At 37.9% G+C, this 44,886-nt stretch carries 41 protein-coding genes (1 of these 41 cut by a window edge); 21 read left to right on the top strand and 20 right to left on the bottom strand.

The window, feature by feature from the left end:
* Positions 1 to 268: 268 nt before the first annotated feature.
* On the bottom strand, positions 269 to 3,115 hold the full coding sequence (locus H5118_RS15700; protein WP_182749404.1) for a TonB-dependent receptor domain-containing protein: 2,847 nt from the start codon (positions 3,113 to 3,115) through the stop codon (positions 269 to 271).
* A gap of 615 nt (positions 3,116 to 3,730) precedes the next feature.
* On the opposite strand from H5118_RS15700, the gene H5118_RS15695 reads away from it, so the two are divergent.
* Together H5118_RS15695 and H5118_RS15690 are read left to right on the top strand one after the other, a co-directional pair.
* On the top strand, positions 3,731 to 4,120 hold the full coding sequence (locus tag H5118_RS15695; protein WP_007580869.1) for a cytochrome b562: 390 nt from the start codon (positions 3,731 to 3,733) through the stop codon (positions 4,118 to 4,120).
* Positions 4,121 to 4,203: 83 nt separating this feature from the next.
* A complete protein-coding gene (locus tag H5118_RS15690) occupies positions 4,204 to 4,590 on the top strand; it encodes an OsmC family protein (protein WP_002958670.1) in 387 nt (128 codons plus the stop codon).
* 63 nt (positions 4,591 to 4,653) lie between these two features.
* On the opposite strand, the gene ykgO is transcribed toward H5118_RS15690, so the two are convergent.
* Together ykgO and H5118_RS15680 are read right to left on the bottom strand one after the other, a co-directional pair.
* Complete coding sequence (ykgO, locus tag H5118_RS15685; RefSeq protein WP_002958669.1) at positions 4,654 to 4,788, bottom strand: type B 50S ribosomal protein L36; 135 nt, start codon at positions 4,786 to 4,788, stop codon at positions 4,654 to 4,656.
* Positions 4,785 to 5,051 (bottom strand): type B 50S ribosomal protein L31, encoded by a 267-nt coding sequence (locus tag H5118_RS15680; protein WP_182712301.1) that lies wholly within the window; start codon positions 5,049 to 5,051, stop codon positions 4,785 to 4,787. The genes ykgO and H5118_RS15680 overlap by 4 nt, the downstream gene beginning before the upstream one ends.
* A 241-nt stretch (positions 5,052 to 5,292) precedes the next feature.
* Between H5118_RS15680 and H5118_RS15675 the strand changes: the two genes are divergently transcribed.
* Positions 5,293 to 5,562 carry a hypothetical protein gene (locus H5118_RS15675; RefSeq protein ID WP_154902888.1) on the top strand — a complete coding sequence of 90 codons (270 nt, stop codon included), beginning with the start codon at positions 5,293 to 5,295 and terminating at the stop codon, positions 5,560 to 5,562.
* A gap of 323 nt (positions 5,563 to 5,885) precedes the next feature.
* Positions 5,886 to 6,848 (top strand): sensor domain-containing diguanylate cyclase, encoded by a 963-nt coding sequence (locus H5118_RS15670; RefSeq protein ID WP_182749402.1) that lies wholly within the window; start codon positions 5,886 to 5,888, stop codon positions 6,846 to 6,848.
* A 74-nt stretch (positions 6,849 to 6,922) separates the two neighbouring features.
* Here the strand turns inward: H5118_RS15670 and H5118_RS15665 are convergent, their stop codons facing one another.
* A complete protein-coding gene (locus H5118_RS15665) occupies positions 6,923 to 7,963 on the bottom strand; it encodes a metal-dependent hydrolase (protein ID WP_182749401.1) in 1,041 nt (346 codons plus the stop codon).
* 107 nt (positions 7,964 to 8,070) lie between these two features.
* Positions 8,071 to 8,958 carry a LysR family transcriptional regulator gene (locus tag H5118_RS15660; RefSeq protein WP_182749399.1) on the bottom strand — a complete coding sequence of 296 codons (888 nt, stop codon included), beginning with the start codon at positions 8,956 to 8,958 and terminating at the stop codon, positions 8,071 to 8,073.
* Positions 8,959 to 9,074: 116 nt separating this feature from the next.
* On the opposite strand from H5118_RS15660, the gene H5118_RS15655 reads away from it, so the two are divergent.
* From H5118_RS15655 to H5118_RS15625, 7 genes are all read left to right on the top strand, one after another.
* Positions 9,075 to 10,247 carry an MFS transporter gene (locus tag H5118_RS15655; protein WP_182749410.1) on the top strand — a complete coding sequence of 391 codons (1,173 nt, stop codon included), beginning with the start codon at positions 9,075 to 9,077 and terminating at the stop codon, positions 10,245 to 10,247.
* 418 nt (positions 10,248 to 10,665) lie between these two features.
* Positions 10,666 to 11,481, top strand: coding sequence for a 2,5-didehydrogluconate reductase DkgB (gene dkgB, locus H5118_RS15650; RefSeq protein ID WP_154902884.1), 816 nt, complete (start codon positions 10,666 to 10,668; stop codon positions 11,479 to 11,481).
* A gap of 78 nt (positions 11,482 to 11,559) precedes the next feature.
* Positions 11,560 to 11,847 carry a putative quinol monooxygenase gene (locus tag H5118_RS15645; RefSeq protein ID WP_002958660.1) on the top strand — a complete coding sequence of 96 codons (288 nt, stop codon included), beginning with the start codon at positions 11,560 to 11,562 and terminating at the stop codon, positions 11,845 to 11,847.
* 456 nt (positions 11,848 to 12,303) lie between these two features.
* Complete coding sequence (locus H5118_RS15640; RefSeq protein WP_182692514.1) at positions 12,304 to 12,525, top strand: hypothetical protein; 222 nt, start codon at positions 12,304 to 12,306, stop codon at positions 12,523 to 12,525.
* A 94-nt stretch (positions 12,526 to 12,619) separates the two neighbouring features.
* Positions 12,620 to 12,964 (top strand): hypothetical protein, encoded by a 345-nt coding sequence (locus H5118_RS15635; RefSeq protein WP_182692515.1) that lies wholly within the window; start codon positions 12,620 to 12,622, stop codon positions 12,962 to 12,964.
* Between the two features lie 294 nt (positions 12,965 to 13,258).
* Entirely contained in the window at positions 13,259 to 13,663 is a 405-nt protein-coding gene (locus H5118_RS15630; protein WP_182749398.1) for a hypothetical protein, read from the top strand.
* A 138-nt stretch (positions 13,664 to 13,801) separates the two neighbouring features.
* Positions 13,802 to 14,566, top strand: a complete 765-nt coding sequence (locus H5118_RS15625) for a 2-keto-4-pentenoate hydratase (protein WP_182749396.1) — start codon at positions 13,802 to 13,804, stop codon at positions 14,564 to 14,566.
* Positions 14,567 to 14,574: 8 nt separating this feature from the next.
* Here H5118_RS15625 and H5118_RS15620 read toward each other — a convergent pair whose 3' ends face one another.
* Positions 14,575 to 15,228 carry a DUF6058 family natural product biosynthesis protein gene (locus H5118_RS15620; protein WP_182749408.1) on the bottom strand — a complete coding sequence of 218 codons (654 nt, stop codon included), beginning with the start codon at positions 15,226 to 15,228 and terminating at the stop codon, positions 14,575 to 14,577.
* Between the two features lie 171 nt (positions 15,229 to 15,399).
* Here H5118_RS15620 and dapA point away from each other — a divergent pair, with 171 nt between their 5' ends.
* Both dapA and H5118_RS15610 read left to right on the top strand, forming a co-directional pair.
* Complete coding sequence (gene dapA, locus H5118_RS15615) at positions 15,400 to 16,317, top strand: 4-hydroxy-tetrahydrodipicolinate synthase (protein ID WP_182749394.1); 918 nt, start codon at positions 15,400 to 15,402, stop codon at positions 16,315 to 16,317.
* 129 nt (positions 16,318 to 16,446) lie between these two features.
* Complete coding sequence (locus tag H5118_RS15610) at positions 16,447 to 17,751, top strand: DEAD/DEAH box helicase (protein WP_002958629.1); 1,305 nt, start codon at positions 16,447 to 16,449, stop codon at positions 17,749 to 17,751.
* Positions 17,752 to 17,782: 31 nt separating this feature from the next.
* Here H5118_RS15610 and H5118_RS15605 read toward each other — a convergent pair whose 3' ends face one another.
* Complete coding sequence (locus H5118_RS15605) at positions 17,783 to 19,282, bottom strand: amidase family protein (RefSeq protein WP_182749392.1); 1,500 nt, start codon at positions 19,280 to 19,282, stop codon at positions 17,783 to 17,785.
* A gap of 95 nt (positions 19,283 to 19,377) precedes the next feature.
* Positions 19,378 to 20,985, bottom strand: coding sequence for an NAD(P)/FAD-dependent oxidoreductase (locus H5118_RS15600; RefSeq protein ID WP_182749390.1), 1,608 nt, complete (start codon positions 20,983 to 20,985; stop codon positions 19,378 to 19,380).
* Positions 20,986 to 21,179: 194 nt separating this feature from the next.
* Between H5118_RS15600 and fdxA the strand changes: the two genes are divergently transcribed.
* The 3 genes from fdxA (at position 21,180) to H5118_RS15585 (ending at position 26,207) form a co-directional block, all read left to right on the top strand.
* On the top strand, positions 21,180 to 21,503 hold the full coding sequence (gene fdxA, locus H5118_RS15595; RefSeq protein WP_002958626.1) for a ferredoxin FdxA: 324 nt from the start codon (positions 21,180 to 21,182) through the stop codon (positions 21,501 to 21,503).
* Between the two features lie 137 nt (positions 21,504 to 21,640).
* Entirely contained in the window at positions 21,641 to 23,884 is a 2,244-nt protein-coding gene (locus H5118_RS15590; RefSeq protein ID WP_182749389.1) for a carbohydrate binding family 9 domain-containing protein, read from the top strand.
* Between the two features lie 568 nt (positions 23,885 to 24,452).
* The gene (locus tag H5118_RS15585; protein ID WP_370626122.1) at positions 24,453 to 26,207 is read left to right on the top strand and encodes a putative bifunctional diguanylate cyclase/phosphodiesterase; all 1,755 of its coding nucleotides are present in this window, start codon (positions 24,453 to 24,455) and stop codon (positions 26,205 to 26,207) included.
* 83 nt (positions 26,208 to 26,290) lie between these two features.
* On the opposite strand, the gene H5118_RS15580 is transcribed toward H5118_RS15585, so the two are convergent.
* The 7 genes from H5118_RS15580 to H5118_RS15550 all read right to left on the bottom strand — a co-directional run bounded on the left by H5118_RS15580 (position 26,291) and on the right by H5118_RS15550 (position 33,069).
* A complete protein-coding gene (locus tag H5118_RS15580) occupies positions 26,291 to 26,992 on the bottom strand; it encodes a TorF family putative porin (RefSeq protein ID WP_024603578.1) in 702 nt (233 codons plus the stop codon).
* Between the two features lie 9 nt (positions 26,993 to 27,001).
* Complete coding sequence (locus H5118_RS15575; RefSeq protein ID WP_165724036.1) at positions 27,002 to 28,219, bottom strand: BCCT family transporter; 1,218 nt, start codon at positions 28,217 to 28,219, stop codon at positions 27,002 to 27,004.
* A gap of 158 nt (positions 28,220 to 28,377) precedes the next feature.
* Positions 28,378 to 30,045, bottom strand: a complete 1,668-nt coding sequence (gene betA / locus H5118_RS15570) for a choline dehydrogenase (RefSeq protein ID WP_182749387.1) — start codon at positions 30,043 to 30,045, stop codon at positions 28,378 to 28,380.
* Positions 30,046 to 30,056: 11 nt separating this feature from the next.
* The gene (gene betB / locus H5118_RS15565) at positions 30,057 to 31,520 is read right to left on the bottom strand and encodes a betaine-aldehyde dehydrogenase (protein WP_182749385.1); all 1,464 of its coding nucleotides are present in this window, start codon (positions 31,518 to 31,520) and stop codon (positions 30,057 to 30,059) included.
* Between the two features lies 1 nt (position 31,521).
* Positions 31,522 to 32,097, bottom strand: coding sequence for a transcriptional regulator BetI (gene betI, locus H5118_RS15560; RefSeq protein WP_024603276.1), 576 nt, complete (start codon positions 32,095 to 32,097; stop codon positions 31,522 to 31,524).
* A gap of 409 nt (positions 32,098 to 32,506) precedes the next feature.
* Entirely contained in the window at positions 32,507 to 32,812 is a 306-nt protein-coding gene (locus H5118_RS15555) for a hypothetical protein (RefSeq protein ID WP_002958617.1), read from the bottom strand.
* Positions 32,812 to 33,069: a DUF3081 domain-containing protein gene (locus H5118_RS15550; protein WP_008169639.1), complete on the bottom strand. Its 258-nt coding sequence runs from the start codon at positions 33,067 to 33,069 to the stop codon at positions 32,812 to 32,814. The genes H5118_RS15555 and H5118_RS15550 overlap by 1 nt, the downstream gene beginning before the upstream one ends.
* Before the next feature lie 146 nt (positions 33,070 to 33,215).
* Here H5118_RS15550 and H5118_RS15545 point away from each other — a divergent pair, with 146 nt between their 5' ends.
* On the top strand, positions 33,216 to 34,496 hold the full coding sequence (locus tag H5118_RS15545; protein ID WP_002958615.1) for a flavohemoglobin expression-modulating QEGLA motif protein: 1,281 nt from the start codon (positions 33,216 to 33,218) through the stop codon (positions 34,494 to 34,496).
* A 71-nt stretch (positions 34,497 to 34,567) separates the two neighbouring features.
* Here the strand turns inward: H5118_RS15545 and H5118_RS15540 are convergent, their stop codons facing one another.
* Genes H5118_RS15540 through H5118_RS15525 form a run of 4 tightly spaced genes read right to left on the bottom strand, consistent with a single transcriptional unit; the run spans position 34,568 to position 39,172 of the window.
* Complete coding sequence (locus H5118_RS15540; protein ID WP_182693143.1) at positions 34,568 to 35,371, bottom strand: DUF1338 domain-containing protein; 804 nt, start codon at positions 35,369 to 35,371, stop codon at positions 34,568 to 34,570.
* A gap of 36 nt (positions 35,372 to 35,407) precedes the next feature.
* Complete coding sequence (astD, locus tag H5118_RS15535; RefSeq protein WP_182749383.1) at positions 35,408 to 36,874, bottom strand: succinylglutamate-semialdehyde dehydrogenase; 1,467 nt, start codon at positions 36,872 to 36,874, stop codon at positions 35,408 to 35,410.
* 7 nt (positions 36,875 to 36,881) lie between these two features.
* Positions 36,882 to 37,916 (bottom strand): arginine N-succinyltransferase, encoded by a 1,035-nt coding sequence (astA, locus tag H5118_RS15530; protein WP_182749381.1) that lies wholly within the window; start codon positions 37,914 to 37,916, stop codon positions 36,882 to 36,884.
* 50 nt (positions 37,917 to 37,966) lie between these two features.
* Positions 37,967 to 39,172, bottom strand: a complete 1,206-nt coding sequence (locus tag H5118_RS15525; protein WP_182749379.1) for an aspartate aminotransferase family protein — start codon at positions 39,170 to 39,172, stop codon at positions 37,967 to 37,969.
* Between the two features lie 194 nt (positions 39,173 to 39,366).
* Here H5118_RS15525 and H5118_RS15520 point away from each other — a divergent pair, with 194 nt between their 5' ends.
* Together H5118_RS15520 and H5118_RS15515 are read left to right on the top strand one after the other, a co-directional pair.
* Positions 39,367 to 39,795 carry an Lrp/AsnC family transcriptional regulator gene (locus tag H5118_RS15520; protein ID WP_002958609.1) on the top strand — a complete coding sequence of 143 codons (429 nt, stop codon included), beginning with the start codon at positions 39,367 to 39,369 and terminating at the stop codon, positions 39,793 to 39,795.
* Between the two features lie 517 nt (positions 39,796 to 40,312).
* Positions 40,313 to 41,479: a cellulose-binding family II protein gene (locus H5118_RS15515; RefSeq protein WP_165724042.1), complete on the top strand. Its 1,167-nt coding sequence runs from the start codon at positions 40,313 to 40,315 to the stop codon at positions 41,477 to 41,479.
* Positions 41,480 to 41,538: 59 nt separating this feature from the next.
* On the opposite strand, the gene H5118_RS15510 is transcribed toward H5118_RS15515, so the two are convergent.
* Entirely contained in the window at positions 41,539 to 42,471 is a 933-nt protein-coding gene (locus H5118_RS15510) for a hypothetical protein (RefSeq protein WP_024595451.1), read from the bottom strand.
* Between the two features lie 386 nt (positions 42,472 to 42,857).
* On the opposite strand from H5118_RS15510, the gene H5118_RS15505 reads away from it, so the two are divergent.
* Both H5118_RS15505 and malQ read left to right on the top strand, forming a co-directional pair.
* A complete protein-coding gene (locus H5118_RS15505; protein ID WP_024595450.1) occupies positions 42,858 to 43,160 on the top strand; it encodes an isoamylase early set domain-containing protein in 303 nt (100 codons plus the stop codon).
* A 9-nt stretch (positions 43,161 to 43,169) separates the two neighbouring features.
* Positions 43,170 to 44,886, top strand: partial view of a 4-alpha-glucanotransferase gene (gene malQ / locus H5118_RS15500; RefSeq protein WP_182749377.1) — the 5' portion only. 278 nt of this gene lie beyond the right edge of the window; 1,717 of the gene's 1,995 nt are visible here — the first part of the coding sequence; its start codon is at positions 43,170 to 43,172; its stop codon lies beyond the right edge, outside the window.

The following is a 44,886-nucleotide window of genomic DNA, read 5'->3' as shown; positions in this document are numbered from 1 at the left end:
GTACTTATGGCAAACTGATGTCTCAGGCATAGCAGTTGTGACTTATGTGGGTTGTGGTGATTTACATAAGATCATAAATTGCTGTGCCTGTCACGTTTTGGGGATTCGTCAGCCCTTCGGGCAGCACATGTTTGGTATTTATGCTGCGTTATCGCCTATTTATGGGGAATAACCACACTACATAGGCTCTGCCTTGCCTAAAAACCAAACATACTGCTGCAAATTCACCCACCAATGATCAACACGCCCTAATAAGTTATTTTATTAATTATAAGCTGTAGCTTAAGTTAATGTAGCCAAAGCGGCCAATGTTGTCGTAACTTGCGCTGCCCGCGCTTGTACCACGTGAACCGTACGGAAGTTTACGATTAAATACGTTATCAACACCTACTTTAACGCCTAAACCGCTATCGAAGTTGTAACCAACAGTCATATCGGTAATAAAGTATTTACCGTAAGACATTTGATTACTTGGGTTCGGGTTATTTTCAAGCTCAACATTTGTATATAAATCTACTTCACTTAAAAAGCGTGTTTCAACTGTTGAGAAAAAGTTATCCATAACATAACTTACAGATAAGTTAGTTTGCCACTTAGCTTCACCTGTAGTACCTGCGTATTCAATGTAGTTACTAGGGTCGTCTTGGAACGGGTAATCTTTACGTTCAATTAAGTAAGTACCAATTAAGCGGGTTTTAAAGCTACCTTCAAGCGCGTCAAAGTCGTAACCTAGTTCAAAATCTATCCCTGATGCTTTTTGGCCGGCAACATTTAATACAGAGTTTTGTATTAAAGTAATTTCACCATTAGCATTACGTGTAATTAAGTTACAGTACTGATTGTTTATACCTGTTGCGCTATCAACACAGCGATCAAGAATGTCTTGCGCGTCGATTGTGTCAATCGCATCTTCAAGTTCAATTTCCCAGTAATCAATAGTAAGCAGCGCGTTTTCTAGAAACTCTGGTTGGTAAACAATGCCTACAGTTGTACTTGTTGACTCTTCACCTTTTACATCACGGTTACCGCTAGTTAAACCATCTAATGAGGCTGCATCGTAACCTGAGTTAAAGTCACTCGCTACACCTAATGCGGCACAGTTTGCAGTACGTGTTGCACCGTTTGATAAGTCACCTAGGTTGTCGGCGCGACACGGGTCGTCTACATTGTAGAAAGTTTGACTTGCTGCCCCAAATACTTCACTAATGTTTGGCGCACGAAGTGCTGCAGATTGAGTTACACGTACACGTAGCTCATCATTTACAGTCCAATCAAGGCCAAGTTTCCAGCTAGTTGCTTCGCCAATCGTACTGTAGTCAGCATGACGTACTGCAGTATCAAACACTAAATCTTGAATAAGCGGTAAGTCAGTTAAAATTGGCATCGTCGCTTCAAAAAATACTTCGCGTACGTTGAACGAGCCTTTATCTTCGCCCAGTGCGTTAAAGAAAGTACCTTCTGCGTTATCTGGCTCTTTAGTTTCGCTTTCTTCTTTACGGTACTCGGCACCAAATGCAATACCTACATAACCTGCTGGTAATTCAAAAATAGCGCCATTAGCAAGTGAGCCAGAAACAACTGTTTGCTTAATTGTTGAAGTACCAATTGATACCGTATTTATGTAATCAATAGCTTGTTGAGATGGTGCGCCAAAACCCATAATATTTACAGGTACACATCCGTCAGCTTGCGCAGCAGCGCTACGACATACTACGTTGCCATTTGTATCTTCAACGGCATCAAGTGCATTAAAGTAGTTGGCTAAAATCATGTTAGCGCCGTTTTCACGCTCTAGATCTGTTTGGCCGTATACAACTGACGTATCTAATTCCCAATCTTCTAAAACAGTCCCTTTTAAGCCGGTAACAAAACGCGTTGTTTCACGCGTATTGTTTTCAATGCGGCGGCCAAGGTCACTCATCATGCGGTTAACCATGATTGAATCAACACCTTCCTCTTGCATACGTGCTTTGATGGCTGGGTCTAGGTAAGGGTTATCAATGTTAATGCTGTTGTCGCTGTCAAAAAAGAAAAACGCAGGTTGACCTATGCTTTCGCCTTGGCTGTTTACGTATTTTGCATCAAAGTAGACGTTTAAATCGTCGGTCACATCGTAGTTAACTTTAAAGTTTACGTTGTAACGTTCAAACTCAGGTTGTATTTCTTCAAATTGGCCTAAGTTAAAAAAGTCACATTCTGCACATGAATATGGATCTGCGTTATTGCCTATGTATAAATCACGTGCGCTGCTATCAGGGTTAAAGCTATTAATATACTTAGTTGGATCTTCAAGTGCATAAACACCTGAATCATTGATGGCGTAATAACCCGCATTAGGTGTTAAAATATCATCAGGAAAGTCAGCACTATTTTTGTTTTCATCCGTTTGGGCTTGGTTAGGTAAGCTGCTAAAAGATGTGCTAGTCCAAGGGTGGTCAAGTGCATTTAATGAATCTTGGCCAGAGTACTCAATAGCAAAAGCTGCATTACCACGGCCGTTATCAAAATTAGAGCCATACGAGAACGTCGCTTTTTCGTTGTTGTAGCTGTTTAAATCGGCAAAACCTCGGGTAACACTAAAATCCATACCTTCAATGTTGTCTTTTAGTATAAAATTTACAACACCTGTTACCGCGTCAGCTCCATATACAGCGGATGCACCACCAGTGATAATTTCTACACGCTCAACCCATACACTTGGAATAGTATTGGTATCTACAGCTTGAGAACCTGCAGAGCTTGATACATGACGCTTACCATTTACAAGTACCAAAGTACGGTCTGTACCCATGTTACGTAAATCAAGAATATTTAAACCAGCAGTACCAATAAAACGGCCTGAGTTAGCCATAGAATATGTATTGCCAAGTGCTGGTAAATTGTTTAGCGCTTCACCAATGTTTACAGCGCCAGTATTAATTAGCTGCTCGCCGCTTATAACTGTTACTGGTGCAGGTGCAATAGCACCTTCACGTAAAATACGTGAACCCGTTACTTCAACACGTTCAATTTTTGTTGCTTGCTCATCTTGTGCAAGCACAGAATTACTTGCTGTTGCAGCAGCAGTAATTAATGCACATTTAATGCTAGTAGAAAGTAAGTTATGACGTTTCATTTGATTCCCAGAGAACATTTTATAGTAATTAAATACAATGTAGTTTTTAGCCAAATACAGTGTGTATTTGGGTAAATCCCTATAACTTTTTTTATGAGGGCGGCGATTATTGCATGCTGATTATTTTATTAAAAGGAACTAACTCACTGTAAAATAAGCAACTTGAAATAACCTTAAGAACTTTTGTTGTGTTTTTCGGTATTAATTGAGGAGGTTCTTTTAAAGATTAATCTAGGGGTTTTTACATTTGGTTTTTCTTATGTGTCTTAGTTATTAACATTGGTTTTTCTTTGTTAAATTTTCAGTTGTTTTTTAAGTCAATTTTTTGCAGTTTATAATTATTCACATATAAATTTTTATTTATATGAAGTTGCCAGTGAGTGTTATATGTACATATTTGTAAAGTTTATGTGTGTTATTGCTCTTTTAAAGCGATTTTTATTAGGTGTTTTTTATTCAAAAAAATCGTAATTTGAATATTTTTCACTATTGCGGCTTTAAAATGATTAATTTGTAAACCCCCTTTACAGTTCAAAGTACTCATAACAGCTCGTAAAGTTACTTTGTTACGTAAACTTGATACAATTTAGGTGTTTTTAATTAATAGGTTTGACCATGAAGTATTTAGTTATTATTTTTACCTTTGCGTTTAGTTCAATGTCTTTTGCGCAGCAAGAAGTCGATCTTGAAGTAAATATGAAAAACACGGGTCTTGCATATAAACAAGCGGTGCAGGCAACCCAACTTAGTGAATTTAATACTGCGATTGATGAATTTATAAAGCTGGTTAAAGTGAGTAAAACAGGTAAGTTTTACAAGAAACCAGAACAGTCATTGCAGGGCCTTGATAAAGTGATTGCCCAAGCTGAGCTTGCTAAAAAAGCAGCGAACGAGCAGGGTCTAAGTGCAGCAAAAGAACCGTTAAAAAATATAGATAATTTACGTAAAAAATATCATGAGCTACATGAGCCTCCAGGGTTCTTTGAATTACTGTTCGGTTCATAAACCTAAACTATATGTATCTTTAGTCGCTACTTTTAAGCTAACTGCGTTAAAAGTATCTGCAGCAATAAATATAAGGAAACACAATGGAAATTTCAGTTTCAATGTTAGAAGGCCAAAAGCAAAGCGCTAAATTTGGCGACCTAGAAGTAATCAGCGATCAAAGTGTAAACGCTGGTGGCAACGCAGAGCATCCAGAACCGTTTGATTACTTTTTAGTAAGTATGGTTTTATGTGCAGGTTTTTATGCACGTAAATTTTGTGAGCAGCGTGATATTTCAACGCAAGGTATGACGCTTACTCAAAATAATGAAAATGTAGATGATAACGGTAAAAAGTTATTTTCAATTGAGATTAACCTACCAGACGGTTTTCCTGATAAATATAAAAAGGCGCTTATTGCAGCCGTTAATACCTGTACGGTAAAAAAAGTAATTCAGGCAGTGCCAGAGTTTTCAGTAGTGGTAAAATAATCCTCCCTAAATTAGGTAGCTTTAACAGGCTACCTAATTCTGTATAGTGCTCCACGGCTTAACTTATTTCTTTTTCATTCCTTGTACTGCTTTAAAGCGTGGGTTGTTTTTACAAATTACAAATACACGACCTTTGCGTTTTACAATTTGACACCCCGGGCGTTGCTTGGCGCTTTTTAGAGAGCTTAATACTTTCATACCTTTTCCTTTTTAACAGTTGATAAACTTTTAAAACGACGGTTAAACTGCGCAACACGGCCATCTGTAGCAACAGTTTTTTGCTTGCCTGTATAAAATGGGTGTGAGTCACTTGATACGTCAATAGGTACATATGGATAAGTATTACCGTCTATTTCTACTGTGCGGCTTGTTTTAATGGTTGAGCCAATAATAAAGTAAGAATCGGCAGCAGTATCGTGAAAAGCAACCACTTGGTAATCAGGATGAATATTTGGTTTCATAATACGCCTCAATAAATGATATGTGATAATGTATCATTTTAATTTAACGTATTTATTCTCTCATTGCAAATTATTTAAATGCTCCCCAAAAGGGGCGTAATTGCTGGCTATTTGTGCAAATAAATCAAAAAATAAGCACTTGAATTAAAAATGCTGGCTATTGGCGTTTAGGCTGTTATAACTATATTTAAGAGTTAAAACGTTAACAAATACGGTTATAAAGTTATTACAGAGGTTATGTATGAGTGACGCAACACAACAACAAGAACAAATTGACCAAGGGGTGATGGAAACCCTAAGAGAGCGCGACCACAGTACCTTGGCGCAACAAGTAAATCCGTTAACCTGCAACCACAATGATATTGTAGAGTTACTAGCAAGGTATATGGCACTTAGTGAGCAAGAAGATGATGAGCTGTTTGATACTTGGTTTGATAGCCTAACTAAAGAGCAACATACTGTTTTAAAAGTATTTGAAGTTTACCGTGGACAATATGAGCACCAAAATTAAAGTGTTTATTTTTGTAAGTATGCCAAATCCAGTGGTTATTTAAATAAAACTAAATAGCCACTACTACTTTTTAACTAGTAAGTAGTAATGTTGTATCAACCACTACTCCCACCTGTTTTCATCATAATTTTTTGCGGATTTAATCTTATCTTTATTTAGGTACGACTTACTGATATTCATAAGTATTTATTGCTATTTTAAGGTAATGTTCTAGTTTTAATAGACAGACTGTTTATAATTTAAATAAGTTTATGGGTTATATACTCGAAAATATTCGCTCCCATTTCGTAATTCATAAAACACTTAAAATTAATTGAGCTTTAATGATTAAACCTGAGATCCCAAGTAACGAAGCAGAGCGATTACATGCGTTAAAAACATTAAAAATTCTAGATACGTCTCATGAAGAGCGCTTTGATCGTGTTACTCGTATTGCCAAGCGTATGTTTAATGTTTCTATTTCATTGGTTACTTTGATTGACGAAGACCGCCAATGGTTTAAATCTAGGCAGGGGCTTGATGCGCCTGAGCTTCCTCGCGAAACCTCATTTTGTGGCCACACCATAAATCAAGACGAGTTATTAATAATCCCAGATACAGCTCAAGACGAAAGGTTTTTTGATAACCCCTTTGTTACAGGCGATCCTAAAGTACGCTTTTATGCAGGCTTTCCTTTAAAATTAAGGGAAGGAGTCATTATAGGCACTTTGTGCCTTGCCGATAATAAACCTAGACAACTCAATGATGAAGAAAAACAATTACTAAGAGATTTAGGCACGCTGGTTGAGCAAGAGATTCAATCAATTCAACTAGCCACAATTGATGAGTTAACAAGAATCTCTAATCGACGTGGCTTTTTAAACCTTGCCGAACATACGCTAAATGTATGTAGGCGAAACAAAGTATCAATGTCGTTTATATTGTTTGATCTTAATAAGTTTAAACAAATTAATGATGTTTATGGACACCACGAAGGTGATTTTGTATTGAATAAATTTGCGCAAATTATGCTTAGTTCATTTTGTGATTGTGAAGTAATAGGCAGACTTGGCGGAGATGAGTTTGTAGTAATGCTAAGTGATTTAGATGAAACAAAAGCTGAGTTTGTTTTACAAAGGTTTGCGGATGCAATTGCGCATGCCAATAATACCTTAAACAAGCCATACAAAATTGATTACAGTGTAGGAGTAACACACTTTAAACACGATACAGGTAAATCAGTTGAGGATATGATTCAAGATGCTGATGTTGCAATGTATCAGCAAAAAAAGCAGCAATCACTTTAGTAAGCTATTTAGTTTAATTGCTGCTTGAGCTTCATTTAACTTCCTCATGCTAGTACGAATCTTATAATATGCCGTTATTCACTATTGCAGTCATTTTTTGCAGCGGGTAATGCTAAAGACACATTTGGTTGCCAAATTCTGTTCCATATTTTATGAAGATTGTTTAAGTTTGGTCTTTGACTTATTTTTTCAAAGTTACCAATGCTCACTTCTGAATCATTTTTTTGACCCACTACAAAATTAAACACATAGTTGCGCTCCATACCCATACGTAAATCAGAAAGAACAATATTGCTTTGCTGTTGGCGCACCGAATAAAACCCTTTAGTAAACCACTGCAAGCGTTTTATAGCCCATTCATCGCTAATATTATTTAACAGTGAAGGCGTTGTTTGATAAGGCGTTAATGTAACATCGCTGGGCGCGTCAAATACTGATGCATAACCTTCGTAGTATTGTCCGTCAGACATTACAACAATACGCCACAGCAAAGTGGTTAGCGGCGCAGGCGTACTAACATAGGCATTTACTGATATTTGCCTGTTGTTGAGTGCAGTATTTACTTTGTCATCAATATTTACTTTTAAAATTAAAGCGCAGAATAAATACAGGCTACTTAAAACTAAGGCGGCTGCATTTATACGATAAGCCGTTGTTGCTTTTATTTTGGGTATTAGTGTACATATTACGCCAATTAATAAAGGAAGCGTGTAAGCGGGGTCAATAATAAACACACTAGAAACCGCAAAGGGGTACTCAGTAAAAGGCCAGAGTAGTTGTGTACCGTATACAGTTAGGCTGTCTAATAGGGCATGTGTAGATAAGCTTAAAAATACTAGCCAAAACCAGCGCACTTTATAAGCTTGCATTCCCGCGTGTACTTTTAATATTAGCCATACAATGAGCGGGCTAATTAATAAATGTATTAATAACGAATGGCTAAAGCCACGGTGGTAAGTAAATGCTTCTACAGAGCCGCCATAAGGCAAAAATACATCTAAATCAGGGAGAGTGCCTAAAATTGCTCCCCATAAAACGGCTTTTCGACCTATTTTATTGCCTAAAACCGCATAACCTACAGCACTGCCTAATGCTACCTGCGTTAAAGAATCCATTTTAATTAATACCTTTAATTACTACTTTTGTTATTTATACTTTTTTATTATTAAAAAGCGTCAAAAAATCATTTGAAATATTTAATAAGTATATTAATACCCAGAATTTATAAACTAAGCCTAGGCTTTATAAAATCTAAAAACGCCGTAATGCGAGACGATACCGCACTGTTTTTATAATACACGGCTTGTATAATTTCTCGGTTATTAGGTGAGCTAATTGCAGCGGGTAACACTTCAACTAATTTACCTGTTTTTAGATCATTGCCAATCATAAAGTGAGAAAGTAGCGCAACGCCTTGGTTTGCAATGCACAGCTGGCGCACTGTTTCACCGCTGCTTGCGCTAAGCGAAAACGTAAATAAAGCGGGTTTTACTAGCGGCCAGGTGTTTAATTTAGGGGAGTCACTAAAACCAATTAACTTATGATTTTGTAAGTCATCAATTTGCGCAATTGCTTTGTTATTATTTATATATTCTGGGCTGGCTACAATACGCAACTGGCTGCTGCCAGGTCTACGAGCATGTAAGTTTGAGTCTTTTAAATCACCAATGCGTATGGCTAAATCGGTTTTATGTTCAAGTAAATCAATAATGCTGTCGTGCGAGGTTATATCAAGCGTTATGTGGGGGTATTGCTTGGCAAATTCGCCAATTAAAGGTGTAAGTTGGTGCAATACAAAAGGGCTTGCCGCATCTATTCGTAGCTTGCCACTTGGCGCTTGTTTTAAAAGCTTTATGGCTTCTTCACCGGTATAAAGCGTATTTAACCCTTCGCGTGCAAATTTTATAAAAGTATGGCCTTCTTCGGTAAGCTCTAACCGGCGTGTTGTTCTGTTTAGCAAAGTACATTGCAGTGTATTTTCAAGGCGTGATACAGCTCGCGACACTTTAGCCACCTGCTGATCGAGCAAATTAGCCGCCCCCGAAAAGCTTCCGCAATCTACTACCGTTATAAACATTTCTAAATCTTCAGTTTTTGAATGAACAGCCATAAGTATACCAACACCATCTTTGCATTATTAACAAAAGTATTTTGTCACTAATGCTATTTTTTGCAAACGATATTTTAGCCAAACTACATTCTTCAAATATTAATGAGGATATAACTATGCCATTGGCTTTGTGGGCGCTTACCTTAAGCGCATTTGCAATAGGAACAACTGAGTTTGTAATAGTGGGATTAGTACCCACCATTGCAAACGACTTAGGCGTAAGCCTACCTTCAGCAGGTTTGCTTGTAAGTTTATATGCGGTTGGCGTTGCCATTGGTGCGCCGGTGCTAACAGCTTTAACGGGTCGTTGGAATCGTAAAGTGGTACTAATAAGCTTAATGGGCTTATTTGTTTTAGGTAACTTACTTGCATGGCAAGCGCCAAGTTACGAAACATTAATACTTGCGCGCATTTTAACGGGGCTTGCCCATGGTGTGTTTTTTTCAATCGGATCGATGATTGCCACAAGTCTAGTAAGCAAAGACAAAGAAGCCAGTGCAATAGCCATTATGTTTACCGGGCTTACTGTAGCACTAGTAACTGGTGTGCCACTAGGTACATGGATTGGACAACACTTTGGTTGGCGTGCAACGTTTTTAGTTGTGTCGGTATTAGGTTTAATTGCATTAATCGGCAGCTCTATTTTAGTACCAAAAAACTTAAAACAATCAATACCAGCGACGTTTAAAGAGCAACTACAAGTAATCGTAAAACCGCGTTTATTACTGGTGTATTTAATGACGATATTGGGCTATGGCGGCACGTTTACAGCGTTTACTTATTTAGCACCTATTTTAGGGCAACAAACAGGTTTTGCGCCTTCGGCTATTGCCTTAATAATGCTTGTTTACGGCGTATCGGTAGCGATAGGTAATATTTGGGGTGGAAAGTTGGCCGACAAACGCGGCCCAATTAGCGCACTGAGCATTATATTTAGCGCTTTGAGTATTATTTTACTGATATTTACCTTTACGATGGAATCAAAAATTGCTGCTGTACTTACTATTTTAGTATGGGGCGCATTTGCTTTTGGTAATGTGCCAGGCTTGCAACTTTATGTAGTAAAGCAAGCGCAAAAGCACACGCCCAATGCGGTAGATGTTGCATCAGGTTTAAACATAGCCGCATTTAATATTGGTATTGCACTTGGCTCAATTATTGGCGGTAGCGTAGTAGAGAACATGACCCTGCAAGATACAGCATGGATAGGCGCCGTTATCTCTGTTTTAGCACTTGGTGTTACACGCTACAGCGGTATGCTTGATAAACGTGAAATTCAGCAAGCATAAAGCCTTAGCAGGGTCTGTTGACCTTTTAGGATTAAATTTGTTCAATCTAGGGATGATTTAATCACGGAGCGAGGTTTGTAACCTAGTGGGCTAAGTAAAAATCGAGGGGCAAAGAGTAAATCCACCCTAGGAAGAACCTACAGGCAGCGCGTATTTGGCATTTATGCTGCGTTATCGCCTATTAATGTGGAACAACCACACTGCATAGGCTCTGCCTTGCCTAAATACCAAATACACTGCTGCAATTGTAATCTCTAAAGATTAACAGACCCTAACCTTGAAACTAAAATTAATGACCTCATACATGTTATGAGGTCATAGATTTTTAAGTGACAGTCGTAATAAGAAGTAAAAGGTGTATTTCGTAAAACTTTTAAAAGTTTGTATTTCAAAACCGATTATTTTATAAGGATAAACCATGACAAAACGTGTAATAGAAATGCCAGAACTAGGTATGGGAACATTCCGCTTAGAGGGCGACACTGCCTATAACTCAGTAAAAATGGCACTCGAAGTTGGGTTTCGCCATATTGATACCGCACAAATTTATGGCAACGAAGAGCAAGTAGGTCAAGCCATAAAAGATAGTAATATTCCGCGCAGTGAAATATTCTTAACCACCAAAGTGTGGAATAACAAATTAAATAAAAGCGACTTTATCCCAAGCGTTAAAAAGTCACTTGAAAAGCTACAAGTTGATTCGGTCGACTTACTGCTAGTTCATTGGCCATCGCCTGCTAACGACGAGCCAATGAGTGAATACCTCACTGAATTACTAAAAGCGAAGCAGCTTGGTTTAACTAAGCACATTGGTGTATCAAACTTCACCATTGCAAACTTAAATGAAGCAATGCAAACGCTTGACTCGCGTGAAATATTTACCAATCAGGTTGAGGTTCACCCATATTTAACTAATACTAAATTGCGTGCATTTTGTGCTCAGCACGATATACACGTGACAGCGTACATGCCATTTGTAGTAGGCAAAGTACTTAAAGATCAAACCATTATCGACATTGCTAAAAAGCACGATGCAAGTCCAGCACAAGTTGTTTTAGCATGGGTTAACGCAAGCGGCATGACGACAATTCCATCATCAACTAAGCGCAAAAACTTAGAAGATAACTTTAACGACCACGTTAAGTTAGATGATGAAGACATAGCCCGCATTGATGGTCTTGATTGTGGCGACCGCCAAGCAACACCAGACTTTGCGCCGCAGTGGGATCAGTAAACTTACCTCAAACGCAAAGTTAAACTAAATATTTTAAGGTGTAGATTATCTACACCTTAACTTTTAAAAGGAATACACATGTTAACGGTTATAGCGGCACTGTCGTGCAAAAATATTGATGCAGATGTGATGCTTACAGCACTTGAAAACTTACAAAAGTCATCGCGCCAAGAAGTAGGGTGCTTACGTTATGAACTATCTGTAAAAAGTGATGATGAACATACCGATTATGTTGTTAGCGAACAGTGGGCGTCTGACGAGCACTTTGAAGCGCATAAAAACGAGCCACACTTTAAAGCATTTGGTACGCAAGTTACTGGGCTTTTAACCAATAGTAGTATTGATGTATATAAATCAATTGGTTAAATTCTTTTTATAGTGCCTATTATGGTACGTATTAAAATACTTAGCTAAATTACATATCATAAAGTAAATACTCAAATAGGTGCTGTTATCTTACATCACCTTTTATTCTTACACTCCAACCTGCCTAAATACCCAACTTCGCCAATATCAATGAAACCTATTAGGACTCTTTTTTGTTAATTCGCATTCGTAGTGCTTCGAAATCAAAAGAGGTTCATAACTTTATTAAGAGTCGTTTTGCTATCACAACCCACTCTAATAAATAGCCTATTTAATTTGTTGTTTACATTAAAGTTCTCTGGTGTAAATTATAGAAATATAACATGGCATTTTAGTCAGCCGTAAATAGTTCGAGTGGTACTGAATAAGAGACTCAAAATAGCAAACTATTTATATATTTTTTGTGTGTTATATTTTTAGAGCTGAGTTAATTAAACTAATAATGGAGACATGGGTATGGAAATTAATAAATCTAATCAATCTATCCTTATTTTTGTAATCCCTTTATTAGCTGCGTATTTCGGATCAAAAGTCATATTTCACTTATTTGCTTTTGAGTATCTTGTGTTTACAGATACTTTTGACATTCTAAAGCTACTCATTGATATTAGTGTATTTGGAGTGTTGTTCTATATTAGTTCGCTGGGCGTTGGTTATGTCATCAGAGCTAAAACATAAGTTTTTAATCATTAGCTGGTAAATTGCTAGCGAAAAAATCACAGTCAATAAAGCCTTAACAGCTTTAAACTGTATAATTTATATGGAGATAATAATGAAAAAATTAATCGCAATAGTAGCGTTGTTAGGCTTTGCCTCATTTGCACAAGCTAATGATAGTTTTGTAGTGAATGCTAAATTTTATGATAATAAAAACTTAATTGGTTCACCTGTTTTAGTAGTTAATTCAAATGAAGAGGCGTCAGTTTCAGTTGATAATTTGTATAGTTTTGCTCTTACAGTAACGCCAATTGATGATTCTACTGTTAGTTTAGCAACTGACCTAAAACTAGGTGGAAAACATATGGCTCCCTCTTTAGTTGTTGAAATAGGCAAAGAAGCAAGTATTAATGTTGATGGTAAAGAACTGTCAGTTTTAGTAAGCAAATCAAGCAGCTAATAAGTTAAAAGCTAGGAATATAACTAAAGAGAAACTCAAGAAATGAGATAGTAAAATATGGAGTCTCTTTTGGTACGGCCCTAGCAATTGCTATTTCATGGAGTGCTAATGAGTCTGTGTTATGGGCAATTTTGCACGGTTTTTTATCTTGGTTTTATGTTATTTGGCATGTAATTACGCGATAAGTGTTTTCGCGTTTGCACTGATTGATTATGTAGATTGCGGTCAATGTTAATACTCGAGCAATTACCATCTAAAACAATTAAGTCAAAAACATAAAAGGAATAATTAATAATGAAAGGTGCGGGTGGAAGCTCTGGTGGTATTGGGCATTTTTTTATTGGTTTGATTATGATGTGCGGTGGCTTTTATATGCTGCTAAACGCAATTTCGGTGACCTCTAATTTTGGACTAAGTTCTCGCATTTATAGTGTTAATGCTTTAGGTGGCTTTGGCGTTACAGGCGGCATGGTTATGGTCCCGTTTATTTTTGGTGTAGGTCTGATTTTTTATAATTCTAAAAATATTTTAGGCTGGGTGCTATCTCTTGGCTCGTTAACCGCACTCATATTTGGCGTTATATCGAGTGTTCGATTTAGTATGCGAACTATGACGTCGTTTGATTTGATTGTTATTATAATTTTAGCGTTTGGCGGCTTAGGGCTGTTTTTACGATCTCTCAAATCTATTGATACTTAAATAATTACCACGCTTTGTTTTAAATACAATTTTAATTATAGGCATTTAACATGATGTTCTAATGCCTAAGCTAATACATTAATAATGTAATCCTTCCTATTTACTGCTTAACCAGTAACGTATTTTAAAGAGATTTATGTGAACAACTCAATACAGCTAAAACTAATTGCTACTCACTTATTAGCACAAAGAGAAGAAAACCCAGCACGTTCAAACTTTCCTAAAGAGTTAGTACTAGACTCGACTGACGATGCGATAGAAGTACAAAAGTTGATGATTTATTTAAATGATCAAACTGTATATGGCTGGAAGTGTATGCTGCCTTTAGATGATGACTCAATTATATTAGCGCCTCTTTTACATGCACCTATAAAACAAGCTGAAAATTGCCCACTGTATACAACAAATAACAAAGCGCTGATAGAACCAGAAATTGCATTTATTTTACAAAGCGATTTACCAAGTAATAAAACCTATACAAATGAAGACGTAGATACTGCATTTGCCAGCGCCCATTTAGCACTTGAGCTTATTCAAAAAAGGTTTGATGAAGGCACTCCAAGCACTCACATTGAAAAGCTGGCTGATGGCCTATCTAATCAAGGCGTGTATTTAGGCCCACAAATAGATAAAGCCAAAGCGTATAACGCAAATACTGTAAATATTAACGTTAAGCAAACTGAGCTGGAGTTAAACTTGGCAGGTGTGCATCCTGCAGAACTTGCGCAGCTTCCACTTTATTGGGCGGTTAATTACTTATCAGCAAAGGGAATTAATTTAAAAACTGGGCAAGTGTTTATAACAGGCTCTTATTGTGGTGTTGTTGAGCTTAATACAGATCAGTTAACCACGGTTAGTTACGAAGACTTAGGGTCTGTTAGCACTACGTTTTTATCAAAGTAAATTTAGCGTTACTTAATAGATAAATCATATTTTAAAATAAGCGCATCTATGTAACGGGTGCGCAAAGTGTGTTGTTTTTCATGATCGGCGCCATGCCCGAACGCTTTGTTTAAAAGCTTCATGGCGGGGTGTAGTAGCGCTCTTTCTTCTTGGTTTAAACTCGCTTTACTGCGCAGTTCTGTAATGTCGTCAACTAATAGTCTGCCAATGTCTACCGAGACTATTTCGTCTATTAATCCATTTTGAGTAAGTACGCCATATTTACTGCATAAAAACTGTTGCCAAACTTGCTGTAAGTGCTCGTCTATTTCACAGCCAAATAGCTCTTCACTAAACGTAAATCCTTGCTGAGCGAGTTTAGTTAGGCTTGCAGTATATTGCTGCGCAAAATAATTAAAAGCATGGCTTGATGATTCTATTTTTTGTTTTAAAAGACCTTGCCCCCAATTAACACAGCCGCGCGCATAATAGTCGTCATATTCTTCGCATTCATACAAACCCGAATATGAGCTGCAGCTAAGTTGACTTTTAATACAGTAACTTGGTTTGGGGAACACACTTCGCTCTTGCCAAGCTAAAAGTGTATCTGCATCTATGTTTAATGCTTGGCACAGTTCATCGGTGTTATAAAAATGAGTTGCTAAGTAGTCAGATAAACGCATAAAGCCTCTGGTATCGTTAAAAATAAAATACTGTTCATATATACAGTTATTCATTTTGTATTACCAAACTCAATAACACAAGCGATTTTATAATTAAATGTGCGCTTATACCTCCAAAAATACCGGCAAGTATGTTACAAATAGCGCAAGTTTTATAAATAATGAATTTTTATGCGCACCCTAGACCAAATTAAACAAGCAAGCCTTATTACAGCTATTAAAACGCCATATTTAGCAAACGGTGAAATTGATCTCGCAAAGTACGATGAACTCGTTGAAATACAAATTGCAGCGGGCGTTGATGGCATTGTAGTCGGTGGCACAACAGGCGAAGGCCAGTTAATGAACTGGGAAGAGCATTTAATGCTTATAGCGCACAGTGCAAACAAATATGGTGACAAACTGATTATTGTTGGTAATACCGGTAGTAACAACACCCGTGAAGCGATTAAAGCAACTAAATATGGCTTTGCCAGCGGTATGGATGCAGCACTGCAAATTAACCCATATTACGGACGTACGTCAATCGCGGGTGTTAAAGAGCACTTTAAACGCGTACTTGATATTGGACCTGCCTTTATTTACAACGTAGCCGGTCGCACAGGTCAAGACCTAACACCTGATATTATTGAACCATTAGCACAGCACTCGAACCTAATTGGTATTAAAGAATGTGGCGGCAATGAGCGCATTGCACACTATGAGCAGCAAGGCATTGCGTGTTGGTCTGGTAACGACGATGAAGCACACGACGCTCGTCATGTACACAAAGCGCACGGTGTTATTTCGGTTACTTCTAACCTTGTTCCTGGGTTGTTTCGCCAATTAATGGATACTAAAAATGATGAGTTAAATACGTCATTACAACCATTAATGAGCTGGTTGTTCTGTGAGCCAAACCCTATTGCTATTAACACTGCGATGATGATGACAGGTGCAGTAAATCCAGTATTTAGATTACCGTATTTACCGCTTAGTGATGAGCAACAAAAAGTAGGTTTGCCATTAATAAATGAGCTTAACGAACGTGAAGTTGTCGGTGGTAAAGCACAGTTATTAAAAAAAAATGAGGTATTAACGCTTTCTTGAGTTGATAATCAATATTTTAATGACTTAACAAACTAATTTTTAGCTTTTAATCCAGTTTAAAGCTAACTGTTGACTCGTTTTTGCTGTATAATTTGCGACCCTTGATAATGTGGCCGTAGGTTATACAGCATGAATTTTAAATCTTTTAGTTTCGCTCCTGAAATCATCCAGGCGTTGGACGAACTTAACTATCACACTCTTACGCCCATTCAGCGCGCAGCAATCCCTGCTGTTCGTAAAGGTAAAGACGTTTTAGCCAGTGCACAAACTGGTACCGGCAAAACTGCCGCGTTTGCTTTACCTATCATCCAAAAATTGGTTGAGTCTGAACTCAGCACAACGAATGCACCTCATGCATTAGTACTTGCGCCAACGCGTGAACTTGCAGAACAAATTGCAAATAATTTTAGAGATTTTGCAAAGCATACATCACTTAAAGTCGTTAGTTTATTCGGTGGTGTTAGTACCGCCGGCCAAGCAAACGCTTTAAAAGAAGGTGTAGATATTGTTGTTGCAACACCAGGTCGTTTATTTGATCATATTCGCTTAGGTAACTTAAGCCTTGCAAGTGTTAAGCACCTTGTTCTTGATGAAGCCGACCGTATGCTTGATATGGGCTTTATTGAAGACATGCAAAACGTGATTAAAAGCTGTGCAGAAGAGCGCCAGATTTTACTTTTCTCTGCTACTTTCCCTGCAGCAATTAAACAATTTGCATCTAAAGTATTAAAACAAGCTGAAATAGTGCGTGTTGATCAAACTAACAGTACAGCAAGTACTGTTGAGCATGTTGTTTACCCTGTTGAAGAGCGTCGTAAGCAAGAGCTACTTTCTGAATTGATTGGTAAGAAAAACTGGCAACAAGTGCTTGTATTTGTAAACATGAAAGAAACGGCTGACGAGCTTGTTAAAGAGCTTAACCTTGATGGTATTCCGGCGGGCGTTTGCCACGGTGACAAATCTCAAGGTAACCGTCGTCGTGCTTTACGTGAATTTAAAGAAGGCAAAGTACGTGTATTAGTAGCTACAGAAGTGGCTGCTCGCGGTATTGATATTGATGGTTTACCTCGTGTAATTAATATTGATTTACCATGGCTTGCAGAAGATTACGTTCACCGTATTGGCCGTACAGGTCGTGCTGGTCGTCAAGGTCAAGCAATCTCATTTGTTAGCCGCGAAGAAGAAAACACTTTGTTTGAAATTGAAACGTTAATCGGTCAAAAAATCAAACGTGTATATTTAGAAGGTTACGAAGTAAGTAACCGTGAAGTACTAATTGATAAAATTGGTAAAAAACCAGCGCATTTACGCCGTACACGTTCTAACAAGTTATCAGGACAAGCAACCGGTGAAGCGAGAGCAGTAAATCGCTCACGTATTTCAAGCGTTCGTAAAAGCTTAAAAGGCGAAAAACTGTCACTTAAAAAGTCATAGTTAACGCCGTTTAGTTTAAAAAAACCTGAGTTTACTCAGGTTTTTTTGTGCCTGATGATAACACCTCATCAATAATATTTGCGTATACATAAGCCGCTTGCTCGCCCTCTTTATTTGCTATTATGGACAAACCAACTGGTAAACCACTTACTTTGCCTACCGGCAGAGTTATGTGCGTTGTGCCTGCAATAGCAGATAACGAACTACTACTACCATTAAAATTATCACCATTAACTAAGTCTGTCTTCCAGGCGGGTGATACTGTAGGCGCTATAACAATATCAAGCTTGTTGTTTTTATATACATTAACAATGGCTGTCGTTGCTAAAGTGCGATAGCGTTCTTTAGTCTCTTGGTATTTTTGTTTGTTAGTTAAATCAATAGCCTGAGATTGAACTAGGATGTCTTGCTCAAAGTGGGGCATTTCTGTATTTTTATTTTGAATATTAAAATTAATAAGTGCTTTTAGGCTTTTTACAGCCACTTGTGCTGGAGTGCTTGCGAGGTAGTGATTAATTTCGGCTTTAAAGTCGTAAAGTAAAATATAGTATTCATCAACAAATAGCGTATCTAAGTTATCAGTAATATCTACATTAATAACAGTGTGCCCAGCCTGTTTTAATGCTTGTAACTGCTTGGCATAAAGGCGCTGCGTTTCAACTGTAAATTTGTCGCTAGGCAGTGCACCAATAATAAGTGACGATTTTGATTTTAGATTACCTGTATTTAATTTAAACCCTGTAGTTGTTGCATCGAGAGAGTCCTCACCTTGCAAAACTGATAAAACCAGCAATGCATCTTTAAGTGAATGCGCCATCGGCCCTACTGAGTCTTGACTACTAGAAAGAGGCACAACACCTGAGCGTGATACTTGGCCCATACTCGGTTTTATTGCATAAACTCCATTTACTGAGGCAGGGCACGTAATTGAACCGTCTGTTTCAGTCCCTAATGCTATGGGCGCAAAGTTAAGTGCTACTGCAACAGCAGAACCTGCGCTAGAACCACATGGGTTACGTGTTACATCGTGCGCATTATGTGTTTGTCCGCCTACGGCACTCCAGCCTGAAGATGAATAGGATGAACGAAAATTTGCCCATTCACTTAAATTAGCTTTACCTAAAATTATAGCGCCCGCATTACGTAGTTGTTTAACAACAAAAGCATCATTATTAGTAACGTTATTTTTAAGTGCTAAAGAGCCAGCCGTTGTGGGAAGTGTGCCTTTTGTTTCTATATTATCTTTAAGAAGTACAGGTATTCCGTGTAATGGACCTGTCCAAGTGCCTTTGGCGGCAAGTTCATCTAACGTTTTAGCTTGAGCAATCGCTGTAGGCTCAATACTAATAACTGCATTGTATTGTGGGTTAAGTTTATTAATTCGGTCTATATAATTTTGGGTGAGTTGCTGTGCATTAATAGAATTATTTTTATATGCACTGTGGATTTCATCGATGGTTTTTAGCTCTTGTGCTTTAGCGTTAAAAATTGCTAATACACTAAGCAACGAAAAGGTAAATGTTTTGATCATTGTTGAGGTGCTTGAGTTGTTATTATTTTCTATACATTTAGCACAAAAAAACCTCACAAAGTGAGGCTTTTCGATAAACAGCTTAAAAAAGAGGTTTAAGCGCTTTCTAACATAGACAGTGCGACTGCTTCAGCTGCTTTAATACCATCAATACCCGCTGATAAAATACCGCCAGCGTAACCTGCGCCTTCACCTGCAGGGTAAAGCCCTTTGGTGTTAATACTTTGGAATGTTTTATCACGCTTAATACTAATAGGCGACGAAGTACGTGTTTCAACACCGGTTAATAAACCGTCGTTAGTTGAAAAGCCACGAATTTGTTTATTAAACGCTGGTATCGCTTCGCGAAGGGCATCAATTGCAAATTGTGGTAACACTTTACTCAAGTCAGTTAACTTAATACCAGGTGTGTAAGAGGGTTGTACTTCACCTAAGTCTGCAGATGATTTACCTTTTAAGAAATCTCCAATTAACTGCGCTGGTGCATCGTAGTTGCTACCACCAAGCTCATACGCTTGCTCTTCAAGTTTGCGTTGTAAGTCTATTCCAGCAAGTGGATTACCAGGGAAATCTTGCTCTGGTGATATACCTACCACAATAGCGCTGTTAGCGTTGCGCTCACTTCGTGAATATTGACTCATACCATTGGTAACAACACGGCCTTCTTCAGAGGTTGCCGCGACTACTGTGCCACCTGGGCACATACAAAAGCTGTAAACGGTGCGGCCATTGTCGCAGTGATGAACAAGTTTATAATCGGCAGAGCCTAAAATTGGGTTTCCTGCATTTGTGCCAAAACGACATTCATCGATCATTGATTGTTTATGTTCGATTCTAAAACCGACTGAGAATGGCTTTGCTTCAACATAAATCCCTTTTTTGTGGATCATATCAAACGTGTCACGTGCGCTGTGGCCAACGGCTAATACAACATGTCGAGTGTTTAGTTGCTCGCCATTTGAAAGCGTTAAACCTGTTACTTGCCCGTCGTCTAAATGAATATCGTCAACACGTGTGCTAAAGCGAATTTCGCCGCCAAGCTCTATTATACGAGCGCGCATTTTTTCAATCATGGTGACAAGTTTAAACGTACCAATGTGTGGCTTACTTACGTATAAAATTTCATCGGGTGCGCCTGCTTCTACAAATTCAGTAATGACTTTTCGGCCATAATGCTTTGGATCTTTTACTTGGCTGTATAACTTACCGTCTGAGAAAGTACCTGCGCCACCTTCACCAAATTGTACATTTGATTCTGTATTAAGTGTGCGTTTACGCCAAAAGCCAAACGTGTCTTTTGTACGTTCACGTACTTCTTTACCGCGCTCTAATATAATGGGTTTAAAGCCCATTTGAGCAAGTAATAAGCCCGCAAATAAACCACAAGGACCAAAACCAATCACGACAGGGCGCTCTTTGATATTATTGTTAGCTTGGGCTACAAATTTATAACTTGTGTCTGGTGCTACTTTTACATGCTGGTCTTTTTCAAATGCTGCGAGTAGCTCGGCTTCGTTATCAACTTCTATATCGAGTGTATAAATAAGTAAAATAGCTGATTTTTTACGTGCATCATAACCACGTTTAAACACATTAAAACTGTGCAATTGTTCAGATTGGATTTTTAGTTTATTTACAATTGCTTGACCAATTGCGTCTTCGTCATGATCAAGTGGCAGCTTTATTTCGGTTAAACGTATCATTTATATCTCTTTTAGGTGTCATAGCGGGGTATTATAACCGCTCACAATAAGGGGATGCAGGGCACAACGAGTGTGCAAACATTAGGCGCGCATTTTACGTTAAAATAGCCTGATATGGCACTTATTTATTGTATTTTTGGGGTGGATGGGTATGATCCACAACTGTTGTTCAAAATCTTAGGTATTAAAATAGTATGGCGTTTGTTGTCACCGAAAATTGTATAAAATGTAAGTACACCGATTGCGTATCAGTGTGCCCAGCAGATGCATTTTTTGAAGGCCCTAATTTTTTAGCAATTAGCCCGATTGATTGTATTGATTGTGGCTTATGTGTCCCTGAGTGTTCAGCTGATGCGATATACCAAGAAGATGAGCTACCAGAGTCTCAAAAAGAGTTTACTGAATTAAATGCTGAACTTGCACTGGTCTGGCCGCGCATTACAGAGGTTAAACCTGCTCCAGAGGACGCTGATGTATGGAATGGCATAGACGATAAGCTTAAACTACTCGAAACATAATACATAACAATTAGTTACTCCTTTATCATTAAATAGTTAATTTTTTTATTTCAAAGTATTAACAAATGTACCTGGATAAATTACAATCCTCAGCTTAAGTTGCTCCTTATGAGTAATTACAGTCTAAATGGATGTTTATGCAGCACTTTATAACTATAATAAAAAAGTTTATCTTCCTATTTTTAAGTTTTGTTTTATTACTTTCTAGCCTTGATGTAGCGGCTAAAAAACAGCAAGTATCCTTGTCCCGTATTAATTCAAATATCACCGTTGATGGTGTTATGAATGAGGCGCACTGGCAAAATGCAACACGTATATCTTTACTCTACCAAGATGAGCCTAACGAGAAAGGCACACCCCCTGTAAAAACTGATGCCTTTATTTACGAAGATGGCACTAACTTATATGTTGCCTATGTTGCACAAGACCCAGACCCTACGCAAATTCGTGCATCACTTCGTGACCGGGATACGCTATGGGAAGACGACGTCGTTATTCTTGTTATTGATACATTTAATGATGAACGCAGTGGTTATGAATTCCATGTTAACCCGCTGGGCGCGCAAGGCGATATACGAATGACCGACACCGATGGTTGGAGTTCTGATACCTCATGGAATGCTATTTGGGATAGCGCAGGACAAATTAACGACAAAGGTTATGTTGTTGAAATGCGTATTCCTTTTAAAGCACTGCGTTTTCCTGAAAATGAAAATGAGCTAACGTGGGGTTTTTCTGTAATGAGAAACTACCAACGTGATGTGCTATATCAGCTATCAAACATGGGGTTTGATAGAAATGTGAAATGCAGCCTTTGCCAGTTTGATAAGTTAGTTGGATTTAGTGACATTGAATCAAGTAAAAATATCCAATTAACACCTACATTAACCACACTGCGTAACGATAATAAATCAGCGTTGCCAGGTGATTGGGATAAGGGTGATATAGATACTGAAGTGGGCTTAGATTTACGCTGGGGTTTAACAAAAGATGCTGTTTTAAACGCGACAATTAATCCTGATTTTTCGCAAGTAGAAACTGACTCTTTAGAGCTTGATGTAAATACAACCTTCTCAATTTATTACGCTGAAAAACGTCCTTTCTTTTTAGATGGTGCTTCTTACTTTAAAAGTAGCTTATTTGAGCTTTTATACACACGTACAATTGCAGAGCCTACTTTAGGTGCAAAGCTGACGGGTAAAACGGGTGATCATAGTTATGCGCTAATGCTAGCTGATGACGACAATAGTAATATTTTACTGCCAACGAATCAGGGCTCTGGCTTCGCAAGCTTAAACGAAAAAACGAATGCAGCCGCAGGGCGTTATCAATATGACTTAGGTCAGCAAGGTACTATTGGTATTTCAAGCACGCACAGAGAAAGTGATGACTATCACAACACTGTATTATCAGTGGATGGTACCTACTGGTTTAATCAATCGGATACTCTTTTGTATCAAGTGTCATCTGCTGATACTCGTAACTCTGAATTTTTAATTCAAAACTATAACTTATCTGAAACTCAATCAGATGAAGCTTATGCTCTAGAACTTACCCGCGATAAACGTGATTACAAATTATTTGCATCTTATGAAAATATTGGGCAGGACTACCGCACTGATTTAGGTTATCAAGCTAAAGTCGATTATGAAAAAGTAGGCTTTGGTGGCGGACAAACATGGTACAGAGATGAGTCTGATTTACTTACCTCGTGGTCATACGAAGCTGACTGGGATAAAACGTGGGCACAAAATGGCGACTTACTTGAAGAAGAATACGAAGGCTTTTTGAGTTTTAAAGGTCAAAAACAATCTATTTTTGAAATTGGTTTAGTACACCGTTATGAAAATTATAATGACAATTTTTATAATCAAAATATTGGTTACATTTATACGGGCTTTAAACCCACTAAAGATTTAAAGTTATCATTATATGTTGAATACGCTAGCCGCATTGATTATGCAAATGAGCAATTAGGCGATGCGTTTGACACCCAAACCCAAATGGTGTGGGACATTAACGACCATTGGCAGCTCGATGTAAAACATAACTACAGCCAATTAGATAACCCACAAGGGGAGCGTGTATTTACAGCTAACTTAGTTGATTTTAGGCTTCATTATAAATTTAGTATGCGTTCAATTCTTAAGCTTATTTTACAATTTGAAGATATTGATAGAGACGAAAATGCCTACTTTTATCAAGTTAGCCAAATTAACAAAGACTACGGTAGTCAGCTTGTTTACTCATATAAAATTAATGCGCAAACACTGTTTTATTTGGGTTACTCAGATAGAGGTTACCAAGACGATTCTCTTAAAAATATTGAGCGAGATCAACGTACCTTATTTACAAAAGTTAGCTATGCATGGCAGCTTTAAATATTAATAATAATTTTATTAGCGATAATTCCTACTAGTTTGAGTAGCAATGCATAATGCGCAAGAATAATTTTTAAATGATGTACGACAGCGGAGCAAATGCGATTAAGGTTGAGTAAATATAAGTACTTAAAGCTGTAGTGGTGAGGCATAGATTAATGCGGCAGAAAAAACGACAAAGTTTATATACCGCATGTATTAAATTTTAAACAATTGAAACGTTTTTGTTTATTTTTATTAATCCCATCTATACTATATGTAGATATAGTTAGTTGATCCATTATCGTTACAATTTTTTGTTATTCTAATGGCTTAGGATTATATCAATGCTTGCGTAGTACTAAATGCAAGCGATATAATCCGCTTTTGGTAATAGGTTTGATAGGAGAAGCAAAATAGATGGATTTTTTTTATGAATAAACTTAAGCCGCTCGGTTTTATTTTCTTAATCATAGTTCTATTTTGTTTCTGCATAAACATAGAGTTAACTAATCAGATCAACCGTATAAATCTATTTCAGACAAATATTGATATACGAAGTTTCGAGATCACGAATACCTCCCTTGATATGGCTCCTTGGTATAATCCCATTTTAAATGGCCATTATATAATTGAGCAGCCAACAGCTGATTTTTTACTTATCAAAACCACTGATACCCAATTTGTAGCCGCTGATTCTAATAAGTTAATCATGATGACGCTCTCATCACCCATGAACTTTTTATTTTTATGTATATTGATATTTGGCTCAGGTATCTACTTACGTAGAGAACGTAGAAAACGTCATTATAAAAATCAAATAGCGGAGCTCAACCGCCAAGCCAATAGCTTACTTACTGCATTTAATTTACAAGTTAAACCGGCAGAGAACCCATTAGGTGTAAGCAGCTTAAGTCAATCTATAAATAGCTTAAATTCACACGTAGTTAATTATGTAAAACAAACTCAAACAAGTATTTGTCAAGATAAACTGACGCTGTTAATTGACCGCCATGCATATATTGAACACATAGACAGACAAATAAATCATGCTAATCAGGAAGATCTCAAATGTGCGCTTCTATTTATCGACTTGGATGGCTTTAAACAAGTAAATGATTCGTTTGGCCACAGTTTTGGTGATGAAATATTAGTTCAAGTGGCCAGTCGACTTGCAAATGTTTTACGTCACCATAAGTTAAGTAATATTAATAGCGCTAATCAATTAGAGCAAAACTTATCAAGATTAGGTGGAGATGAATTCTCCATATTTATAGAACTACTTGATGATAGCGACAGAGTTGTTGACATTGCGAAGCACGTGTTAAGTGAGCTTGAAAAAGACTTTGTGCTTGGCAATAAAATAGTAAAAATTAGTGCCAGTATTGGTATTGCTGCTTACCCAGAAAGCGCGTCAACCCCACAAGCACTTTTACAATTAGCTGATGTTGCTATGTACAGAGCTAAGAGTGATGGTAAGGGAATATTTAAAGTTTACTCGCCAGAAATGGGTAACAAAATGCGCCGTTATCATTATTTACTCGAAGAATTGCGTTTAGCGCTCGCGTGTAAAGATTTTTACTTATCTTTTCAGCCAATTGTACATGTTGAAGATTGTATGATTGATTATTTTGAAGCGCTTACACGTTGGGACCACCCAGTTGAAGGTATGATCCCACCTTCAGAATTTATTCCAATAGCAGAAGAGTCAAATTTAATATTAGAGCTTGGCGATTGGATTATGCTTGAATCGTGTCGGCAAATGGCTGCATGGCATAATGCAGGTATGCGCAAAGTAAAAATATCTGTTAACGTTTCGGGCATTCAGTTAAAGCACCGTGATATTTATGATTGGATAATGAAGAAGCTAAAAAAAACCGGCTTACCGGCGACGTCTTTAATGCTAGAAATTACCGAATCAACATTTATTCAAGCCAGCCCTAGAATAATTAAAGAGCTAAGTAGATTAAGAGAAGAAGGCATCACTATTGCAATTGATGACTTTGGTACAGGTTTTAGCTCGTTAAGTACATTAGCGGATTTACCAATTGATGTTATTAAAATTGATCGCTCGTTCATAGCTCAAGCCAATAAAAGCCAAAAATATAACGATATATTAAATACAATTAGTGAGCTTGGACAAAAGCTGGGCCTTAAAATTGTAGCTGAAGGCGTTGAAGAAATAGGGCAGTTTGAGCTTGTTAAAAAAATGGGTGTGAGTTCAGTTCAGGGGTATTTAGTGAGCCGTCCTGAGTCATCAGTTAATGTAGGTAATAAAGTATTACGTAATAACACCAGCAATCTTTCTGCATCGGGTACAAGTGCGTGGGATATTGTTAGTTAGTTAGCTAGTTAGTTAGTTATTTTACAAATAAAAATGCCACTCTAAATAGAGTGGCATTTTTTGTTTAATCAGTAATTAATGTATTAAAGATCAAATGTGCGTGAAACAGCAAGTACAATACGCTCATCAGCATAATCGTAATCTAAGCTAGTGTTTTCAGCAGCCACTTCAATACCAAAACCTTCGTAGCTTGTTTGATAAGCTAGGCGGTAGTGCTTGTACGATTTTTTCTGGTTTGTATCCCAAGCCCACTTTTCACCATCAAGTGAGTTTGAAATATCAAAACTTGCACGTAGTGCGTGATTTGGAGCTAGTTCATAAGTGTGAGCAACCATTGAAATTACATGACCCGCACCTGTTCCAAAGTAATCCCAGCTATACCAAAAGTTAAGCTCAGTTTGGCCGTATTCACTTGCATAACCAAACTTAGTGTAAGCTTCAGCGTAGTTACCGTCACTGTTATTACCTTGATAAGTGTAATAAGCGATACCGTAATCAACGCTGAATTGCTCATCAAGTTGTACATATTTACCTAAGTAAGCATCAAGCTCAAAATCAGTGTCGTCACCAAAATCTACGTTTGAGGCCCAAACACCAGCGTAAACACCACTATCAAAGGCATAATCTAAGCTGCCTTGAATTGCAGGGTCGCTATCGGTCTGTGTTACACCATTAAAAGTGTAGTCAGACGCTGCAGTGATTGTTGTTGACCAATCAGCTGCTGCAGTTGTTGATAAAAGTGCAAATGGTAGTGCTACTACAAGTTGTTTTAGTTTGTTATTCATTGTTAATCCCTAGTGTACTGTGTCTATTTTTGTGTAATCAATTGCGTTTGCTTTTGGTGAGCTATCTATATTCGTTACTGTTTTAAATTTACTGTAACCAATAAAGGCTGCACAGATAAAGAACAAGCCGATAACTAATGCGCCTACCCACTGAATTTGTAAAAATTCTAATTTAAACAATAGTGTAAGTAATGATAGACCAACAACATTTCCGATTATGTATTTCATTTTGCCAAAACGCTTTACGGTAAAGTTTAGGTTATCTGTATATAAACGCACTAACGAATCAAGTGAGTTAATTACAAATACAATACCTACAAATACCATAGCGAAGTTTTTAATACCTTGAGTTGGGATGCCCGCTTCATGGTAGTGATAAAGTACGCTAAACCAAATCGCAATAGGAATAGAAGGGAAAATCAACATTGCACCTAATACTTGGTATGTTTTAAGTCCACCAACAAAGCGTGATGTAAATTGACCAATCATTATGCTCCACGCAAACCACCAGAATAAGTAAAACTCATGGTAATCATTAAGCGGTAAAACAAATTCATTAATGTTTGCAAAGTAAGTACCAATAGAACCTAAGTTATCTGTAAATGCTGACATTTGACTATCACCTATCACAAATGCGCCAGTCCACATAAAGGCGATTAAAGCTAAGAATAACCACGTAGTAGAAATACTTAAAATACGTACATATTTAATATCAGTACTTGAGTACACAGCAAAACAGATAGCAGCAAACACAATTAAGTAAAACTCAGAAACTATACTTGTTCCATCACCTAATTCGGGTAAATACCACGGTAGGTTTGTAAGCAGCAAATAAGCGGTAAATGCACATGTACCAATAATTACAACGTTATTGATAAATTTAACCCAAGGAATTTCGAAAAATTTCACTTTAGGTTCTATTACACAGAAATAAAAGCACGTAAGAAAGTAAAATCCCCAGATCAAAAATCCCCAGTAGCCAAACTCAATAGCCAGTGGATTTGCAAACGCGTATTCTGGGCTTGCTTTTATGTCTGCATAACCTGCAAACTCAGTTAAAGGAAACATAATAAGGCCAACATCTAGGCCAGAAGTAAATAGTATTGCTATAAAGGTAAAGGTTCGAACTGGTGTTACACCTACTACGCGAACATTACCCCATTTAATTAAAATAGTGATAATAGCAAGTAAGGTAAAAATGATGCCTGCATTAAGCCAAATAGTCATTGTTACCCTCCAGTAATGAATAAAAATAATTCATAAGCACTCCGTATTTTATTGTTTTATTCTCGCATTAACACAACGTAACCTATTTACATCGTGTGCCACTGCAAGGCACGCATTGGTTTAGCCCGACGAGACTAAACCTAAGCATGTGGCTAAAGTTAGATCTCCGTACTACGTTGTGTTTCTTGCCAGTTTGTTGTTATGGCAACATTCACATCCGATTTCTGTAATGGTTCTTTACCTAAAATTATGTCAGCTGCTTTTTCGGCAACCATAATAGTAGGCGCATTCAAGTTTCCGTTAGGAACTGTTGGGAATATAGATGAGTCAACAACACGTAGTCCTTCAATACCATGTACTTGCGTATTTGAATTAACAACGGCCATATCATCTTCACCCATTTTGCATGAGCAAGAAGGGTGGTAGGCACTTTCTACGGCTTGGCGTACAAAGGCATCTATTTCTTCATCTGTTTGAATATGTTTACCTGGTTGAATTTCTTCATCGCGGTATTCATCAAAGGCACTTTGTTCGATTATGTCGCGTGTTAAGCGAACGCACGCTCTAAAGCCTTCAATATCGTCTTGGTGTTCAAGGTAATTAAATAAAATGGTTGGTGGTTGCTCAGGGTTCGCAGAAGCAATAGTGACACTACCGCGACTTTTTGGTTTGTTATGACCAACATGTACCTGAAAACCATGACCTGCAAATGCACTTCTACCATCGTAACGCATAGCCGCTGGTAAAAAGTGATATTGAATATCTGGCCATTCAACACCTGGTTTTGAGCGAATAAACGCACACGATTCAAAATGATTCGTTGCACCTAAACCCGAACGCGTTAATAACCAGCGCGCACCAATCAACCCTTTTGAAACAATGCCTAGTTTGCCGTTAAGCGTGATAGGTTGCTTACACTTGTATTGAAAGTAAAACTCAAGATGATCTTGTAAGTTTTGACCTACACCTGGTAGATGATGCTGTACTCCAACGCCTGCTTTTTCAAGCGCTTGAGTATCACCAATACCAGAGAGTTGTAAAATATGTGGAGAGCCGATTGGGCCTGCACTTAATATAACGTCTTTTGCAGCATGTGCTGTTTTAACGTCGCCATTTACTTTGTATTCGATGCCAGTAGCTTTCTTGCCATCTAAAATCACGCGCTGTGCTAGTGCACCTGTAATAATTGTTAAATTACTACGCGATTTAACCGGGTCTAAGTACTCACGAGAAGCAGAGCTGCGCACGCCGTCTTTTACGGTCATGTGCATTGGGCCAAAACCCTCTTGCTGCGACGCATTATAATCATCAGTAGAAGCATAACCGGCTTGCACACCTGCTTTTATAAAGGTGCGGTAAAGCGGGTTTTTCATTTCGTTGCCGTTATTAACGCCAAGCGGACCTTTGCCACCTCGGTAAGTATTTTCACCAAGGTAAAAGCTTTCTGCCTTTTGAAAATACGGTAAACACGATTTGTAATCCCAGCCGTTTGCACCGTGTTGCTGCCATTCGTCAAAATCTTTTGCATGGCCGCGTACATACACCATGCCATTAATAGATGACGAGCCGCCTAATACTTTGCCTCGAGGACAATGCATCTCACGGTTATCTAAATGAGGCTCAGGCTGCGTATGAAACTGCCATGCGTATTTTTCACTATTCATAGGAATAGATAACGCGGTTGGCATTTTTATAAAAATACTTTTATCGCTACCGCCAGTTTCAAGTAGTAACACGCGGTTACTTGAATCTTCAGATAAACGGTTGGCTAAAACACAACCCGCCGAACCCGCGCCAACAATAATATAGTCGTAATGATTACTCATAGTAGGGCGCCTTAAAATGGGCTTTCTATGTCGGCCATACCAACATAAATAGACTTAGTTTGCGTGTATTGATCAAGCGTTTGTATACCATTTTCACGGCCAATACCCGATTGCTTGTAACCGCCAACTGGCATTTCAGCCGGTGAGTTACCGTATGCATTAATCCAACAAATACCGGCTTGTAACTTATGAATTACGCGGTGAGCACGTTTAATATCACTCGTAAATACGCCAGCAGCTAAGCCTAGGTGTGTACCGTTAGCGCGTGCAATCACATCGTCTTCATCGTCAAAAACAAGCACGCTCATTACAGGGCCAAATATTTCTTCTTTAACGATTGTCATATCGTCGTTGCAATCAATGAACACAGTCGGTGCTACAAAATAGCCATTAGGTGCAGATTCAGGTGAAAGCGTTGTACCACCAGTTAATAGCGTTGCACCTTCTTCGATCCCTTTATTAACGTAGCTCATTACTAGTTCTTGGTGCTTTTTAGAGATAAGTGCGCCAAAGTTTGTATTTAAATCTTGTGGGTCGCCAGCAATAATGTTTTTCTCAGTGCGAGCTTTAAGTTCATCAATAAACTGCTGATATACATTTTTATGAACGTAAATACGTGTACAGTTAGTACAAATTTCGCCTTGCGTATAAAAGTTACCTAACATAGCAGCGCTAACCGCTTGCTCTATGTTGGCATCATCAAATACTAATAGTGGAGATTTACCACCAAGTTCCATCGTGACATCTTTTAACGTACCGGCAGCACTCGCTACTACTTTTTTACCTGTGCCTACTTCACCCGTAAACGATACTTTATCAATATCGCTATGCTGCGTTAGCCACTGGCCTACATCGCCCGCGCCTTGAACAACATTAAACACACCTGCAGGTACGCCAGCTTCAACAAATACTTCTGCAAGTTTAATTGCGCCAAGTGGTGTTTCTTCAGATGGTTTGAATATAAATGCATTCCCAGCAGCAAGAGCAGGGCCTGACTTCCAACATGCAATTTGTAGTGGGTAGTTCCATGCACCAATACCCGCACAAATACCTAATGGCTCTTTGCGTGTGTAGTAAAAGTCATCACCAACCATTTGTTGTTGGCCTACCTGTGCTGGCGCAAGACCTGCAAAGTATTCAATTACATCAGCGCCAGTTTCAATATCAACACAATTTGCTTCTTGCATTGGTTTACCGGTGTCGAGTACTTCTACAAGTGCTAGTTCATCGTTACGCTCGCGTAAAATAGCCACTGCTTTTAATAAAATGCGGCTACGTTCAATGGGTGTCATTGCTGACCACTGAGCAAAACCTTGCTTTGCACTGGCAATGGCTGCGTTTTGAATAAATTCGTCGGCAATTTCTACTGCGTAAATAACCTCGCCCGTTGCTGGGTTTGTTACATCAAATGTTTTGCCGTTCTGGTTTGCAAGAAAATGGCCGTTAATAAAATTTTGATAGACAGGTGTAGTCACGCTAGGCTCCATATTGCTTGATAAGTGAAAGTACATAGCTTTTTGCTAACTTTTCACAGTGTTTAAACTGATTATTGTCTGATTTACTCAGTACTGCTCTTAACCATAGGCCATCGATCATTGCGGCGCTAAGTTCTGCAGCTTGATTTGCTTGCTCAATAGGCATTAATTGTTTAAAAGAAAATGCTAAATTACTTTGCAAGCGTTTACTGTTTACATTTTGTAGTCGGTGTAATTCTTCATCATGCATCGATTGCGCCCAAAAACTTAACCACGTTCGGGTTGTATCATTACGCTGTTGTACAAGCGCAAAGTTGGCTTCGATAATAAACATTAAACGTTCAGTCGCATTTGTTTGATGATTTACTTTGCCTATCAAGTCTTGTTTTAAGCTTGTTAGTAAGTATCGAACAGTGGCTTCAATCAACCCCTGCTTACCACCAAAATAATGACTAATAATACCCGACGATAAACCTGCATTTTTACTAATGCTGTTTATAGTCGTTCCTTGTAATCCATTCGTCGCAACAGATTCTATAGTTGCGTCAATTAGCTGCTGACGCCTGACAGGTTCCATTCCAACTTTAGGCATAATTTTTATTAATTGAACGTTCAATAAAGATAAGCTTAAGGTAATAGCTCTAACAATTCAAGGTTGAGGTAAATATCTAGATGCCAAAATGTAGATTAATCATTAATAAAAGAGCAATTAATAGGACAAAGAAGATGTGGTTTTTATTTATTTAATTTTATTTAAAACAGTAGCTTGAGAATTTAATTTTTAAATTTAATAATAGTAATGATTTATTTACAGCAATAAATGAATAAAATGTCAAAAAACCATTAGAACAATAATAGTTAGAGTACTAATAGTATTATTTTAATACAAAAGAACACTAAACCTGCAATTGCTTAGTGCTCTAATAAATTTATATGGAGAGTAAACTTTGTGGTTTTATCGCTTTAAAGCGCTTGGTATTGAAAGGTTAGGCATTATTAATAACGCCTTTAAAAAGTAGGGGGTAACGTCTTAGTCTATTGCCAATGTAGTCATCAGCTAAAATTTGCTGGCAAATGAAATCAATATCTTTGCTTGCTTCAAATACCCAATCAAAGCGCTCTATAGCCAGTAAAAAACCACGCTTTAAATGAGTTTGAGAACGGTACTGTTCTAGGTTGTCTTGAATAATAGAGACTTTACTTGGATTAGCTTTAAGCTCTTCTACTACTTGATTAATAAAAGTAGTATTGAGCTTACTGGTCGGGCGGTGTCTTAGTTTTCGTGGGTGCATTAGCTCTCGTTTGCAATGTTATATAATTTTTTCAAAAAGTCGTCTTTATGCTTTTCATGCTCGTAGTCAAGGTGGTAAGTATTATGAAAACCAAAGCGCAGTTCTACGCCGCTACCTTGTAGATATACGGTGTAACCGTCTACGTCTGAATATGCAGTAACTCCCTGATAATGTTTGCCTTCATCAGTCATTTCACCTTTTTGAATTATGCGTTCATATACGGCTAAAATCTGTTTATTGTCGAGTTCGTTTTTCATGTTTTATACCTTTTATTAAAAAGCTAATACGATATAGATATGAGGGTCGATCATCTTAAAAACAATAGCTAAAAAAATGTGATATTGCTTTGTAATTTGGCCTTTTTAAATTATGCTCAAAATTCATTTATTGTTGAGCTTACACCATGATAGACAAGGCGTTACTACTAAAAACTCGTGAGTTATCGGATCAATTAATTGCATTGCAAACGCCTATTAGGATACTCGATGCTATTAATTGGGATAAACAAACTAAAGAGGAGTTTTTTAGACAAAAATGTCAAAAAAATCCACTGATCGATCGTGCATACTATCAACAGCGCGATCTTGGTTTTGTACCTAGCGAGTTACGCCAAGCGTTTTCTACTTTGCACCGTAACATTATTAACCAATTGGGTCAGTTAAATCCCATAGCTCAATACATGGGAAAAATGTGCACAGAGTATAAAACAGTATTAAGCATGCTTGAGTATCGTGGCACACCAGAGTTTCATGACTTATCGGTGGAGTTATTTGGTCACCCTAAAGATTTATTTCATGCCGGTGAGCCCTCACTTTCTGAGCTAGCTAATATGCTAGATAAACCGCTGCAAAATTTACTTATAGCCGACATACTGCCTGACGACCCTAAAAATATTGATGCAGTTGATGCAGTGCGTATTCTGTCTGAGCAAGTAACCGCTAGTATGGCAGGCATAAACGTAGAGGTAATGCTTAGCGATGGTATTGTTAGTGATGCAGCCGCAGGTGCTAATAATATAAAGCTTAATCAAGATGTTAAGTTTTCTCAGCGTGAACTTGATATATTGGAAGTTCACGAAGGGTGGATACACGTAGGTACCACTCAAAATGGTTTAGCTCAGCCTTATTTAACGTGTTTGAGTAAAGGCACGCCTAGCTCTACCATTACTCAAGAAGGCCTAGCGGTATTAACCGAAATTATTACTTTAAAATCGACCCCAAGGCGCTTATCTAAATTAGTTAACCGTATTCAGGCCGTTACAAAGGTAATAGATGGCGCTGAGTTTGTAGACATTTACCGTGATTACGTAGCGCAAGGTTTATCAAAAGATGACAGCTACACACTCGCGCAGCGTGTATTTAGAGGCAGTACGCCAACAGGTTTGCCTTTTACAAAAGATATTGCCTACATTAAAGGCTTTGTATTGGTTTATAACTTAATACGCGTTGCAATACAGCTTGGTCGAATAGATAGACTCCCTTTATTACTGGTAGGTAAAATATCGATAGATGATTTTAGATTAATATCGCAGCTTCATGATTTAGGTGTAATAGAGAGCCCACAATTTGTGCCACCACACTTTAAAGACTTACGTGGTTTGGCAACTTGGTTGAGCTTTGGCCGCTTTATTGGCGATTTATCGTTTGAAAAGTTAGAAAACGATTATAAACCGTTATTTTTATAATTAATCAACATAACCTACCGACATAAAAAAAGCCCATAACGGGCTTTTTAAATAAAGTACTTTAGGTTTTGCTATCGAGCATTGGTGCTTTCAAATATTTTGTCAGCTGAGGCTGCAACAAAACCAGTATAAAGCTCACCGTCGGCTTTAGGGTAACGAATAGCAAACTCATAAAAACAGCTAGGGATGCTCATATCACCGTCACTAAAGGTAACAGAGTATTCATCAGCAAGTGTTGACGATTGCTCTAGTAACACCTCTGGTGAGCCTTTAACTTCACCGCCTGACGTATTAAGCGAAAAGCCGGCGTCTTTTAGGGCTTGGTTAACATCATGAATGTTATCAAACTTAGCAAGCGTATTAATATTTACGGTAAAGTGATTGGCGCGGTAACCCCACGCCGACATCCACGCTGCATACTCGCTTTCAGCTAGCAGCTGCTTATAAGTATCGGTGCTTACTTGCCAATGCGTGCCTGAATATAAAAAGTTGTCTGCTGTAACTGCACTTTCGTCAATTTGGCTTACCATATCTGTCACGATGGCTTGTAACTCTGGCGAGCATTTTTCTACTAATAGTTCAGAGATAAACACTTTTGGCTGATTAGGATCGCTATGCTCGTAGTGCTTTGCATAGAGTTTTTTAGCTTCAAAATGGTACTCACCACATTCTTTGTAACCAATAGCTAAAAAGTGAGCAGCGAGCTTTTCAAGACCCACTTTTTCAATATTAAACGTACGCAGCGCAATATGATCGTTAATAATGTCATCTTTTTGCGTTGACCCTAAAAGGTCATGAATTTTGTCTGCCGATGGTGTTACGTTTAAGTAGTTTTTCCAAAGGCTCTCAAATAATGTGTTTACATCAGTATGCATGTTAAATCCTTAAATCTAAAATTTTGGTTTTATTGCTTATTCAATTACCAAGCCTGGCGCTAGGGTTTGCGGTAAGCTCACTTTGTCTGACTCAACAGATGCCACAGGGTATGCACAATAATCGGCGGCATAATAGGCACTTGCTCTGTGATTACCACTGGCGCCTATGCCGCCAAATGGAGCTGCACTAGAGGCACCTGTAATGGGGCGGTTCCAGTTAACAATACCTGCACGGATGCGCTTTAAGAAGTGAGTGTAATCATCTTCACTGTCGCTAAGTAAACCTGCAGATAAGCCAAAGCTTGTGTTGTTAGCTTCAATAATTGCGCTGTCAAAGTCGTTGTAACGATACACTTTAATAAGCGGTCCAAAATGTTCTTCATCTGGCATATCGGTAATGTTTGTTACATCAATAATGCCTGGGCTTACAAAACCGGTGCCTGATTTTAATTGCTTAAGTTCAACAAGGATTTGCGCACCTTTTGAGACTAATTCACTTTGTGCGGCAACCATACCCAGTGCTGCTTTTTCGCTTATCATTGCACCCATAAAAGGCTGCTCTGTAGCAAAGCTGTCGTCTACAACTATGTTTTTAGTTGCGCTTATTAGCTTTTCTAAAATAGCATCGCCATTGAGCGACTTTTCAATAAATAAGCGACGTGCACACGTACAGCGCTGACCTGAGGTAATAAAGCCTGATTGAATAATATCGTGCACAGCGGCGCTTATATCGCTCACATCTTTTACAATAAGAGGATTATTGCCGCCCATTTCAAGTGCTAAAATTTTGCCAGGGTGTCCTGCAAACTGTTTATGTAATAAGTGACCTGTGTTTGAACTACCGGTAAAAAACAAGCCATCTATATCTTTATGAGATGCAAGTGCTTTACCTGTTTCAATTTCACCTTGGACAAGGTTGATAACACCCGCTGGCAAACCTGCTTTTAACCAAAGTGAGAGGGTAAATTCTGCAACGTGCGGAGTCAATTCTGATGGCTTAAATACAACGGTATTACCGGCTAAAATTGCAGGAACAATATGCCCGTTTGGTAAATGCCCCGGAAAGTTATACGGGCCAAAAATAGCCACAACGCCATGCGGTTTGTGTCTAATAAACGCTTTAGCACCGGGCATTGGGTTTTCGGTTGTACCTGTACGCTCATGGTACGCTTTTACAGATATAGCTACTTTGCCTGTCATTGCGCCCACTTCGGTGCGGGTTTCCCATAATGGCTTTCCTGTTTCGCGTGCAATTATGGTCGCAAATTCTTCGCTGTATTCTTTTAATTGTGCTGCGAAGCTTTCAAGAATGACTATACGCTCTTCAAGTGGTTTGTCAGCCCATTGTAATTGCGCAGCTCTGGCTGCTTTTATAGCCGAATCTACTTGCTGGGCGTTTGCGCCATTACCTTGCCATACCACATCGCCATTACTTGGATTGATTGACTCAAATACTGGGCCAAGGCCTGTATGCCACTGGTTATTAATTAGGTGTGTATTCATAAATTATTTACAGGCGGAAAAATCGCGCTGCGTCTCCTTGGCTTAAATTAAGCGCCTCAGCCACATCTTGGCTAATGACGAGAGTATGTTTTGCATGATTGTAATGTGCGTCTTTGGTAAATGTTGCTCTAAAGCCACTTACGCCTTGATTACATACAGCCAGCGTATCTGAGCTATTTTGTGATATGTGATCAAGCTCACCAATAGTAATAGGGCAAACTTGAGAGTCGCGAATGCTGCGAATATTACCAAGCTTTGCTTCAACCGTTGGGCCTGCGTCAAATAAGTCAACGTAGCCTCTGTGCTCAAAACCTTCTTTTTCTAATAATTTTAGCGCAGGTTTTGTTTTTTCATGCACATGGCCAATAACAGCTTGGGCTTTTTTGCTAAGCAAGTTCACATAAATAGGGTATTTAGGCATTAACTCGCTAATAAATACCTTATCGCCTAAGCCCACTAAGTGATCCGCTTCTGGAAATTCGATACTAAAAAAGTGTTCTTGCAGCCATTGCCAAAAAGGAGAATGGCCATCTTCGTCGCTAACACCGCGCATTTCTGCGATAACAGTATCGGCAAAACGCTCGCTATGCTGAGCCATAAACAAAAAGCGTGAACGCGATAAAAATCGACCCGTTAGGCCTTTACGACTATTTTCGCGCAAAAATAATGTGCATATTTCAGAGCAGCCTGTGTAGTCGTTACACATGCTTAAAATATCAACGGTGTTATATACATTTAAAGTAGGTGAGTGGTGTACTGTTTTACCTAAATGATAATGATATAAAGGCACCGATAAACCTACCGCAGCTTCTATAGCGGTTGTACCAATAACGTCACCTGTTTCACTGTCTTCTAAAACAAATAAATAGCTTTCATCAAGTGGCTGGTTAATGTTTTTGGCAAAGCTTTTTTCAGCACGTTCAATTTTTTCTTTAAGCTGTGCATCGTCCACAGGCAAAGAGGTAAACCCATGGCCTGACTCAATTGCTATTTGTTTAAGCGCTTCAAAATCATTGGCAGTAATAGGACGTAATACTTGCATTTATTGCTTGCTCCAATAGCACGCCAGTAGGCGTGCTAATTTAAACTATATTAACCGTTTACTACATCGCTAACCGCTTTTTCAAAGCGCGCTAAGCCTTCTTTAATATCTTCAAACGGAATAACTAAAGACGGTGTAAAGCGAATTACATTCATGCCAGCTACAAGGTTCATTAAACCATTATTAGCACTTGCTACTAAAAAGTCGCGTGCACGGCCTTCAAATTTGTCATTTAGTACTGCGCCAATTAATAAGCCTTTACCACGTACTTCGCTAAATACGTTGTATTTTTCGTTAATTGCGTTTAATCCGTCACGGAATAATTGCTCGCGCTCTTTAACACCGTTTAGTACGTCTGGTGTATTTACTGTATCAAATGCCGCTTCGGCCACAGCACAAGCAAGTGCGTTTCCGCCATAAGTAGAACCGTGAGTACCAATTTTTAAATGCTCAGCAATAGGTGTACGAGTGATCATAGCGCCAATAGGAAAACCACCACCCAATGCTTTTGCCGTTGTTAAAATGTCAGGAACAACCCCTAAACCTTCATAAGCGTATAAATCGCCTGTGCGACCAACACCCGTTTGTACTTCATCAAAAATAAGTAACGCGTTATGTTTAGTACAAAGTTCGCGTACTTTTTTAGCAAATTCATCTGTTGGTGAAATAATACCGCCTTCACCTTGTAATGGTTCCATCATAACAGCACATGTTTTATCGCTGATCAGCGCTTCAAATGCCGCTATATCGTTAAAATCACAATGTACTATGTCAGCAGGTTTTGGACCAAAGCCATCTGAATAAGCCGCTTGCCCGCCCACAGTTACTGTAAAGAATGTGCGACCATGGAAACCTTTATTAAATGCAATAATTTGCGTTTTTTCAGCGCCATATACGTCCAATGCATAACGACGAGCTAATTTAAGAGCGGCTTCGTTTGCTTCTGCGCCTGAGTTTGCAAAGTAAACTTTATCAGCAAATGTTGCTTCAACCATTTTTTGAGCTAAACGAAGTGCTGGCTCATTGGTCATAACATTTGATAAATGCCAAATTTTTTCGCCTTGCTCTTTTAATGCTGTAACTAATGCAGGATGACAGTGACCCAAACAGTTAACGGCAATACCACCGGCAAAATCAATGAACTCATTGTTATTTTGATCCCAAACGCGTGAACCTTCACCACGAACTGGGATAATTGCTGATGGGTTATAGTTTGGTACCATTACGTCGTTAAATAAGTCTCTTGTTACTTGCATTTTTACACCTAAATTTAATGGGCTTAGATAAAAGATTAGTTGCTAACTCAAAGAAGAATATAGCCTTTATTCTTCAGCAAACACGTTATTATTTCTTATAGAGGTCATTATCGAAGGTTAGCTGTTAAAATTGCAGTGCTATTTTGTGAAAAATGATTAAAATAAAAGTCAAAATAACGAAGAAAATAACCATTATGATAACTCCACAAGATGAAAAGCTACTTTCTGTACTAAAAACAAATGCAAGAGCGAGTATTTCTGATCTTGCGCGAATGCTTGACTTGTCTCGTTCAACAGTACAGAGCCGAATGCTCAAATTAGAAGAAACCGGTGTAATTAAAGGCTATAGCGTTGATTACGGTGACGACTACCTTAGTAAAATGGTATCAGCTCATGTGTCTATAAAAGTAAGACAAAAATTAACGACTAAAACAAACATTGAGCTTAAGCAAATTGATGCTATTTCACAGCTATATGCCATAAGTGGTGAGTTTGATTTAATTGCGGTGGTACAGGCTCAAAATTTAGAACAGCTTAGTCATTTGTTGGACGATATAGGAAATCTTGATGGGGTGGAGCGCACAACATCTTCTGTTATTTTAGAAACTAAATTTAAGCGCTAGAGTCAGTGAGTTTTTTGTTTTTAGTCGTTAAGTGAACACTCGGTATACTTTAGGTCAATAATAAAAAGGCTAGGGTCTGTTGAACCTTCAAGGTTAAATTAACAGCCCCCAAAAAATTCTTCCTAGGCGCTATTTTCTCTTGGTTGCCTACATAGATGCAGGGTAGGGGGCGTGAGCAGGGCGCGGAAGCTTTGCTCGGTTTTTATTTATTCTTACATGGATGTAAGCAATTAGAATAACGCAGGAGCAGTTATCGAGCACACTAGCTTATAAATCTTGCGCCGCAATTAAATAGCACCTAGTTTGAACAAATTTTTATCCACAAAGATAAACAGACCCTAGATATAAATGCATTAATTTAAATATTTAAGCGTGCTTTTTATAAGTTAATAGCAATAAATCATAGATTTAAATATTGAAGCTATTGATAAGGTACAAAATTTTGTAAAGAAAATTAATACTTTTTTATATGCATGACTATACTTGTTTTAATTTGTACATTATTTAGCAATGGATTATGCCCGCATATCTTTTCACTCTTTTGTTAGGTTTAACTGGGCCTCTCCAGTTTGGGACAAACTTACCCACCACAGCTCCTAATAATGCAGTCAACCAAGTCGAGTGTATTTTATTTGAAATGGGAGCGCCTTTTCAGCTACAAACCTTGCCATGGTTACGTGCACGTCGAGAAGTAAAGTTAGAGCGCTTAGATGGATATTTCACAACCCATTTAATGCCTGAAATGAAAGCTTATGGACGTATATCATCCCCCATTTTTTTAGAAAGCTGGTACTGGTTCACTCACCCAGAGAGCATTAATAAACCAAAAAATAAAATGCGTTATGGTGCAGTAAGAGGAAGTTATCAAGCAAATTGGTTTAAAACTCAGAATATTATTGCTGAGGTAGAAGTAAATTCATTAGAAGAAATAGTAAATGTAATGCACCATAAACGGATTGATAGAATCCTACTTGATTTAGACGATTTTGAATTAGCAGCCTCTAAGCTAGGGATCAATAAAGACGAGTACCAAAAAGAATTTTTTAGATATGTACCTTTGGGATTATTTGCTTCGCATTCACTTATCAAACGCCTTCCTGAATTTATGCAGCAGTTCGATGAAAATATAAATACTTGTGCGCAAGCTCCATTTTCACTATCAAAAAGTGAAGAAACGCAAATACTTGATAGGCTCTACAGTAGCGCTAAAACCTTATTAAACTTACCTAGTTTAGTCGAAGAAGTTCAAATAAGTAATGAGTCTCCTTTGAGTGAGCCTGAAATTATGAAACGAGACCAGCTATGGATAAAAGAAAGTAAACACGTTGGGCATGCTGATGCGTTAACTATGCTTGATTTACCGTTATCTAAGGTATTTAAAAAATGGCAATCGCAGTTTAAAGGTGTTGTTACTGAGCTTATATTGACTGATAGCCAAGGAAAAAATATAGCAATAAGTAAGTTAACCAGTGATTACTGGCAAGGAGATGAGAATAAGTTTACTAAAATATTTAAACAGTCAAAGGACTATAACTTTGATAGCGTTACATATGATGCATCAACACATCATTTTCAAGTACAGCTAAGTTTTCCTGTTTTAGATAATAATAGCCATATTGGAGTGTTGATTTTAGGTGTTGATGTAGAAAAAGCACTCCATTCGTCAAACGAAAAGAGTAACTAACTCGATACCTTTTACATAAGTTAGCTAAGCTTTGGAACTTTTGCTTAGCTAACATTATATTATGGATGTATTTTTTCTGAGGTCGGCTTTTTTCTTATAATTTCTTTTTTGGCTTCATCAAGCTTTATAAAATAAGCATTACCGCCAATACCTTTAAATTCTTCATCTGTAAATACAATAGTATTGTCATCAAAAAAAGTGACAGCTTCTTTTTGAGTTACTATTCCTAAGTCAATTTTTGATACATCGCCAGAAAAAAACTTATCACCCTCAAAATTTTCGAATAACCAAATACTGGTTGAATCAAGTAATATCAGCTTTTTACGATCAGGGCTTAAAGCAGCCGATGTTATCCAGCATAGCTTTTCTAAAGTGGTACATGTTTTAAATGAATCTATTAACTCGGCTTTAAAATTAGCAGCATGATCGCCCACTTTATAAACCTTAGTAATACCATCAAATGGCTCTGTGCGGTTTTTAGTAAATAAATATAAGTGACGTCCTAGAGCTACAAATGCCTCTAAATCAAAATTACGGTTATTAGGCTTTATAGGACTGCCATCCATTTCGGGGTAGGTAAACTTAATTATTTCTGCTTGAGTCGTATCTGTTTTTATATCTATCGGGTTTTCTATTTTATAAATAGTGAGCCATCTACGATCGTTTTTGTTATTACCAAAATCGCCTAAAAAGAAGTGCCCAAATTTGTTTTGGGTCATGTCTTCCCAATCAATGTTTTTAGCGTTTTCAACTAAAATTTCTTTAGCAATAGAACCGTCTTTATTGAGTCTGTATAGCTTTGGTTCATTGCCTCCGTCGTTAATAGCCCATAAACGTTGTTGTTTATCAAATTCTATTCCTGATATTTCTTTTAATTTAGGGTCAACTGAAATTTCTTTTTTACTGTATAGGGTATAAATTGAGGTACCAATAAATGCAGCTACAACTAAAAAAATGATGGTGGTAGTTATTAAAATGGTTTTTTTCAACATGAAATTAATGATATTTCAGAGTATTAGAATGATGTGTATTATCCATGATGAAGTAATATAAAAAAAGTAATTTAGGATTTTAAATTTTCTTCGGATATTTGCAGCTATAAATATTTATATATTGAACTAATGAGGTTTTTAATAGTTTGTTGGTTTGAATATTGCTCTGTATGTTAAGTATCATTTAAAGCGTATTGTATATAAGGTTAATGCACCTTTTTGGTGTAATTGAAATATTATTTGCACTGTAATAAAGCGTAAATAAAGTTTTGTTTAACTAATAACACGTTTAATGATTTTTAGATGGTTACCACATCGCCTTTTTGTTTAGTTGTATGGCCTGTGGCAAAGATTAAGTACCCTTTTTGGTTTAGTTGGAGCCTGCTATGTTGAATAAACGTTTTTTTAAAACAAAAGATGAAGCTGAAGTTACTTTTGAATTTTCTCATCCAGAGGCAGAAGAAGTTTGCTTATTAGGTGAATTTAATGATTGGAAACCAGTGCCAATGAAGCTTTATAAAAAACAAGGTGTGTTTAAATTTAAGCAACGCTTACCTATCGATCAACAATTTCACTTTCGTTATCTGATTAATGGAGACATTTGGGATAACGACCATCAAGCTGACGGTTATATCGGCAATACATTTGGCACAGAAAACAGCATAGTAAATACTCAACGCACTAATTAAGGCGATTCAATGGATGCTCTTTCGCAGTTGTTCTACCTGCATGGTATTGGCTTTGAATTCACTAAGTATACAGGTGAACAGGTATTTTTTAGCGAAGAAACGCGTAAACGTGCTTTGCAATGTTGTGGTGTTGATACAAATAATGAAGCAGGAATAGCTCAACTAACTTATGATTTAGATGCATCGCTTTGGCTTGCTTTAGTACCTAGTGTGAGTTTAGTTGAGCAAAGTACATGTTTGTTAAAGCTTCGTATAGATGAACGTCAGCAATATTTAGCCGCTAATATCGATGTCCCTTCACTTGGAATGCATTTAGCATTTGATAACCTTTATAACTTGGCTGTCACTGGTGAATATTACTTGCATGGCGTTCGCTATATTGAGCTGGCACTACCCATTGGTAATATGCCAATTGGCTATCATGACGCTAATGTTCAGGTAGGTGAGCAACACGCTATTACACAAATTTGGTGCGTGCCTGAGCAAGTCTATCAAGTGGGAGACACAAAGCGCACTGGATTATCTATTCAGCTTTACACATTAAAAAATAGAGCGAATTTTGGTATTGGCGACTTTGACGATTTATTAGCGCTTACAAAACTATGCAGCTCCCAAAACATGGATTATATATTACTTAATCCACTGCATTTGTTATTTGCTGATATGCCAGAGCGAGCCAGTCCTTATAGCCCTAATAGTCGCGCTTTATTAAATCCTCTTTATATTTCTATCGTACTAAGCGAAGACGCAATAAATAACGAAAACCTTGACGCCATTATGCAGCAAGATGATGTCGCTGCACTTATTAAAAGTAATGATCAGTTTATAGATTATGAAAATGTAAGTCGTATAAAGTATACGTTATTTGAAGCGCTTTATAATCAGTTTGAATTAACGGCAAGTGATGAGCGTCGCCAAGCGTTTACTGATTTTTGTAATGCTCACTCTACTACGTTAAATACCCTCGAATCAGATAACCTAACATTTGCTTATTACCTGCAATGGCAAGCGCATATGCAACTTGCACTGTGTCAAAAAAGTTGCGCAGAGAGAGGCATGGCTATTGGCTTAATAAACGACTTAGCTGTTGGTTGTGCTGGCGATGGGGCTGAATTTAAAAACCAGCAATCGCTGTTTAGCCAAGGTGCAAGTGTAGGCGCTCCACCCGATCCATGGGCTGAAGCAGGTCAAAATTGGGGCCTCCCAGCCCTCAATCCCCAAAGCCTTAGTAATAATCACTACCAATTTTACCGCTTGCTCATTCGCGCAAACATGCAAAACGTAGGTGGACTTCGAATTGACCACGTAATGGCTATTAGGCGCCTATGGTGGTGCTTTGAAAGCAATGGCGAACAAGACGGCTGTTATGTTTATTATCCGTTTGAGCATTTACTTGCCATTTTAAAAATTGAATCGCATATTAATCAGAGTATTGTTATTGGTGAAGATTTAGGCATCGTACCGCCAGAGGTTAGGGAAGCTTTGGCATCTAGCGGTATTTTTTCCAACAGCTTATTTTATTTTGAGAAACAACACAGTGGAGAGTTTTTATCGGTAGATGAGCTAGCAACACATTGTTTGTTAATGATAGCCAATCACGATGTCCCTCCATTTACAGGCTGGTGGCAACATGATGATTTAGATATTAAGCAACAATATAAGCTTATAACTTGCAATGAATACGAGCAACTAAAGCAACAGCGAATAGAAGAGCAACAAAGGTTAC

It is taken from the genome of Pseudoalteromonas sp. SR41-1 (assembly GCF_014164015.1).
GTDB classification, from domain to species: domain Bacteria; phylum Pseudomonadota; class Gammaproteobacteria; order Enterobacterales; family Alteromonadaceae; genus Pseudoalteromonas; species Pseudoalteromonas distincta.
Note: the sequence above shows the minus strand (reverse complement) of the source record. Positions and strands in the feature narration are given on the sequence as shown.

What these genes read in the sequence shown, in the direction of transcription:
- H5118_RS15540 (WP_182693143.1), bottom strand. Translation starts at nt 35,371, where the DNA reads ATGCATACTGATGTAAACACATTATTTGAGAGCCTTTGGAAAAACTAC.
- H5118_RS15700 (WP_182749404.1), bottom strand. Translation starts at nt 3,115, where the DNA reads ATGAAACGTCATAACTTACTTTCTACTAGCATTAAATGTGCATTAATT.
- H5118_RS15605 (WP_182749392.1), bottom strand. Translation starts at nt 19,282, where the DNA reads ATGATCAAAACATTTACCTTTTCGTTGCTTAGTGTATTAGCAATTTTT.
- H5118_RS15690 (WP_002958670.1), top strand. Translation starts at nt 4,204, where the DNA reads ATGGAAATTTCAGTTTCAATGTTAGAAGGCCAAAAGCAAAGCGCTAAA.
- astA (WP_182749381.1), bottom strand. Translation starts at nt 37,916, where the DNA reads ATGCAAGTATTACGTCCTATTACTGCCAATGATTTTGAAGCGCTTAAA.
- H5118_RS15680 (WP_182712301.1), bottom strand. Translation starts at nt 5,051, where the DNA reads ATGAAACCAAATATTCATCCTGATTACCAAGTGGTTGCTTTTCACGAT.
- dkgB (WP_154902884.1), top strand. Translation starts at nt 10,666, where the DNA reads ATGACAAAACGTGTAATAGAAATGCCAGAACTAGGTATGGGAACATTC.
- H5118_RS15555 (WP_002958617.1), bottom strand. Translation starts at nt 32,812, where the DNA reads ATGCACCCACGAAAACTAAGACACCGCCCGACCAGTAAGCTCAATACT.
- H5118_RS15655 (WP_182749410.1), top strand. Translation starts at nt 9,075, where the DNA reads ATGCCATTGGCTTTGTGGGCGCTTACCTTAAGCGCATTTGCAATAGGA.
- H5118_RS15630 (WP_182749398.1), top strand. Translation starts at nt 13,259, where the DNA reads ATGAAAGGTGCGGGTGGAAGCTCTGGTGGTATTGGGCATTTTTTTATT.
- H5118_RS15660 (WP_182749399.1), bottom strand. Translation starts at nt 8,958, where the DNA reads ATGGCTGTTCATTCAAAAACTGAAGATTTAGAAATGTTTATAACGGTA.
- H5118_RS15525 (WP_182749379.1), bottom strand. Translation starts at nt 39,172, where the DNA reads ATGCAAGTAACAAGAGACTTATTTAACGACGTAATGGTACCAAACTAT.
- H5118_RS15520 (WP_002958609.1), top strand. Translation starts at nt 39,367, where the DNA reads ATGATAACTCCACAAGATGAAAAGCTACTTTCTGTACTAAAAACAAAT.
- H5118_RS15620 (WP_182749408.1), bottom strand. Translation starts at nt 15,228, where the DNA reads ATGCGTTTATCTGACTACTTAGCAACTCATTTTTATAACACCGATGAA.
- H5118_RS15550 (WP_008169639.1), bottom strand. Translation starts at nt 33,069, where the DNA reads ATGAAAAACGAACTCGACAATAAACAGATTTTAGCCGTATATGAACGC.
- astD (WP_182749383.1), bottom strand. Translation starts at nt 36,874, where the DNA reads ATGAATACACACCTAATTAATAACCAGTGGCATACAGGCCTTGGCCCA.
- H5118_RS15695 (WP_007580869.1), top strand. Translation starts at nt 3,731, where the DNA reads ATGAAGTATTTAGTTATTATTTTTACCTTTGCGTTTAGTTCAATGTCT.
- fdxA (WP_002958626.1), top strand. Translation starts at nt 21,180, where the DNA reads ATGGCGTTTGTTGTCACCGAAAATTGTATAAAATGTAAGTACACCGAT.
- dapA (WP_182749394.1), top strand. Translation starts at nt 15,400, where the DNA reads ATGCGCACCCTAGACCAAATTAAACAAGCAAGCCTTATTACAGCTATT.
- H5118_RS15635 (WP_182692515.1), top strand. Translation starts at nt 12,620, where the DNA reads ATGAAAAAATTAATCGCAATAGTAGCGTTGTTAGGCTTTGCCTCATTT.
- betA (WP_182749387.1), bottom strand. Translation starts at nt 30,045, where the DNA reads ATGAGTAATCATTACGACTATATTATTGTTGGCGCGGGTTCGGCGGGT.
- H5118_RS15675 (WP_154902888.1), top strand. Translation starts at nt 5,293, where the DNA reads ATGAGTGACGCAACACAACAACAAGAACAAATTGACCAAGGGGTGATG.
- H5118_RS15600 (WP_182749390.1), bottom strand. Translation starts at nt 20,985, where the DNA reads ATGATACGTTTAACCGAAATAAAGCTGCCACTTGATCATGACGAAGAC.
- betI (WP_024603276.1), bottom strand. Translation starts at nt 32,097, where the DNA reads ATGGAACCTGTCAGGCGTCAGCAGCTAATTGACGCAACTATAGAATCT.
- H5118_RS15590 (WP_182749389.1), top strand. Translation starts at nt 21,641, where the DNA reads ATGCAGCACTTTATAACTATAATAAAAAAGTTTATCTTCCTATTTTTA.
- H5118_RS15575 (WP_165724036.1), bottom strand. Translation starts at nt 28,219, where the DNA reads ATGACTATTTGGCTTAATGCAGGCATCATTTTTACCTTACTTGCTATT.
- H5118_RS15580 (WP_024603578.1), bottom strand. Translation starts at nt 26,992, where the DNA reads ATGAATAACAAACTAAAACAACTTGTAGTAGCACTACCATTTGCACTT.
- H5118_RS15585 (WP_370626122.1), top strand. Translation starts at nt 24,453, where the DNA reads ATGGCTCCTTGGTATAATCCCATTTTAAATGGCCATTATATAATTGAG.
- H5118_RS15610 (WP_002958629.1), top strand. Translation starts at nt 16,447, where the DNA reads ATGAATTTTAAATCTTTTAGTTTCGCTCCTGAAATCATCCAGGCGTTG.
- H5118_RS15670 (WP_182749402.1), top strand. Translation starts at nt 5,886, where the DNA reads ATGATTAAACCTGAGATCCCAAGTAACGAAGCAGAGCGATTACATGCG.
- ykgO (WP_002958669.1), bottom strand. Translation starts at nt 4,788, where the DNA reads ATGAAAGTATTAAGCTCTCTAAAAAGCGCCAAGCAACGCCCGGGGTGT.
- H5118_RS15510 (WP_024595451.1), bottom strand. Translation starts at nt 42,471, where the DNA reads ATGTTGAAAAAAACCATTTTAATAACTACCACCATCATTTTTTTAGTT.
- H5118_RS15545 (WP_002958615.1), top strand. Translation starts at nt 33,216, where the DNA reads ATGATAGACAAGGCGTTACTACTAAAAACTCGTGAGTTATCGGATCAA.
- H5118_RS15515 (WP_165724042.1), top strand. Translation starts at nt 40,313, where the DNA reads ATGCCCGCATATCTTTTCACTCTTTTGTTAGGTTTAACTGGGCCTCTC.
- H5118_RS15505 (WP_024595450.1), top strand. Translation starts at nt 42,858, where the DNA reads ATGTTGAATAAACGTTTTTTTAAAACAAAAGATGAAGCTGAAGTTACT.
- H5118_RS15640 (WP_182692514.1), top strand. Translation starts at nt 12,304, where the DNA reads ATGGAAATTAATAAATCTAATCAATCTATCCTTATTTTTGTAATCCCT.
- H5118_RS15645 (WP_002958660.1), top strand. Translation starts at nt 11,560, where the DNA reads ATGTTAACGGTTATAGCGGCACTGTCGTGCAAAAATATTGATGCAGAT.
- H5118_RS15665 (WP_182749401.1), bottom strand. Translation starts at nt 7,963, where the DNA reads ATGGATTCTTTAACGCAGGTAGCATTAGGCAGTGCTGTAGGTTATGCG.